Raw genomic sequence first — 57,671 nt, 5'->3', positions numbered from 1 at the left:
GAGTTTTTAGCTATTTGTGAATTAATAGGCGTTGGCTTGCTTAAGCCAAATGATTATTTGCAAAACTGCGATGAGAAATTCCGAATTCAAATTCTTGATTTGATTGAACAAAGAAAAGTAGCTAAACAAAACAAAGACTACGCAAAAGCTGATAATATAAGAGATGAATTAAATAAGCTTGGAGTTAGTATTCAAGATACTCCTAATGGCGTTGATTGGGAGATTTTATGAACCTTAAAGAGATAGAAAACCAAAACGTAGATCAATTAAAATTAGGCTATGTTTTAAAAAGATTTAAACACTATTTTAAAGATTATAAGCTAAGGTTTTTTCTAGCAATTATCGGTATGATTTTAGCTTCTGCTGGAACTGCTGGGAGTGCTAAAATAATTGAACCGATTTTAAATAAAATCTTTGTAGAAAAAGATGTAACCTTGCTTTATATCTTGCCTTTTGGTGTGTTTGCTTTATATTTTATAAAAAACCTTGGGCTTTATATGCAAACAATAAATATGGGTTTTATAGGTATAGAAATTACTAGAAGACTAAGGCAAAAAATCCTTAAAAAAATCATAGTAATGGATATGAAATTTTTTCAAAAACATTCAAGCGGAGAATTAATATCACGCTCATTAAATGATATAGGAAGCTTACAAAATGTCTTAACTAATTTCATCCCTGAAATGACAAGAGAAATTATTACAACAATTGGCTTACTTGCAGTAGTAATTACTCAAAGTCCAAAATTAGCCTTTTTTGCTTTCATAATTTTGCCTGCTGCAATGCTTCCTATTAGATATTTTATAAAAAAGCTAAAAAGCATAGGTGTAGCAACTCAACAAAATTACGCAAGTCTAACTTCAAGATTAAATGAGATTTTAGGCAATATTGAGCTAGTAAAATCATCAAATGCTGAAGAATTAGAATTAAACAAATATAAAAATTGCAATGATAATGTAGCTAAGCTAATTTATCGTGGAACTAAAATAAATGCCTTTACAAGCCCTATAATGGAAACTTTTGGGGCATTAGGTGTATCTGCAACCATAATAATAGGCGGAATGGAAGTAATCAATGGCTCTATGCAAATAGGAAATTTCTTCTCGTTTTTAACAGCTTTATTTTTAATCTATACACCAGTTAAAAGAATTACAAATTTATATGCAAGTCTTCAAACAAACTTAGCAGCAAGCACAAGGACATTTTATTTACTTGACCTTGAGCCTGAGATTAAGGGTGGCGAAAGGAATTTGAATTCGGAAATTAAAACACTAAGCCTAAATAATATAGGTTTAAAATACGATGAAAAAACAGCTTTAGATAATATTAATGTAGAGTTTAAAAAAGGAGAAATTACTGCAATTATAGGAAAAAGTGGCAGTGGTAAAAGCTCTTTAGTAAATACGATTTTAAGATTTTATGAATTAAGTGATGGAGCTATTAAAATCAATAATGAAGATTATAAAGAATATTCGCTTAATAGTCTTAGGGAAAAAATAGCAATCGTTACTCAAAATATATATTTATTTAGCGAAAGCATTGCAGAAAACATAGCTTATGCAAATGAATTTAATGAAGAACAAGTTATAAAAGCTTTAAAATTAGCTAATGCTTTAGATTTCGTAAATGCTTTACCTGATGGAATATATACTAAATTAAACGAAAAAGGTAGCAATTTTAGTGGCGGTCAAAGGCAACGCTTAGCACTTGCAAGGGCTTTTTATAAAAACCCTGAGATAATTATTTTTGATGAAGCAACAAGTGCCTTAGATAATGAAAGCCAAAACCTAATCTCAAAAAGCTTAGTAAATATTAAAAAAGATAAAATTATCATTCTAATAGCTCATAGACTAAACTCAATTGCAATTGCTGATAATATCTTGGTTTTAGATAATACTAAGCAAGTTGGCTATGGAAATGATGCTAGTTTAGAAAATAATCAATATTATAAAAATCTAAAAGCAAATTATGAAGAAAGTTAAAAATGAATATAGAAAATAAAGTTTTAGAAAATGGCTTAAAAATATATGCGATTAATTTAAACGATAATTCAAGCGTAGTTAGTGTTAATGTCTTTTACAAAGTTGGCTCAAGTTATGAAGAATTAGGAAGAAGTGGAATAGCTCATCTACTTGAACACCTATCGTTTAAAAGCACGAAGGATCATAAGGCTGGTGAGTTTGATGAGATTATTAAAAGTCTTGGCGGAGTAAATAACGCTTGCACTAGTTTTGATTACACTCAATATTATGTAAATATTTCTAAGACTCATATTAAAAAAGTCTTAAAGCTTTATTCAAGTATGATGAGCGATTTGTTATTTAATAAAGATGAGTTTTATAAAGAAAGAGATGTGGTATTAGAAGAAGAGCGTCTTAGGGTTGGAAATGATGCTTTTGGCTACTTATACAATGCTTTATATAATTATGCTTTTGTTAAATCAAGCTATCATTGGACGCCTATTGGATTTGCCGATGATATAGCAAATCTTACTCCTAAAATCGTAAAAGATTTTTATAATAAATTCTACGCACCAAATAATGCTTGCATTGTAATTAGTGGGGATTTAGAAGGTATTGATGTTTTTAGTGTTTGCGAAGAATTATTTAAAGATAAAAAGCCTAAAAAAATTAAAATTAATAAAGCAATAGAACCTGATAGAACGGGATTAAAAGAAATCAATTTGCAATTTCCTAATCTAAATTCCAATCTTTTTGCACTTGCTTATAAAATACCTGCATTTAACCATGAAGATTTTGAATATTTAAAGGCAATTTCTATATTTTTAAATCTTGATAAAAACTCAATTATTAAAAACAAAATGCTAAATGATTATAATCTTTGTGCTGATTTAGACTTTTACGCTCAAAGTTCAAGGGCTGAAAATTTATTTATAATCTTTGGAGTTTGTAATGAAAATATTAATCCTAAAACAGCCATTAAAAAATTAAAAGAATTAATTAATAAAACAAAATTTAGCAAATTAGACGCAAGAACTATTTATAATCAATTAGAATTAAGTATAAATCAAGTAAAATCAAACGCAAGCGCCTTAGCTAATGGCATAGGGAAATTTGAATGTTTTGGTGATGCTAATGTCTTTTTAAATTCGCTTAAAATACAAGAATTAGATTATAAAAAACTAAATCTTGTATTTAAACATTACCTAAAAGATGATAATTTAACGCAATTAATTTTAAAGGAGAAAGTATGAAAAAAGAAATTATAGGTGCTATGACAGCTCTTATTACGCCACTTAAAAATGATAAAATTGATGAGGTAAGCTACGAAAAACTTATAAAAAGACAAATAGCAAATGGCATTGATGCTGTTGTTCCTGTTGGCACTACTGGAGAAAGCCCAACATTAACTCACGAAGAGCATAGAAGATGTATTGAAATAGCGGTTGAAGTTTGCAAAGGAACAAATGTAAAAGTTCTAGCAGGTGCAGGCTCAAACGCAACTCACGAAGCAATTTCTTTAGCAAAATTCGCTCAAGATTGTGGAGCTCATGGGATTTTAAGCATAACACCATATTATAATAAGCCTATGCAAAGTGGTTTATATAAGCATTATGAAGCGATTGCTAATTCAATAGATATTCCTATCATGCTTTATAATGTTCCAGGAAGAACTGGTTGTGAGATTGCAAGTTCAACAATAATTGAGCTTTTTAGAAATTGCCCTAATATTTACGGAGTAAAAGAAGCTAGTGGAAGTATTGATAAATGCGTTGATTTATTAGCAAATGAGCCTAGATTAAGGCTAGTAAGTGGAGAAGATAGTATAAACTATCCTATTTTAAGCAATGGTGGAAGTGGCGTAATCAGCGTTACATCAAACCTTTTACCAAACGAAATAGCTAATTTAACTCACGAAGCACTAAAAGAAAATTATAAAGAAGCAAAATCTATTAACGATAAACTTTATAATATAAACAAGATTTTATTTTGCGAAAGCAACCCAATTCCAATAAAAGCAGCAATGTTTATAGCAGGACTTATCCCAAGCCTTGAATATCGCTTGCCGCTTAGTGCTCCAAGCAAAGAAAATCTTAAAAAAATTGAAGAAGTTATGAAAAATTACGATATAAAAGGATTTTAATGCAAGAAATTAATTTTAAAGATAGAGTATTAGTAATAAGCGGTGGAACTCGTGGTATAGGTAAGGCAATTGTATATGAATTCGCAAAAGCAGGCTGTAATGTTGCATTTACTTATAATTCAAACGAGCAAATCGCACAAGAAATCGTAGCTGATTTAGAAAAAAACTATAATGTAAAGGCTAAATGCTATCCATTTAATATACTTGAGCCAGAAACTTATAAAGAATTATTTGAAGAAATTGATAAAGATTTTGATAGAGTTGACTTTTTTATATCAAACGCAATTATCACAGGTCGTGCAGTTGTAGGTGGATATACTAAGTTTATGAAGTTAAAACCTAGAGGAATTAACAATATTTTCACAGCTACTGTTAATGCTTTCGTATGTGGAGCGCAAGAAGCAGCTAAGAGAATGGAAAAAGTTGGTGGCGGAAGCATAATCTCAATTTCAAGCACAGGAAATCTAGTTCATATAGAAAATTATGCAGGTCATGGGACTGCAAAAGCAGCTGTTGAAGCTATGGCAAGATATGCAGCAACTGAACTAGGCGATAAAAATATTCGTGTAAATGTTGTAAGTGGTGGCCCAATTGATACTGATGCTCTAAAAGCATTTACAAACTACGAAGAAGTAAAACAAGCTACAATGAATCTAAGCCCATTAAATCGTATGGGACAACCTGAAGATCTAGCTGGTGCTTGCCTATTCTTATGCACAGATAAAGCTAGTTGGGTTACAGGTCATACATTTATTGTAGATGGTGGAACTACATTTAAGTGATGAATTTACCAAATATTTTAGCAAGTGCTAGGATTATCCTAGCACCGATTTTATTTATATTGCTTACACATTCAAATGCTTTAATGCAGGAATTTAATATCCATATTACTTGGATAAATTACCTTGCGGCTTTAATTTTTACAATCGCCTCTATTACTGATTTTTTTGATGGGTATATTGCAAGGTCTTGGAATCAAAAGACAATCTTAGGCGAAATCCTAGACCCACTAGCTGATAAAATGCTAACTCTTGCAGCATTTTTAGGACTTATGATGATGGGAAGAGTAAATGAAATATTAGTTTATTTTATCCTTGTAAGAGAGTTTTTTATAACAGGACTAAGGGTGATGATAGTTGCTGATGGGCTTAAAATTGCTGCAAATATGAGTGGCAAAATAAAGACTACTTTTCAAATGCTTGCAATTGGATTTTTATTAATGGATTGGTGGGGAAAGGATATTTTATTTTATTTATGCTTTTTCTTTACTATTTATTCGGGTGCAATTTATGTAATAGAATACGCTAAGGTTAAAAAATGAAAAACTTATTTTTAACCTTGCTTGTTTTAGTTTTTTGTTTTTGGCATTATGGGGCTAGTTTTTTAGCTACTATTTTGATACTTTCGTTTTTGATATTTTTTCATGAATTAGGGCATTTTTTGGCTGCAAAGTTTTTTAAGGTTAGGGTTTTATGCTTTAGCATAGGATTTGGCAAGCCGATATTCATTAGACACTACAAAGGCACTGATTATCAAATATCAAGCATTTTTTTAGGTGGCTATGTAAAGATGAAAGGTCAAGATGATAGCGACCCAAGTCATAAAAGTTATGATAAAGATAGTTACACAGTATTACACCCTTTCAAAAAGATTTTAATACTTTTTGCTGGGCCATTTTTTAACCTACTTTTAGCATTTTTAATCTACATTTCTTTAGGTTTTATAGGTGTTGAAAAGCTTAGTCCAACTATCGGTGGGCTTAGCGAATATGCTGATAAAAAGCTTAAATTAAATGATAAAATCTTAGAAATTAATGGCAAAGCTGTGAATGATTTTTATGATATAAAGCCACTTGTAGATAGCAAAAATCTTGATATTAAGGTATTAAGAGATGGTGTGATTATTGATTTAAGCATTACTACCTATGAAGGCAAAACACAAAATATTTTCGGAGAAATTATCACAAAACCACTTTTAGGAATAACTCCTAAAAATGAGTTTTTTATAGAATATCATAGAGATTTTGGCGTTTTTAAATGGGCTTTAGATGAGAGTATAAAATCAGCATTTTTAATACTTGAAGGACTTAAAAAACTAATTTTAGCAGAAGTTAGCCCTAAAAACCTTGGCGGTATAATAAGTATCGCTGATACTACTACAATGGCTGCAAGCTTAGGAATATCTACATTATTACTAATAACTGCCCTACTTTCAATTAATTTAGGGGTTTTAAACCTACTGCCTATTCCTGTGCTTGATGGCGGACATATTGCGTTTAATCTATATGAATTAATCACAAAAAGAGAAGTAAATCAAAAGCTATTTTTAACACTTAGCTATGTTGGAATGGCATTATTGTTTTCATTAATGATATTTGCAACTTTTAACGATATTACAAGGATAATTGAAAAATAAGAATTTGAAATTCCTATTTCAAATTCTTAATTTTTTTTATGTTTTTATAACATATCAATACCAATTAGGTAATTGCTCTAAACTATCGCAATCTTGAAATATACCTTTCATTTTAACAAAATCTACAATATTAAAATCAAGTATTTGATTAAAATTATAACAACCGCTAAACATATATCTCATATCGGTTACTTTTGAAGTATCAAAACTTAAAGCTTGATTGAAACGTGAGCACCTAAAAAACATATAACTCATATCTGTTACTTTTGAAGTATCAAAACTTAAAGCTTGATTGAAATTCTTGCAAACAGCAAACATACTTCTCATATTAATTACACTTGAAGTATCAAAGTTTAAAGATTTATTAAAGTTAATACACACTTCAAACATATAGCTCATATTTATTACATTTGAAGTGTCAAAGTTTAATGGTTGGTTGAAGCTACTACAATTACTAAACATATAGCTCATATTAGTTACTTTTGAAGTATTAAAGTTTAATGGTTGGTTGAAGCTACTACAATTACTAAACATATAACTCATATTAGTTACTTTTGAAGTATCAAAATTCAAAGTTTGATTGAAATAGACGCAAAGATTAAACATATAACTCATATTAGTTACTTTTGAAGTATCAAAGTTTAATGGTTGATTGAAACTATGACAATCACTAAACATATAACTCATATTAGTTACTTTTGAAGTATTAAAATTTAAATCTTTATTAAAATAATAACATCTAAAAAACATACCACTCATATTTGTAACTTTTGAAGTATCAAAGTTTAATGGTTGATTGAAATCCAAGCAACCATTGAACATATAACTCATAGTTTCAACTTTGGAAGTATCAAAATTCAAAGCTTGATTAAATCTGAAACAATAATTAAACATATCACTCATGTTGGTTACATTTGAAGTATCAAAGTTTAATGGTTGATTAAAGACAAAACAATTTTCAAACATATGACTCATATCGGTTACATTAGAAGTATTTAAAATTAAAGCTTGGTTAAATTGCTTACAATCAAAAAACATATAGCTCATATCTTTAACTTTTGAAGTATCAAAGCTCAAAGCTTCATTAAAATACTCACAATTACTAAACATAGCACTCATATTAGTTACATTACTTGTATCCCATTCGTTTATACCGTTAAAATCTTTTCTCGTGCTGTCTTCAAATAATTCACTCATATCAGTGATTAAACTTGTATCAATATCACCTAGATAAATAGTCTTATTTTTTACTAACTTTTTTAATTTTTCTTTTGTGGTAGGCTTATATTTTTTCATAAAATCTCCTTTAATTTTGCTAAAGCTATATCAAGTGTGTTAGCTCTTTTTCTTTCATAACAAACACTATTTTTACATTTAGGGCATTTAGTTGGCGGTAAATCATTTGCGCTTAGGCAATCGCTTTTATGAATTATCACCACTGAATACCCACAATCTTTACAAATAAACTTGCTTGGCTTCGGTGCTATTGGCATTTATACTCCTTTAAAGAATTTGAAATTCCTATTTCAAATTCTTTTTATTTTTTATTTTTTCTTAGAGCTAGCAAAGAAACTTAAAACTTCTTTACCTACGGCTAAAACGGTAGTAATACCAGCCATAATCTTTTCTTTGTTTTCAACAACAAAATCAAATGCTTTTTCAACATTATCACAAATAGTATCAAACCAGCTTTTTTCTATCTTTTCATCAGCTAAAGCTTTGTAATCTTTTGTGGTGTTATCTGTTTGATTATAAGTCTGATTATTTGTTTGATTTCTTGATGAATTAAAATTATTTGTATTAGGCTTTACTTTTTCGTTGCTTTTCCAGTTGTTTTTATTTTCGTTTATCTTACCTTTAAATACTGCTCTTTTTTTGCTGGGAGTATAATCAACGATGAAGTTAAGTAATTTTCCTAAATTATATGGGTTTTCTTGAATGCCATTTCTGCTCTTGCCTGATGAATAATATATAGGCTCAATCCTTACGCTAGTTGTCTCATATATCCTATCACTAATTATTTTTACACTTTCATCAAGATATTTTATAAGCTCTTCTTCTGGATAAGGACTATCACCCTTCACCCAAAAATCTCCTTCTAAAGCTTGATCACACTTATTAAGTGCTATTAATATTCTATCTTTTGCGTTTTCTCCTAAGGCAGGGATTATTACATTAGTAATTAGATGATAAGTAGTGCCTAAATCACGAGTTTTTGCATCTACAATAACTAAAACTAAATCTATTAAAGCATTTCCTTTACTATCTTTTTCGTGAAGCTTTTTATTGATTTTTGCAATATGCTCACTATCTTTTATCCCATCTCCTAAGCCTGGACTATCCCATAAAACAAGGTTTCTTCCTATTTCGTATTTTTTAATCTCCATTGTTTGTGGTTTGCTAGTAGTGCCGATTTCGCTAAATTCTTGTTTGTATTCATCACCCATATTAAAAAGCGAATTAATAGTAGAGCTTTTGCCAACTCCTGTTCCGCCTGTAATTAATATATTTAGCTTTGTGTTTGCTAGTTTTTTGATATTTAGCTTTAGCTTATTTTTATCTTCTTCATCTAAATCTGATTTGTTTAACAACTCATCTAATTCTGCATACTCTTCTTTAGATTCTTCTTGTTCTTTATAGTATTTCATAACTTCTGTTATATTAGACATATCAGGTATTAATGCTGTTGAAGTTGGTTTTTGATAGTTTAAAATATCTTTTGATTTAAAGCTGATATGATATATTTCTTCAATTAAAGCAGCTAATTTCATTCTGTTTTCTAAATCAAAATCTAAATCTTTTAATAAAATGTCTAAATATCTTTTTTCAACGCATTTTGTTTCATCTTTTACAAATGAAAAAGTAGAATAATGCATACCAAGACATTTATTTTTTTCTTTAACAAAATTTAAAATATTTTCTTTTAATATTTCTTTTTTACTATCTTCTAGTTCTGTGAATTCTTTTAGTATTCTTTTGATTTCCATTTTTTATCCTTTTTATTTTTTTATTTTTAATTTTTAAATATTTATGATTAGATAAAAAATGTTTTCTAAGTTCCTTTAAAAATAGATGAAGGTTTTTGAGTATATTCTAAAGAGTTATACCCCCCCCCATAAGAGAAATATAGCTTTCATTTATTCTCCTTTCTTGATTTTTCTTGATTATAACACATTGAATGTCAAAATTCTGTCCATATAAAAGTTTTTAAAAAGATTTTTTAAATTCCTATTTCAAATTCTTTAATAATTTAAGTAAAAACTATTGATAATCATTATATGCTCGGAATAAACCACTCCAACCACTCCAACCACTCCAACCACTCCAACCACTCCAACCACTCCAACCACTCCAACCACTCCAACCACTCCAACCACTCCAACCACTCCAACCACTCCAACCACTCCAACCACTCCAACCACTCCAACCACTCCAACCACTCCAACCACTCCAACCACTCCAACCACTCCAACCACTCCAAACACCCCAAACACCCCAAACACACCGAACTAAATCCAACCTAGCTAAGTAATAAGTACTGGAATTAAAAGAAGAAATATAAAAGTAGTTAAAGCTTATATTTAAGTATTTAAAAATAAAAGAATTTAAATTAGGAATTAAAAAACAATATTTAGACTTTATAAAGTTAAAAAGCTAATTCCTATTTCGTAATTCTTTTTTCAATTTAATAAAAACATTAAAGAATTAGGAATAGGAATTTAAATTAAGAATTACGAACTAAGAATTAAGATTAAGAATTTGCTTTGATAGTTTAAAAAGTAATTATGATTAAATCTAAGTAGTTTATATAGTAAAAGAAACTTCACTTAAGAAGTTTCTTTTAGCTTTTTAATGTAGTGTGTTTATTAAAACTTATTCTTCATTACAGATTCAACTGCACTGCTTGCCATAGAATCTACTTCATCTGATATCTTATTAGTATTATCAGCTACAACAACATTAGCACGTGTTAATTCATCTATACTGCTTATTGCTTCATTTATTTGAGTAATAGCTTGAGTTTGTTCTTTAATGCTTTCGCTCATATCATTTATTCCTTGAGTTAATACATTAACACTAGCTTCTATTTCTGTTAAAGATTTTTGAGTACTTTCAGCTAGTTTTCTTACTTCATCAGCAACTACTGCAAAGCCACGTCCGTGCTCTCCTGCTCTTGCAGCTTCTATTGCAGCATTTAGTGCAAGTAGATTAATTTGCTCAGCAATGTCTCTAATCATAGTGATTACATTTTTAATATCTTCTCCATTCTTAATCACTTCGTTTGATTTTTGATTTACTGCATGCATAGATGCACTCATTTCTTCTACTGCTGCTGCACTTTCTTGTAAGCTTGCTGCTTGCTTTCTTGCACCTTCGTTTATATCAATAACACTTGTTTTTAGTATTTTTGATTTTTCTTGTAGGTTTCTTGCAGTTTCTAGGTTTGTTTTTAACATATCTCTTATTTGCTTACCTAGCATATTAGTAGCAAGTTCAACCTTACCTCTAGCATTCTTTATTTCGTTTCTAAAGTCGTTCTGGCTATATTCATCAAAGATTTTTTCAATTGAGTTTGTATTAGCTCCTACTTTATCTTCTAAAGTATCAAGCATTTTATTTAATACATTCTTTAGTTCAATTAATTGTGGGTTTGCAGGATTTAGAGTAATTCTTGCTTTTAAATCACCGCTTTCAATTGCAGCTGCTGTTTGAACGCTTTGTTCTACTGCTTGGGTGTCTTTATCTAAAGAAGAGATTGTTCTTTCTATATTATCATTAATAGCTCTTGCCATTGCTCCGAATTCGTCTTTAGAGTTTAGGTTTATTTTACTTGCGTGTTTGGTTTCGTGATTTACTAAACTAAATACTTCTTTAAGACCTTGTTGGATTATGTCTAGTGGGCGTAGAGAGTGTTTGATTAGGAAATATAGTAATGCTAATATGATTATTAGTGAGATTGTAAAGATTGTTAGGTTTTGTTTAATTAAACTTCCTAAGCTCTCATCAAATTCCCTAGCTTCACTTGTAGCACAAATAGTCCAGTTTAAATCATTATGATAAGCACAAACTGCTACTTGATCAATATTATTAAGATTATATTCAATAGGAGTTATTCCACTTGACTTGTTTTTAGAAGTGCTTATTTTTTGTAATTTTCTAGTAACTTCATCTGCTATTGTTGCAGGTTTTAATTCTTGTTTGCTATCTGCATAAATTGTAAATATTTTTCTACTATCAAAAGCAAAGGTTGAACTTGTTCTTGATGGCTTAAGAGATAAGATATTTTCTCTCATTTCTTCTAATAAAACATCTCCTGCTATAACACCTACAATCTTGCCATTTTCAAACACAGGTGCTGCTATTGTTGCTGCATTTTTGCCTAATGCGTCATTATAAAAAACTTCATTTCCTATAATAACTCTACCTTCACTTACAGCTTCTTTATACCAGCTATCGTTTCTGTATTCTGTATTTTCTAAAACATTAGCTTTTTCTTCTTTATTTACTTTTTGAAAAATTTTGCCATCGCTAGCTCTTACATAAAAAATACCAGCCTTAAAGCCTGAAACATCATAGTATAAATCTAAAACATTTAATATGCCTTTGTCATTTTTACTATCAACTTCATCAAATTTTTCTACAAGTTCTGCTATAAAAGTCTTTTTTCCTGCAAAATAAGCATTTATATACATCATAGTAGAATCTAATGTGTTTTTCTTGCTTTGATTTAAAGCACTATAAGAATCGTTTTTAGAGCTTTCATAATTTACAACGCCTAAAACGATAAAACATAAAATCAGTGGAATCCCCACTAATAATGGAACTTTATTTGTAAGTTTCATTTATAACCTTTCTAAATAAGTGTAATTTGTTTAAAAAGGCGTAATTGTATCATTAAAAACTAATTTATAACTTATATAAAATAAAAAAATTAATTAATAAGAATTTAAAATCTAATTTTAAGGTTTAATTCCTATTTCAAATTCTTTTTGAAATTTGAAATAGGATTTTAAAGAAAACTTAATTCTTATTTGTAGCTAATTTGCGTCTTAAGTAAGCGATTTTTGTTTGCAATGGTAATTGTTTTGGACAATTATCTTCACAAGCAAGTAAGCTCATACAAGCAAAAATACCATCATCATCACCAATTAACTCATAAAAATCATCTAAAGTTCTATTATCATGTGGGTCTTGCTCGTATCTTGCAGCTCTCATAAGTCCAGCTGCTCCAATGAAGTTTGGTCTCATTACTTTAGTTGCACATGAAGCTATACAAATACCACATTCAATACATCTATCAAGCTCAAATGTTTCTTCAGCAATAGCAGGCTCAACCTTTTCTTCAATCTTAGAAATATCAGTAACTTTATCAGTATGTATCCAGCTTTCAACTCTTTTACACATACCTTCCATCCATTCACCTGTATTAACGCTTAAATCCTTAATATGCTTAAATGCAGGTAATGGCATAAGCTCAATTACTCCATCAGGATAATCTCTAGTTAAAGTTCTACAAGCTAATTTTGGCTTACCATTGATCATCATCGCACACGAACCACAAATTCCAGCACGACAAACAAAGTCAAAGCTTAAACTCGCATCAAATCTTTCTCTAATCATATTTAAAACTATAAAAATAGTCATACCATCAGTTTCTTCTAGCTCATAAGTAGCAAAATGCGGTTTGCTTATTTTGCTATATGGATTATATTTAAATGCTTTTATCGTTAATTTTCTACTCATAATCAACCCCTATTCTTTGGTTTGGTGCTTTAAATTTAGCTTGTAATTCATAAGGCATTAACGCATCTTGAATTTCATATCTGTTTTTGCCTTCTGCTTGCATTTTTTCTGTTATTTCATCTACTTGTTTTTGACGAACTTCACTTAATGGGTTTTCTATGATATTACCTTTTGCACCATATCCACGGAATGCTGGTGGCATTTCCATTTTCATGATATCTAAGTCTTCATATTCAACTCTAGGTAAAGTAGAACCTTCATCCCAATAAGTCATAGTTCTTTTCATCCAGTTTAAGTCATCTCTTTTTGGATAATCTTCTCTATAATGTGCTCCACGGCTTTCTGTTCTAAGTAATGCACCACGAGCTACGCAAAGTGCAACTTTTAGCATTCTAGGAACTCTATAAGCTTCTTCAAGCTCTGGATTTGAACTATTTAATTCTTTATCTTTAATAGCTACTTTTGAGCTTTCTACTAATAATTCTTCAAGGCGTTTTACTGCATATTCTAAGCCTTCGCCTGTTCTAAATATAGCAACATGCTCCCACATAATATCTTTCATTTCATTTTTGATTTCAAAAATATTATATTTACCTTCACGATTTGCTATTTCTTTTAAATAATTTGCTTCTTTATTTAAAAATTCTTGAACCACATTCATATCAGCTACAATTGCATTGTTTTTGCAATACTCAGCAAAATAATCTCCTACAATCATACCCGCTACAACGGTTTCAGCACAGCTATTTCCACCAAGTCTATTAAATCCATGCATATCCCAGCAAGCTGCTTCACCAGCTGCAAAAAGTCCTTTCATACGAGGAGTTTCTCCGTTTGGCTTAGTTCTAATTCCACCCATTGAATAATGTTGCATAGGAAGAACTGGCGCCCAACCTTTTGGACCTTCATCAGCAGGATCAATTCCGTTAAATGTCTTACAAATATCTTGAACATCTCTTAAGTTTTTTTCTACATGAGCACGACCTAAAATTGAAATATCAAGCCATAAATGCTCCCCATAAGGACTCTTTACGCCTTTTCCTTTTCTAATATGCTCCATCATACGACGACTTACAACGTCACGGCTAGCAAGTTCTTTTTTCTCTGGTTCATAATCAGGCATAAAGCGATATCCATCAACATCTCTTAAAACCCCACCATCACCACGGCAACCTTCGGTTAAAAGTATTCCACTTGGAACAATCGGTGTTGGGTGGAATTGAACTGCTTCCATATTTGATAAAGAGCAAATTCCAGTCTCAAGTGCCATAGCTGCACCTGTTCCTTCACAAATAACTGCGTTTGTGGTTTGCTTATAAACTCTACCATAACCACCTGTTGCAATCATTGTGCCTTTTGAAACAAAAGCTGTTAGGCTTCCATCAATCAAACTTCTTGCAACTACTCCTAAACAAACGCCATCTTTATGAATAATTCTTAAAGCTTCCATTCTATCTATGATTTTTACATTATGCTTTATAGCTTCATTTGCAACACCAAAAATCATACAATGCCCAGTAGCATCAGCTATATAACAGGTTCTCCATTTTTTAGTTCCACCAAAATCTCTTGCGTTTATTAGTCCGTGCGCTTCTGCTTTTTCTTCTATTGTTACTTTTTGAGCGTTGATCACAACACTTCTAGGACCTTTAGTAATTCTAGTCCAAGGCACACCCCAACTAGCTAATTCACGAACAGCTTTAGGTGCTGTTTGAGCAAACATACGAGCTACTTCTTGATCGCAACCCCAGTCGCTTCCTTTTACAGTATCAGCGAAGTGTAAGTCCTCATTATCGCCTTCACCTTTATTTCCATTAGCAAGGCTTGCTTGCATACCACCTTGAACTGCTGCTGAGTGAGAACGCTTAACAGGACAAATACTTAAAAGCGTAACCGATTGACCACTCTTAGCAACTTCAACCGCAGACCTAAGACCTGCAAGTCCTCCACCAACTATCAATGCATCACTAAATTCTACTTTCATTCTAAGCCTTTCTATTTGTTATAAGCTCATTCCAGCTTTTATGAATACTGCTAAATTAGCAAGTCCTAAAACTATAAAGAAAATACTAATAATCCATTTTAATTTTTTAAGAGTTTTTCTTCTAGCTCTTGCAGTTTTTACATCTTCACCATCAAACCAACCCCATTTAACGCAAAGTCTATAAAGACCTATTCCGCCATGAAGTTCAACAGCAAATAATAAAATCAAATAAAACGCCCACATATTGTGATTTACAATTCTTTCAACAGCACCTAAGAATCTAATTGTCTCAGGATTAAAAAACATCATAGCAAGGTGCATTGATGCAAAGAAGAACATTAAAAATCCGGTACAGGCTTGAATAACCCATAAAGTTGTATCTTCATGCTTGATTAGTTTTGAATGCTCTCTTGTGATTTGCCATTGACGATAAGTAATAGGTAGTTTTCTCATTCCAAGCGCAGCATGAACGAAGAAAATAACAAAAATTACAAACACCATGCAAGATACTATGGCAGGTTTTGGGGTATCAAAAATAGCTGAACCTTCAAAAAACTTAGCCGTAGCATTAAAAAAATCAGGACTAATTAAAACGGTAGAAACAAATATCATATGTCCCCACATAAAAAGCCCTAGAATTAAACCAGTAGCACTTTGATAAAAGTCAAGCTTAGCAGGTAAGCGTGATTTTGTGCCATCAACTCTTTTGCCTAAAAAATTCTCAATTTTACTAGACACTTTTACTCCTTTTCTTAATTTTTTTTCATTCTACTAATGATTTATAAACGACTTACGAAAAAATATGTGGAATAATAAATTTAAACCACGGATAAGCAATAAGTGTGTAAATTAGTAAATAAATCGCTCCAAAAATAGCACCTAATTTCCAAAACTCACTACCTTTTATATATCCACTTGCAAACCAAATCGGACTATGTCCTGTTCCATAAGGGGTTAATACGCTAATCATACCCATAGGAGCTAGTAAAAACATCATTATAAATGACGCATCAAAGCCTTCAATTTTGCCTGCAATAATCGCAAATACTCCAACAACTGCGGTAACATAAGCAGTGCCTGAAGCGAAAAAATATCTTAATAAACAAAATACTAATAATAAAACAAATACAGCAGTAGTAGGTGAAAATCCACTTAATAAGCTATCTGTATATTTTGATAAAAAGTCTAAGAAGCCAACATTTTTTAAACCCCCTGCCATAGTTACTAAAGTTGCAAACCAAGTAAGAACATTCCAAGCTGGTTTATTAGCTAAAAAATCATTCCATGTAATAATATTTGTAACTATCATTAAAACAATTACAATTAAGGCTGTTGTTGTAGCGCTCACGCCGAATTTTTTTGAGCCTATCCATAAAATTAGAGCAAGAACTGAAATGCTTAACATTAATAATTCTTTTGGTTTAATTGAGCCAAGTTTAGTTAATTCTTCTTTAGCCCACGCACTAATTTTACTTGAGCCTTTTACTTCAGGTGGATAAATATAATATGTTAATAATGGTGTGATTAAGAATAAAATTATTCCAACAGGTAAAAAGCATAAAAACCAGCCCATCCAATCAACTACCGCAATTCCTGATTTTGATAAAATTTCTAAAGCAAGTGGGTTTGGCGCTTGACCTGTTAGAAAAATTGAGCTTGAAATACAAGTAGTAGCAAGGCTTACCCACGCAATATAAGCACCTACTTTTCTAGGTTCTTTTTCTGGTGAGCTATCATACATAGTAGGAATACTCATAGCAATTGGATAGATTGTCCCTCCACTTCTTGCTGCATTGCTTGGAATAAATGGAGCTAAAATTAAATCAGCAATAGCAATTGCATAGCCTAAACCTAAAGTAGATTTGCCTAATTTATTAACCAAAATTAAGGCAATTCTTTTTCCAAGACCACTATTTTGATAGCCTATTCCTATCATAAATGAAGCAAATATAAGCCATACAACCGAATTTGAAAATCCTGTTAAGCCCCAGTTAATCGCAGCTTCTGCACTAATCTTTGCACTTACTTCGCCTGATTTTACTGGTCCAACCTTAAATAATACAGCTAAAGCAATAGCGATAATTCCTAAAAACGCAGGTGGCATAGGCTCTAAAATAAGCCCAACTACTAAAGCAGCAAAAATGCTAACAAAAATCCAAGCATTCATACTAAGCACCGAATAATCGGCGAAAATGTATGAACAAGCATAAACAAACAACCCAGTAAATATAGGGGCTATAAGTTTTGCTAAAGAAACTTTGCCTTTCATACTAACTCCTAAAATTAAGTTTAAATTAATATATTACAAAAATCTAAAGATTTTCTTAAATTTTGTAATATTTTTGTAACTTTATTTAATTAATATTTTTTCTTTATATTTAATTAAGAATTAGTTTATTGCATTAAATGTAAGCTTTTGATTTATTAGCTTTTGTTTAAAGAATTTGAATTAGGAATTTGCTTTTATTGTTTTTGTAAGGTTTAAATATTGTTTTAAAATTCCTAATTCAAATTCTTTAAAAGTTTAAGCAAAAGCTATTAATAATCATTATATACTCGAAACACAATCCAACTCAAACAACCAAGCAAGAGTTAAAAAAAGAAGAAATACAAAAGTATTTAAAGCTTAAAATAAAAGAATTATGAAATTAGAATTTGATTTTTAATTTATATAAGGTCTAAATATTGTTTTAAATTCCAAATTCAAATTCTTTTATTTTTAAACATTAAATTCTTCTTCGGAGTGTTTGGGGTGTTTGGAAGGTTAAGTTCTGAGCGTATAATGATTATCAATAGTTTATGCTTAAACTTTCAAAGAATTTGAATTAGGAATTAAGCTTTGTTTTTTTAATACCTTGCAAGGTTATTATTAGACTAAAGCAAGAATAAGCTTTGTGATTTTTATAAGATTTAAATTCCTATTTCAAATTCTTTGCTTTTAGTGTATGCAAATTTTAAAAATATTGATTTAAAGAAAAAGATTTTTAATTATTTAATATTTAGGCTTTTCTTATTTAAAATCTTTTCAATTTTCTTTTGTTGTTTTGCTATGTATTTTTCGCCTAGTGGTTGTGCTTCTTCTTCTCTAAATTCCATTTCAAATCCACCTTTGCTAATTGCAGAATACTTTTGTCTAAACTCTGTGTATAAAAAATAAACTGATAAATCATCAACAAAAGGCAATGAAACTAGCTTGGTTTTAGTTTGATATATTGTGTAAGTTTTTAAGCTTTTACCATTTAGTAAAAATAATATTAAATAGCTTGATAAAATATCCAATATTACAAAAAACATAATTATAGGAAAGAAAATTATTCTAGCTATAGGGTAGTCTAATCTATAATTTAAACTTTGATTTTCTGTTTCTTTAGTGTTATAAGCGTCTTTATTGAATATATATGAATAAGCTAAAGCAGGTCGCTTAGATTGCAATCTAAAAACTATATCGCTTTTATTTATTGTTGCGGTTACTTTTTTGTAACTTTTTGCTATATTAAAAAATAATGTTGTTTCATCTACTGCATATGTTTCAAAATATATCTTTTCTTTATCTACACTAATATAAAAATCATTATTTTTAACAAATCTAAATCTTTTTATTTGTCTAAGTTTTAAAAAGAATACAATAAAAAAAATACCATCAATAATGCCACTCCAACCTTTTTGAATTCTTCGTATGTCAGTCATTGTTTTTTCGGGTTTACTATTTAATTCATTGATAATATCTATTACAAAATAACATGAAATAAGTGTAAGAAAAATTGAAAAAATCTCATTAAACAATCTAATAAGCTCTAAGTTATATAAATAATCGTTTTTTATTTTATAATCTTTTAAATTATCTATATTCAAATTGTTCCTTTAGTTTAAATAAATATTAATATAGCAAATAAACAATAAAAATAATGAAATTCAAATTATTTTCAAATTCCTATTTCAAATTCTGTGGTTTTATTGTTTATAATTAAATTATTTTGAAGAATAAAGTATAAACTTGCTAAGTTTCCTTAGCAAGTTATTTAAGATTTAAATTCGCCTAGTTTTTTGTCTAAGTCTTCGCTAATATTAGTTAAAGTTGCTGCAGCTTTTGCAATCTCTTCAACACTTCTTGCGTTTTCATTAGTGATTTTTGCAATTTGTGAAACTTCGTTTAATATTTCTTCAATCTGCTTGCTTGCACCTATATAATTATCCACTGTCTTATCACTACTAACAATAGCTTCGCCTAAGCTTGATTGCATTACTTTAATTTGCTCTTCACTGCTATTTGCAACATTTGTTAAATTGCTAATTTGCTTAGAATTATCGCTCATTTGCTCGCTTGCATCTTTAATGCCTTGAACTATAACGCTAATTGTTGCATTAATTTCACTAAGGCTCTTTTGAGTTCTTTCTGCTAGACTTCTTACTTCATCAGCAACTACTGCAAAGCCCCTACCATGCTCTCCTGCACGAGCTGCTTCAATAGCAGCATTTAATGCTAATAAGTTTGTTTGATCAGCTACATCGTTAATTATTTCTAAAATAGATTTAACATTATCAGCATCACGGCTTAATTGCTCCATTTTAGATGATAATGCACTCTCAACACTAGCACTCTTATCAATTTCATTTGTTAATGCGCTAATAGATGAAATTACTCCATTAATACTATTTGTGCTATCTCTTAACTCATCTTTACTTGCGTTAGCACTTGCTATACCTTCATTTAAGCTATCTTTTGTAGCATTTCCTTCTTCAACAACATTATTTACAATACCAAAGCTTTCTTCACTTCTTTTGCCTGTTTGCATACTAACGCTACTTAACTCTGCTGCTATTGTTTTATTTTCATAAGAGATTTGCTTAACTTCATTTATTAGATTTCTAATCTTATTGATAAAATCATTAATTGCTTTGCTAGCTTGCGCTATTTCATCATTACCTTTTACTTCTAAAAGTTTTGTTAAATCGCCCTCACCTTTGCTTAAATCAATAGCTTTATTTGTTAATTCACCTAATGGCCTACTAACCCAAGTTCTAATGAAAAATAACCATAAAAGAAGCATAACCACACATAAAACTACTGAAAATATAGCGTAAGATAAAATTACATCATCTTTTTTCTCTAATACTTTCTTACTAACTTCAGCCATTTCTTGCTTTGCTTCTATTAGATAAATTACGCTTATATAAACATAATCATTAAATTTATCTTTTTCTACATAATAAACAACATCTCTTTCAGGTCTAGTCTTATCAGCCTTCATGTGAGTTGTTACAAAACCACCACCATTTGTTGCTGTTTGGATTATTTCTTGAATATAAAGCTTACCATTTGAATCTTTTTTATTATAAGCATTCTCACCTATTCTACTTTTTAAGTAGTGCATTACATAATCACCCTTAGAGTTAATTACAAATAAATTAACTGAGCGATTTTTTAAATCTAGTTCGCTTAAAAATTCAAGCATATTTTTATCATAATCTTTTGCATTATTTTCATGAATTTTCTTTGACATTGAAGTTATTAGGCTTGTAACACTTACGGCTGTCTTTTTTGCATCATCTGTACTCATTTTATCAAGAGTTTCTTGAGCTATGTCATCTAACTCATTCATACCATTATTTGCAACAAAAATAGCACTTAAACTAATTATTAATAATGAAATAAAAGCAAAAAGTGTGATTTTGTAAGATAGTTTCATAAATCTCCTTTAAATTTAAAATAATCGTTGATTTTATTAATATTGCGTTAAATTAATGTTAAAGACTATAATTTAAAAACTAGAATTTGAAATAGGAATTTAAAAAGGTTTAGTATTAAAATACTTAATACTTTAATACTAATTTTTATTTATTATATCTTTAATAATCTTTTCTAACTCGTCTTTTTTAAGTTGGGTTTTAAAATTAATCTTAAGCCCTTTAAAAAGACTTTCAGCATGATTTATTTTTTCTTGTTCTTCTTCTCTTAGGCTTAATTTACTATCAACACCCTTGCTCTCAAGTACAAAATAATGCACTTTATCATTATCATCTTTTATCACATAAGCAAAATCAGGAGAGTAACTAAAGCCCCCTGCTACTGGAATTTTAAGAGAGTTTTTTGGTATTTTCATATAAACACAAACTTCTTTTAAATTTGCTTTTATATTGCTCTTTTCAATCTCGCTATCATAAAAGACTTGCTCATATAAAAACTCATCATTTGATAGCTCATCTTCACCAAAAACACCTATATCGCTAGCATTTATTTCATCTAATACTTCGCCACTTATATTTGTAATTTTTGTTGGATGGATAATGCTTAAAAACTCTTCGTAAGATACTTGAAAAATTTTATTAGATTTATTTAAAAGATATAAATTAAAATCCTTGCAAATTGTATTTAGACTAATTTCATTTAAATATTCATTCACATTAAAAGCACCATCTTTTAAAAGCTCATAAAATGCTTTATGTAAAGTATTTGCATTTAATCCAAGTCTAGTGCTAAGGCTTAGTAAAAACTCTCCATAATTTAGAGTTTTTATAGCTATTCCATCTTTTAGGCTTGTTTTAGCTATCACTTTTTCATTTTTTACATTTATGCTTGTTGTTTTTATATAGCTTTTGTTATCCTTTAAATTCTCTTGAAAACTTTTTAAAAACTCTTTAAAATTAGCCAAAAATACATCTTCATGAGCATCGTATTTTAAAAATACCTTTTTGTTTATTTCTTCCCATAAAAGCTTGATATTTTTATATAAATCTTTTCTAATTTTTACTTTTTTCTCTTTTTCTTCTTTGTTTTTAACCTTGCCTTTTTTTAGACTTACTTTACTAAAGGCTTTTGGATATTTTGCTTTTATTATGTTTGTATCTAAAATTACGCTTCTTTTATTTATCGCTCCACATTCTAAAAGCTCATCATAAATTAAATCTTCATTTAAATCATACTCTTCTAAAATAATCTCATATATTTTCTCATCTAAAATATCACCTTCTTTTATATTAGTACTTTCTTCACTTTGCTCAATCTCGTTTATAAGCCTTGCTACAAAATCGCTCTCACTAGCATCTACAAAATAATTTAAATAAAACTCACTACCATCTATCCTATCGCCATACTCATCAACAGGAAGCCTTAACCCACGACCAACTTCTTGAAGCTTACTTATCTCACTTCCACTACTTCTTAGCTTACAAATATTAAAGACATTTGGATTATCCCAACCTTCTTTAAGCGTCCATTTTGAAAATATAAATCTTCTAGTATTGCTAAGGCTAAGTAGGCTCATTTTATCGTGTAAAATTTCGTTTATTTCCTGCTCTATTTTTTCATCTTTATCGCTATTATCTTTAGAAAAATACCCGCCATGAGTAAGACTAATATCATCTAAAGATTTTTGCAAATACTCTTTATAAAAACTTTCACTAGTTTTTAACTCGTCTTCTATTTTGCTTTTTAGTGCCTTTTCAAAATACTCTTTAAGCCTTGCATTCTCTCCACGATAAGAGTTTATATCATCTATGAAAAACAAGCTTAAAGGTTTTATTTTTATCTTTTTACCTAAAAACTCTCGCTCCAATTTAAAATGCTCATCTAAACAAGAATTTATCATTTGTTTAGCCAAATCATCATTAAAGCTAAAAGGATTAAACTTATCATTTTTAAAAAGCTCAACCCCGTTTGATAAAAGCACTTTTGATTTGTTAAAATCTTGCACGAAAATATCCAAAAAATCATAAAAACAAACGAAATTTTGCCCTTTACTAAGGCTAAATTCACGCTTTTTATCATCTACAAAAACCACGCTTTTATCTTCAATGTTTTTAAGTTTTACATAAGCTTTATTTCCTATTTCAAATTCTTGCACGAAAGCTTTTACACCTTTAACTAAATTATCATTAAAGGCTTTAAGTGGACTTAGATTATAAAGTAGGTTTGAGTTTTCTTTAAAAGTAGCACCATATCTTAGAATAAACTTTGGCTCTAGCTTTAAAGCATTTATCCAAGTTTTATTTGCTTTATCAAATTTATGTGGCTCATCGACAATTAAAATACTTTTTGTGTGAGCTAGTGCGGGAAATACGCTAAAAAATCTATCAAAAAGATTGCTCTCAAATTCTTTTTTAAAAGTATCTGAATTAAGCATTCCAGCATTAATAAGTAGCACTCTTATTGAGTTTTTATCATCATGCTTACAAAAGTCTTTTATACTTTGTGGCATTTGCTCTTTTTTGCCTGATTTTTCGCTCTTTACTTCATAAAAGCTAAGGCTTTTTTTAAACTCATCTATAAAATGCTGACGTGAAAGCTCAAAAAAACTTTTAGTCCCTGATTTGATAGCCAAAGTTGGCACAAGGACAATAAAACTATCATATCCATAAGCCTCATTTAGCATAAACATTGTTTTTGTATATGTATAAGTTTTACCTGTGCCTGTTTGCATACAAATATCATAAACATTATCATTTATAAAGCTTTTGTTTTTTATATTGTTTAGCTCTTGCACTCTTTTAACATTTGCTCTTAAATTATCATCTTTAAAAACTTCTAAAACACTTTCAATCGCTATATTTTGATGCTCTAAATCATTAGTAAAATTAAAACCACCCATCTTAAAATCTCACTTGTAATTTAACGCCTATTTGATTTAAGGCATCTTTTAAGGTCTTGTGTTCGCTACTTTTAAAACTTGCATTATATAAAATCACTCGCTCACATATTAAGTCTTTGTTTTGTAGTTTTTGCATTAAAGCTTTTGTGTTTTCGCTAGTAAAGTATGGGTAAACCAAATAAAGCAATTTATTAGAATAATACGCTTTATATTCATTTAAAAATACGGTTTTAAATTCCACATCTAAAGCTATGCCATCAGCTAGTTTATAGCTGGTTAAAATTTCGTTTGTTTTACTATCATCAAAATTAATAAACAAATCATCGCTTAAGCTTAAATCTAGCTTTTCTAGTTTTTCTAACTCTAGCTCATCCTTTGGCACTATACTAAACTCACTAAATTCTAAATTAGTAGCATTAGCATAATCATGACTAATTTTCTTTCCTGCTCTTAGTAGTCTTTCTCTTGTGATTTCATAGATTGTAGGCTCTCGCTTAAGCTCATCTTTTACAAAATCATAAGCGATTTTATTTTTTTTCTCATCTATTTTTTCATCAAGTTGAACCAAAATATATTTTCTATTTCCACCATCTTCAGCATTTAATTGCATTACCGCATGCCCCGTAGTCCCACTTCCTGCAAAAAAGTCTAAAACAATGTCATCCTTATCAGTAGAAATTTGCATAAAATCTTTTATCAAATCAACTGATTTTGTATAGTTAAAAATGACTTTATTATCAAACAATTCTTTCATTGTATTTGCACTTGCTGAAGTAGAGTATGATGGCTTATAGCAAGTAGTTTTTATTTTTCTAGTTGGTAAATCACTTAGGCTTGGGCGTTGTTTTTTGTAAAAATTATAACCATTCTTGCTTTTTTCAACAATTAATTCATCTTTATTTATCTCTACTGTATCCTTGCTCCAGTTCCAACACATCTCTTGTCCGTTTGTTATAGGTAAAACTTCAATATTGTAATAATTGCTTTTTACGGTAGAAATTTCTAAACTATTGCTTAAATAAATAGGATAAAACATTGTAGGTCGCTTTTCTCTAGGTGCATTTTCTCCGGTTCCTTTAATATTGCGTCCTTTTTTCCAATAACCTTTTTCATCTTTTTGCCATTCACTAAAATCATCATCTGTTTTATCAACATAAAGGTCATAAAATTTGGCAAACTGATAATTTTTTGTATATACCAAACAATACTCGTTGGTTGAAACAATACCATCAGTATTGTTGTTGCCTTTTAAATTATCAACAACTGATAGCTGAGCTACAAAATTCTCTTCTCCAAAAATCTCATCACAAAGTAGCTTGAGTTGTGCCGTTTCGTTATCATCAATTGAGATAAATATCACCCCATCATCTTTTAAAAGCTTTCTAGCTAGAAATAGTCTTGGATACATAAAAGTAAGCCAGGCTGAGTGTGAGCTTGATTTTTTAGTGCTAAATTCTAGCACTCTTTTAGCCTCATCTTCGCTCATTCCAGCATTTATTAAATCATCTAGTTTGTAAGTTCTAGTATCGTTATAAACAAAATCACCATTAGCGGTATTGTAAGGTGGGTCTATATAAATCATTTTGATTTTTTTATAATAGCTGTTTTGTAGGTGTTTTAAGACTTCTAAATTATCGCCTTTTATGAGTAGGTTTTGTTTTAAATCTTCATTAAAAGTGCCGTTTTGTTTAAGATAGCTTGAGATTTTTAGATTTGCTAAATATTTTGCGTGTTTTTTGCCAAGAAAGTTTAAACTATAACTTTCATTAGTAAAATCCCCCCCTGTTCGCCATTATTTCATCTTTTAATCTTTCTAAATCAAATCTTCCATCTTTATCAAAACAAGAGCTAAAATGCTCCTTTAAAATATCTAATTTACTTTTAAAATCTTTATGTAAAAACTCCATTCTATCTCCTTATTTTTTATTATATTTATAATAAGCAGCGCAAGCACCTTCGCTACTTACCATACAGCTACCGATTGGATTATTTGGAGTGCATAAATTACCAAAAACCTTACAATCAGTTGGCTTTGCAAGACCTTTTAAAATCTTAGGGCATAAACAGGCTTTATTTTCAGGCTTAGTATTAGTACAAATTTCAAATACTTTTTTTGCATTTAAAAAATCATATTCGCTTTTTAATTCTAATCCACCATTTTTTATCACATCTAAGCCACGAAATTCAAAATCAGCCTTGCAAAAATATTTATCTATAAGTGCCTTAGCCTTAAGATTTCCTTCATTAGTTACTAATCTTGAATATTCGTTATATACTTCATAGCTTTTGTTTTTAAACTGCAAGCTTAGATTTAATAATGAGTGCATTAAATCAACAGGCTCAAAACCGCTTATAGCAAAAGGTTTTTTGTATGTTTTTGCCATATCTAAATAAGCATTTTTGCCTATTATAACGCTTACATGAGATGGTGCTAAAAAGCCATCAATATTACAATCTTTATCTTGTAATAATGCTTCAATTGGCTCAGGAACTCTTACATGATTTATATGAAAAAATACATTCTTTAGCCCCATTTCAAGCACTTTTTCAATCAAAACAGCACTCATAGGAGTTGTAGTTTCAAATCCTATTGCAAAAAATATAATCTTTTTATCTTTATTTTCACTTGCAATTTTTAGCACTTCTAGTGGGCTATAAAGAGCTCTTATATCTGCTCCATTTGCTCTTAATTTTTCAAGGCTTGTATTACTTGCAGGAACTTTTATCATATCAGCAAGCGTGCAAAATATAACTCCATCTAAACTAGCTAAAAATACGGCTTCATCAAGCCTACTTTTTGGCATTACACATACAGGACAGCCAGGTCCATGAATAAAGTTAATATTAGGCACTAAAGAAGGCAAGGCATATTTAATAAGCGAATGAGTATGCCCACCGCAAATCTCCATTACATTATAAACTCTATCAAGTTTTACATTATCAATTAGTTTTTTTAAAGCTTTTATAGTGTTTATGTCTTTATATTCTTTTATGTAATTCATAAAAACCTGCTTTCAATCTCTTCGCTACCTATCTCATCAGCGATTTGCTTATATAGCTCTAAGCTTTCTTTAGCAGCAGCTTCATCTATTTTTTGCATAGCAAATCCAACATGAATTAATACAAAATCACCTACCTTTACTTCTTCAGGAATTAAATCAAGACTAACCCCACGCTTAATACCTAAAGTATCAACCTGTGCGAAATTATTTTCATCTATACTAATTACTTTTGATGGAATTGATAAACACATATTAAGCCCTTTGATTTTTAAAGTATTCACAAAGCTCAGCAACACCTTCGCCTGTTGCTGCACTTACACAAAATATTTTTACATTTGGATTTAGCTTTTTTGCTTCTTCACTAATTTCTTCTAAATTAAAATTAAAATGTTTTGCTATATCCATTTTGGTTAGCACGATTACATCGGCTCTTTTAAACATTACAGGATATTTTGCAACCTTATCGCTTCCTTCAGGAGATGATAATAATACTACATTTAAATGCTCTCCTAATTTGTATGAAGCTGGGCATACAAGATTGCCTATATTTTCTATCACGCAAAACTCACTTTCGCTAATATCAAGATTTTTAAGAGCATTATCAATCATTTTTGCATCCAAATGACAGCTTTGACCTGTGCTAATCTGATAAGCCTTTGCACCTGCATTTATAATTCTATCAGCGTCTTTGTTAGTTTCTAAATCGCCTTCTATAACGCATAGTTTTAATAAATTATTTTTAATGATATATTCAAGCAAAGTAGTCTTGCCACTTCCAGGTGAGCTCATAAAATTAATACAAAATAAATTGTTTTTATTAAAAAAATCTTGATTAATTTTTGCTTGATTTTCATTTTCTGCCATTATTTTTGCTTTTGCTTCAACGATTACTTTCATTTCTTCTCCTTTTTAGTAATTTCAAATTCCTATTTCAAATTCTTATTTAATTTTAACTCTTCCAAAGCGTTAAATTATCGCCTTTAAAACCTGTGCATTTATAAAGCTTAGTTGCTTCATCTTTTCCTTTTAGCTTTAATTCATCTACAAGCTCAAGCTCATAAATACTAGGGTCTTTTAGCGCTGCTAAAGTATTATGAGAAATTAAAATATTTGCTTTATAGTTTTTACATGAGCTCTCAACCCTACTTGCAGTATTTACGCCATCGCCAATACAAGTATAATCGCTTCTTGCAAGGCTACCCATTTCGCCTACAATGCACTCACCTGTATTTATTCCTATACCTATGTTTATATAAGGAAGATTTTGCTTTTGCCATTCTTCATTTAAACTCTTTAAAGCTTTTATTTGTTCAATCGCAGCTTGCAAGGCACAATCAGCGTGATTTTCTAAATCGTTTGGAGCGTTAAAATAAGCCATAACAGCATCTCCAATATACTTATCAACCGTTCCTTGATATTTAAATATAATATCGCTCATAGGAGTCATATAAGTATTTAAAAACTTAACTAAATCAGCTGCATCCATATTCTCACTAATGGTTGTAAAATCTCTAATATCGCTAAAAAATACCGAAATTTCTCTTTTGCTAGTGCTAAAAACATTGCTATCTGTATTAATTAACTGCTCTGCAACACTTTTTGAAACTTTTTTCTCAAGTTTTGCTTTAATAAATTCTTTTTGCCTACTTTCTAAGAAAAAGTTAATAAGAATTCCACAAAGTCCCATAATAGCCAACACCAAAATAAGCTCAAAAGTATTTAAAACATACTTTTCGCTAACCATAAAATAATAATGTCCTAAAATAATAACTGCTAATAAGATTAAGTGAAATAACACTTGCATTATTATGCTTTTAAAATACGAAAAACTTACACTTAATAAAATTATAATTATTAATGATGCAAACAATATTTCAGCCGAATAGCTAGGAGTTATTAAATACTCATCATTTAATAAATTATCAATAGCATTAGCATGTATTTCAACACCTGGCAAGTTTTCATCTAAAGAATTACTTCTAATATCATTAAGCCCAACAACGCTAGTTCCAATTAAGACAATCTTATCTTTAAAATATCTAGGATCAATCGTGCCATCAAGAACATCAATTGCACTAATATAATCATAATGCGGAGATTTTCCTTTAAAATAAAGCCCTAAAAGCGCATGTGGATTTACCAAAAATGTATCTTTTTCATCAAGAATTAATCTTATATTAAACCCATCTCCAACTGCTTTAATATCATCAACTCCTACATATTTAGCATACATTGCAAGACTAAGACTTGGTAAAAGCTGTTTAAATTCACCATCATCGTAATAAATCATCATAAAAGCACTACGAATTACATTATCTAAATGTGTATATGAATTAACAAAACCATTAGCATAAGAATTATCGCTTAATTCTTCTATACTTGCTGTAATGTTTTTACCATGTTCAAGCAATGAATAATCAATATTGTATTCTGCTATGCTTTGATTGCTTAATGGAGCTAATTTTTTACCTGTAATATGGTTTGTATAAATACTTCTATATACATTGCTTTCGTTTTTGTATGCACCTAAATTAATTGCATAAGCTAACACGCTATTAGAATTAGCTAAAGCAGTCGCAAAAGCTTTATCGGTATCTTGAGTTCTAGGACAAAAATCATATTTTGGAATATTTAAAGATGAAAAGCTCTCATCGCTCATTTTCTTAGTAATCTCACCACGCTTATCATATTCAGCGAAATAAATATCAAATCCAACAACGCTAGCTTCATTTAATTTATAAACTAAACAAGCTAATAAATCTCTATCCCAAGGCCACTGACCTAGTGCAGATAAACTTTTTTCATCAATATCAACTATTTTAACTCTATCATCGCCTTTTACGTTATTGTTTAAGTAGGCGTTAATTCTAAAAAACATATCATGAGTTAAATTATCAAGCCTTGTAATAATTGTAGATTCTTTAATGGTTATATAAAAAGAAAAAACAATCATTACAAGAGATAAAACCGCAAACGAATAAATCTTTTTAAACTTAGCTAGATGTTTTATCAATTTTTAGCCTTTAATTTGATATAAATTTGAAGAATATCAATAGCTGCTGGAGTAATTCCGCTAATTCTACTTGCATCAAATAAGTTTGCTGGCTTATTTTTTTCTAATTTCTCAACTACTTCATTGCTAAGTCCGCTAATTCCACGATAAACAAAATCACTTGGGATTTTTATTTTTAATAAATTTTCTTGATTTTGAATATTTTCATCTTGCAATCTTACATAATGATAATATTTAGAATCAAGTAAAATCTCATCTAAAACAAAATCATCTAAACGAGATAAGCTAGGAGCTAAAACTAGCATTTTTTCTTTTGTAATTGTACTACGAGCTATGATTTTTTGAAGAGTTGTAGGCTGAGAAATCGGCTCTTCATCAATACTTGCTAATAATTCATTAAATACATTTGAAGGCACAACCTTGCTATCACATAAAAATTCTAAGCCTTTTTTCATATCATTTATTTTACTTTCATAGTATTTAAAGCTTTCTTCATCTCTTAAACCACACTCATAAGCATATTTATTAAGTCTTGTAATCGCATTACTTTCACGAAGTAATAATCTAAACTCAGCCCTACTTGTAAACATTCTATAAGGCTCTTTAGTTCCTTTAGTAACTAAATCATCAATTAAAACTCCGATATAGCCTTCATCTCTTCTTAATACAAAACCATCTTTTTTATCAATCGCTAAACTTGCATTTATTGCAGCCATAAGACCTTGTGCTGCTGCTTCTTCATAACCTGTTGTTCCATTTACCTGACCTGCTAGATAGAAGTTTTTAATAATCTTACTTTCTAATGTATGAAATAAATCAAGTGGGTCAAAATAATCATACTCAATCGCATAGCCATGTCTTGTGATTTTTGCATTCTCAAAGCCTTTAACTGAGCGAATCATTAGATGTTGCACTTCAAAAGGAAGCGAAGTTGAAAAGCCGTTTATATAGTATTCTGTGGCTTCTTTTGTTTGCGGCTCGATGAATAAATGATGGCTTTCTTTATCCGCAAAACGATTGATTTTATCCTCAATACTAGGGCAATATCTAGGGCCTATTCCTTTAATCTGACCTGTAAACATAGGAGCTTTGTCAAAATTTGAGCGAATAATATCATGAGTAGTTGTATTTGTATGAGCTATATAGCAAGGTAGTTGTGGCAATGTATGAGTCTTGTAATCTAGGCTAAAACCTTTAGTATTTAAATCACTTTCTTGAATTTCTAAAACACTAAAATCAATACTACTTGCTAAAATCCTTGGACATGTTCCGGTTTTTAGCCTTCCACGATTAAGCCCTAAAGCAGCTAGATTATCTCCTAAATGAGTTGAACTTAGCTCTCCTACACGACCACTTTTTATTTTGCTTAAACCAACATGAATTAAACCATTTAAGAATGTTCCTGAGCAAAGAATGATTTTTTTTGCTTTATATTCTTTATCTAATTCTGTTTTTACTCCATAAGCTTCGTTATTTTCTACTAATAATTCCGTAACCATTTCTTGAGAAATATCTAAATTAGGCATATTAAGTAATATATTTTTAGCATTTTTATTGTATTCATCCATATCAATCTGAGCTCTAGTTCCACGAACTGCTGCACCTTTACTCTCATTTAAAGTTTTATAATTAATCGCACTTAAATCTGTGATTTTTGGCATAATTCCGCCAAGTGCAGCTATTTCTTTTACTAAATGCCCTTTTGCAAGTCCGCCTATTGCAGGGTTACACGAAGTTGCTCCGATCCTATCGTTTAAAATTGTAAGAAGTAAGGTTTTTTTACCCATTTTTGCACTAGCATGTGCAGCTTCGACACCTGCATGACCAGCACCGATAATTATAATATCATACATCATTAATCCTTTTTTTTATAATACACTAAGCTTATTGTAAAGGATAAAAATGTTTAATGGTTTAATAAGAGAATTAGCAGTTGTAAAAAAATATTCAAATAATGAATTAAGAATAGTTTCAAAATTAAAACCAAATATAGGAGATAGCGTTGCAACTAATGGAGCATGCCTTAGTGTGATTAAAATCCACGATGATGGTTTTAGTCTAAACTTAAGCAGTGAAACCCAAAGCGTAATTAAGCCATTTGTAGTTGGCTCTAAAGTTCATACCGAATTAGCTATGCAACTTGGAGATAGAATTGATGGGCATTTATTAACAGGACATATTGATACTCTTGGAAAAATTATAAAGATTAATAAGCTAAATAGCGGAGTTGATTTTTATATAAGTATTGATAAAAAATTTATGCCTTTAGTTTGCAATAAAGGCAGCATTGCAATAGATGGAGTAAGCCTTACAATTAATGAAGTTTTAGATGATTCAATAAGACTTACAATTATTGATATAACTTTAAAAGATACTTTATTTTCTAGCTATAAAGTAGGAGATTTAGTAAATGTAGAAACCGATATTTTGGCAAGATATGTAAATAGAATGCTAACCTATAAAGATAAAAGCCTTAGCTGGGATGAAATTGATAGAATTAGTGCGATTTATTAGGATTTTAAATGAATAAAGAAATATTAATCAATGCTTTAATTCAAAAAGCCGATGAAATGAACGATGATTATTTAAAAAACGAAAGCCTAACAAGAATGCTTGTTGATAAAGAAAGTAAGTTTGAAAATTACGAAGAAATAAAAGACTTTTTAGAGTTTTTAAAACAAGCTAAACACAACGCTCAAAAGAGCAAATAATAATTACGAATTAGCTTTTATAAATTTTGCAAATTTAAAAAGCTAATTCCTATTTCAAATTCTTTAAAATTTTAAACAAAAACTATTGATAATTATTATAAATTCGAAACTCAACCAAACTCAACCAAACTCAAAAAACTAGTCTAAGCAATAAGATATTAGGTTAGAAAGTTAATAAAATACAAAAATATTTGAAGCTTATATTAAAGTATTTAAAAATAAGAGAATTTGAATTAGAAATTTAAAAACAATATTTAGACTTTATAAAGTTAAAAAGCTAATTCCTATTTCGTAATTCTTAAGATTTTAATACTTGAAAACTAAAGGAATTTGAAATAGGAAATTAAATATTTGCTAAGCAAAAGCTTAGCAAATATTAACTTAGAGCGTTTAGCTCGTTGTTTATTGCTTCAAGTTCTTTACTTGCACTCTCAAGCGCTGCTTTATTCTGTTCTACAACTTCTTTTGGAGCGTTTGCTACAAACTTTTCATTGCTTAGCATTTTATTTAGCTTTTCATACTCTGCTAGAACTTTTTTGCGTTTGTTTTCTAGCTTTGCTTTCATCTCGCTAAGTGCTGAGCTATCTACAAAAATAGCGGTTTTTAGGTTTGTGCTAACATTTACACTAAAGCTTTCTTTTACATTTTCGCTTTGCTCTAATTCCCCAACTTTTGCTAATTTTGCTATAAGTTTTAGATAATACTCATCAAATTTATGCTCACTAATAATTTGCGCTGGAGCGTTTTTATCTGTGATATTTGCTGTCTTTTTGATACTTCTTAGGCTGTTAATCGCTTCTTTGCAAAGCTCGTAGTTTTTGATAATTTGCTCTTCGTTAGATGAAATTTCGCTAACTTTAGGGTATTTTTCAACCATAATTGAGCCATTTTCAAAAATACTTGTCCCGCTTAATTTATGATATAAATACTCACTAATAAACGGCATAAATGGACTAAGTAATTTCATAGCATTTAAAAACACGCTTGCAAGCTCGTTTATACTTGTTTCATCAGCCTTGCTAAACTCTATACCATAATCGCAAAACTCATCCCATAAAAACTTATAAATATTCATAGCAGCATCGTTAAATCTATACTCATCAAGATTTTTTCTAGTTTCATTTACACACTTTTGAAACTCTGCGTTTATATAAATACCTAGCGTTGTTTTATAGCTATCAAGTATTTTGTAATCTTTACCTTTAAGTAGTAAGAAATTTACCGCATTATAAAGCTTGTTTGTGAAGTTACGAACTAAAATCATTCTATCTTCACTCATTCTTATATCTCTTCCTTGAACGGCAAGTAATGCTAAAGTAAAGCGTAAAATGTCAGCACTATATTTATCAATGCTATCAAGTGGGTCAATTACATTGCCTTTACTTTTACTCATTTTTTGCCCGTTTTCATCTTTTACAAGTGCGTGAAGATAAATGTCTTTAAATGGGATTTCGCCTAATTCATTTTCACTTTGAAATAGCATTCTACATACCCAAAAAAACAGTATATCAAAGCCTGTAATTAAAAGTGAGTTTGGATAAAAGTCTTTTATATCGCTTTCATTCCATAAAGTGTTTTTACCAAAATCGCCGTTGTTATAACCTAGAGTTGAAAACGCCCAAAGACCTGAGCTAAACCAAGTATCAAGAACATCTTTATCTTGAGTAATGCTCTTGCACCCACATTTTTCGCATTTTTCTACCTTGCTCTCGTCTACATGAATATGCTCGCACTCATCACAATAATAAACAGGAATTTGATGTCCCCACCAAAGTTGCCTTGAGATACACCAAGGGCGAAGCTCACGCATCCACGCATTAAAGCTATTTATCCAATGAGCTGGATAAAACTTAGCATCACCATTATTTACTTTTTCTATAACTTTTGTTGCGATATCAGTTTTTACAAACCATTGTTTAGAAATGTATGGTTCAACGATATTTTTACAGCGATAACAATGCCCAACTTGATTTACATAATCTTCTATTTTTTCAATAAAATCTAATTCGTTTAATTTATCAACTACTATTTTTCTAGCATCAAGTCTTTCAAGTCCAGCAAACTCAGCACAATGTTCGTTTAAAATCCCGTTTTCATCAAAAATAGTTAAAAACTCCAAATTATGTCTAAGTCCTACTTCATAGTCGTTATTATCATGAGCTGGAGTTACCTTTACAATTCCTGTTCCAAATTCCATATCAACATGACTATCAGCTATGATTTTAATTTTGCGATTTATGATAGGTAATGTAACTTCCTTACCAACTAAATGCTTATACCTTTCATCATCTGGATTTACCATTACAGCAGTATCTCCAAAATATGTCTCAGGTCTAGTAGTTGCAACTACTAAATAATCCTTATCATTTAAAAAATACCTTATATGATAAAGCTTGCCTTTGTTTTCTTCATATTCAACTTCAATATCGCTTAATGCCCCATCTTTGGTGCACCAGTTTATCATTCTGTTATTTTGCTCAATTAAGCCTTTATTATAAAGGTCCACAAAAGCTTTTTTAACAGCGTTTTGAAGTCCTTCATCCATAGTAAAACGAAGTCTTGAAAATGCAGGGGTAATTCCAAGTGCTTGCATTTGCTTAACTATCGCTCCACCGCTTTGCTCTTTCCACTCCCAAACTTTTTCTATAAACTTTTCACGTCCTAGCTCTTCTTTTTTAATGCCTTTTGCTAAAAGTTGCTTTTCAACTACATTTTGAGTAGCAATTCCAGCGTGATCTAAGCCTGGTTGATAAAGCACCTTATAGCCATCCATTCTTTTATATCTTGTCATAATATCTTGAAGAGTAAAAGTAAGTGCGTGTCCGATATGTAAAACGCCTGTAACATTTGGTGGTGGCATCATAATGGCAAAATTTTTACCTTTTTCTTGGATATTTTTATTTCCATCTATTTCAAAATAGCCTTTTTGCTTACAAAATTCATAATAATCTTTTTCAATTTCTTTTGGATTGTAAAAATCGCTCATAAATAATCCTTAAAATGTATATTTTCGCCCATTTTATTAATTTTTGCTTATTTTTAGGTTATTTTGCTAGACTTTTTGGCTTTATTTTTGATTAATGGAGATGTTTTGAACAAATTAAATGAAGAACAATTTGCTGCTGTTAATGCAAAATTAGGCAGTAATTTAATAATAGCAAGTGCAGGAACAGGTAAAACAAGCACCATTGTTGCAAGGATTGAAAAGTTATTAAACGATGGAGCTAAGCCTAATACCATTATGCTCCTTACTTTTACAAATAAAGCTGCAAAAGAAATGATGGCAAGACTTGAAAAAAAGCTCGGCTCAAGCAAGATAAAAGGCATAATAAGTGGGACTTTTCATGCAATTAGCTTAGAGTATTTAAAAAAACATAAAGAAATTAATCTTAAAAAAAACTCTGAACTTAGAGCCTTGCTTAAAAGTATTTATGAAAAATACAATCCTAATCGTGATGATTTATTTGATTATTCATACTTAGCTGATATTTATTCAAGATTTAATAATACTAATTTGGTTGATGACTTTCGTGGATATTTAAAACAAAATTATGAAGAGCAAAGCGATAATATTAATTTTTATTGCAAGGTTTTAGATGAGTTTAACGAGCAAAAAAAAGCTCATAATTATTATGATTTTGATGATTTATTGCTAAATTCTAAAGATTTTTTTAAAAATGATTATAAAGATGAACCTTTTTATGAAGTTTTAGTAGATGAATATCAAGATACTAATAATCTTCAAAGCGCTATTTTAGATGCAATTCCTAAAAAATCTTTATTTTGCGTGGGTGATTATGATCAAAGTATTTATGCTTTTAATGGTGCAAATATTGAAATAATAGGTAGTTTTAAAGATAGATATAAAAACGCTAATATTTATTCACTTAATAAAAATTATAGAAGTCTTAGCAATATTTTAGAGTTTGCAAATAGAGTTATTACAAAAAATGAAAGGCTTTATCCAAAAGAACTAATAGTTACAAGAGATGATGCGATAAAGCCTATAAAATTACATAGTTTTAATTTAGCTAACGAACAATATGAATTTATTGCTAACGATATTTTAGCCAAGCTTCAAATGAAGCCAAAGAGCGATATAGCAGTGATTTATCGCAATAATTCAAGCGGGGATTTAATAGAACGCTCATTAAAATTAAAAGGTATTAAAGTAGCTAGAAAAGGCGGAACGAGTTTTTATGAACTAAAAGAAATAAATACCTTAATAAACTTAGCAAATCTAACTAATAAAAATAGCGATATATTAAGCTTTTTAGGGATTTTACTAGAGAGCAAAGGCGTTGGAAATGCTAAAGTAAATATTATTTATAAGGCTTTTTTAGAGCTTGGAAATGGCTCTTTGCTAGAAGGGATTTTAAGACCTATTAAAAAAGATAGATATGATTTTTTAGCTAAAAGCGATGAAGCTTTTGGACTTTTTGCAAGCACACAAAATGAAGCAAAACAGAATGAATTTAGCTTTTTAGCAAGTGATTTTAAGCATAATCCTGTTTTGTTATTAAAAGAACTAAAGTTTGATAATGTAACCTTTTTAGAAGAATTATATAAGTTTTTAAAAGAAAATGAAAATATTGATAATCCTAGTATTTTGCTAAAAAACGCATATTCATCTAAAATTTTTAGTCTAATTATAAATAATATTGCAGCAAAGCGTTCATTTAAAGGTGCAAAAATCGTAAATGAGATAAAAGAACAAAAGCTAGAAAATATCAAAAATAATTGTAAATATATTTTAGAAGATGCGAAAAATTACAATACTTTTAAAGATTTTTATGAAAAAACGATTTTAAATATTGATTATGAAAGCACAAAAGGAGTGCAACTTCTAACCGTTCATGCGAGTAAGGGCTTAGAATTTGAAATCGTATATTTAATAGATTTAGCACAAGGAAGATTTCCAAATCTAAAGCTTAGCAAAAGCGCTGGTGGAATTGATGAAGAAAGAAGATTGTTTTATGTAGCACTTACAAGAGCAAAAGATGAGCTTATTATGAGTTGGGCAAAAAGACAAAGTGAAGACGATAAAAATGATGCTATTCGTTCTATTTTTATAGATGAAGGTAAAAAGCCTGAAAATATTTAAGAATTTAAAATAGGAATTAAAAGCAAATTCCTAATTCAAATTCCAATCTTAAAAAGGCATTAAGCCTTTTAAGATTAATCCCAGCACTCAGCGTTTTTAATTCCTAATTTTTTCGCACTAAATGTTGGATCTAGTCCTTTTTTCTTTTGCTCATCATAATCTTTTAAGCATTTAATTAAAACAGGGCTTAATAATAAAATCGCAATTATATTAATTGAAGCCATTGCAGCCATTGTAATATCAGCTAAATCCCATGCAACAGCTAAATCAAGCTGAGAACCTATAAATACCATAGCAACTGCACTGATTTTAAACACTAATTCATTGAAATTATTTTTTGTAAGGTTTTTTACGTTTGCATCAGCATAATAAAAGTTACCAATTAATGAAGTAACTGCAAATAAAATAACAGCAAAAGTAATAAAATGAAGCCCCCAAGTGCCATAATACTCAATCATAGATTGTTGAACCATAGGCAAGGCATTTAGAGTTTTTTCACCTTTGCTTAATTGCTCCATATAGCTAGTAGAAAATAATACTAAAAAGCCAGAGCAAGAGCATATAATTAAGTCAATAAATACTGAAAAGCTTTGAATAATCCCTTGCTTTACAGGGTGACTTGTATTTGCTGCTGCTGCTGCGTTTGGAGCTGAACCCATACCTGCTTCGTTTGAAAATAAACCACGCTTAATTCCAATAACTACAACGCTACCCGCAAAACCACCAAAAATAGCTTTAAAATCAAAAGCATTTTCAAATATTAATGAAAAAACAGCTGGTATTTCAGAATAATTCATAATCATAGCAATTAAACTAAGTAAAATATAAACAAAAGCCATAATAGGAACTATGATTGAGCTTACTTTTCCTAGTGATTTTGAATTAGAGAAAAATAAAGCAAAAGCAACTACGCTTAAAATAATACCTATAACAACGCTTGCTGAACTAAAATTATCAGGAAAATATATTGCAAAAGCTGAAGTCATAGTATGGCTTTGAAGTCCATTGAATCCATACGCATAAGTTATTATTAAAATAACAGAAAATAATTTACCAAAAAATCTACTTCCTAAACCTTTTTCAATAAAATATGCAGGACCTCCACGAAATCCGTTTTCATCACGGCTTTTATAAACTTGTGCTAATGTGCTTTCAGCAAAAGCGCTTGCACCTCCAATAAATGCCATTACCCACATCCAAAATAAAGCTCCTGCACCACCAACAACAACAGCCGTGCTAATTCCTGCGATATTTCCTATACCAACTCTTGAAGCTGTTGAAATCATTAAAGCTTCAAAGCTACTAACATCACTTTTATTATCTTGTTTTTCTTTTAAAAGTGAAATTACATTACCCATTAATCTAAATTGAGCAAAACGAGTGATTATGCTATAAACTACGCCAACGATAATTAAAGCAAACACTAAAAAATAAGTATATAAATAACCATTTATAGTGTCTAAAAATAAATGAATTTCATTTAACAAACTTTGCAAACGCTCTCCTTAATAAAAAATTCAAAAAATCATTATATATAAATTCGAGCGTTTTTGGTAACAATGCTTATTTTTTATCAGCCTTATCTTCACAAGCTATTATTAATCTCTCAAAGGGATTTTTAGATAATTTATCTTTTTTGATTATTTCTTTAATGCTTTTTGGATGAACTAAATTCATAAAATCTCCTTTAAAATTAGTAATATTTTTAAATTATATATTAAAAAAGAAAATAAAAATCATAATCAAAACATATTTTTTAAAACAACGAAGTGATTGTAACCATGAGTAACATTTTTTATAAAATTTCTTGAAAATTTATAAAAATTATATTTTTATAACTAAAATAACGGCTTTAATTTATTTTAAGGAGTAATGATGAAAAAATGGAGCGAGTTTGACAATCGTTGGATGTTTTCATTATTTGGCACTGCAGTAGGTGCTGGGATATTATTCTTACCTATTCGTGCAGGAACGGGTGGCTTTTGGCCTATTGTTTTAATGTGTGTTTTAATTTTTCCGATGACTTATTTATCACATTTATTTCTATCATATTTCGTAGGTTCTACTAAAGGTGGAGATATTACTGATGCTGTGAATAAATACTTTGGTAAAGAAGTTGGAATTGTGATTACATTTTTATACTTTTTTGCAATTTATCCTATTTGTCTTGCTTATGGGGTTGGTATTACAAACACAATAAGCTCATTTATGGTAAATCAATTAGGCTTAGCTGAGCCAAATCGCTTAATCTTAGCTATTATTTTAATTACTATTATGATGGCTGTAATGTTTACTAATGAAAATTTAGTAACTAAAGTATGTGAGTGGCTTGTTTATCCATTATGCTTAATATTATTTTTATTCTCACTTTATTTAATACCACACTGGAAATTAGGAGTTTTAGGTGAAGTTCCAAGTATTAAAGAATTTATTACTACAATATGGCTTACTTTACCTGTGCTTGTATTTAGTTTCAATCACTCTCCTGCAATTTCAACTTTTAGCTTAAATACTTATAATGAGTATAAAGAAAACTCAGACGCAAAAAGAAAGCAAATATTATTTAATAACGCTACACTTTTATTAGTATTTGTTATGTTTTTTGTATTTTCTTGTATTTTATGCCTTGATAAAAGTGAGTTTGCTATTGCAAGAGATGCAAATATTCCAATTCTTAGCTATTTTGCTAATAAATTTGAAGGAAATATTATAAGCTATGGTGCTCCTGCTGTTGCGTTTTTGGCGATTTTAACTAGCTTTTTTGGACACTATTTTGGTGCTAGAGAAGGCTTAAACGGACTTATTAAAAAAGTAAGCGGAAAAGAAGTTAGTAAAAACAATGCCTTTACAACTATATTTATGTATGTAACTATGATAATAGTTGCATTTTACAATCCTAGTATTTTAGGATTTATAGAAGATTTGGGCGGTCCTATTATTGCTGTTATATTATTTTTAATGCCTGTATATGCGATATACAAAATTCCTGAGCTTAGAACTTACAAAAATGGTGCGGCTTGTTATTTCGTAGCTATTATGGGAATTATCACAATTACTAGCGTAGTTTATAAGATGATATCATGAGTAATTTAAGTATTTTTAAAATCGGCATAGGACCATCAAGCTCGCACACGGTTGGACCTTTTGTAGCAGGAAATGAGTTTTTAAAAGATTTAAATTTAGATGAAATTACAAGAATTAAAGTTACTTTATTTGGCTCTTTATCACTTACTGGTAAAGGGCATTTAAGCGATATTGCTGTGGTTTTAGGTCTAAGTGGCTTAAACGTAAAGACAATTAGCGCAAAGCAAAAGCAAGAAGTTTTATTAAGATTAAATGAGCGAAAGCTTTTATTAGGCGGAGTAAAAGAGATTGATTTTAATGAAAATAGCGATATTGTATTTTCTAATGAGTTTAAACAATATCACGAAAACGCCCTAACAATAGAAGCATTTGCTAATAATACTTGCATTAAGGCTAAGACTTATTATTCAGTTGGCGGTGGATTTATTAAAAATGAAGATGAAATCAAATGCCAAAGCAATAGCTCAGATGAAAAAAATTATGATTATTCTTTTGATAGTGCTACAGAACTTTTGTGGCTATGTAATAAATATAATAAAAATATAGCCGAAATTGCAATGCTTTATGAACTTAACTTTAATAGCGAAGAATATATAAATAATTATTGCAAAGAGATTTACGAAGCTATGCATGATAGCTTTATAGCAGGTGCTAATTCAAATGAATTAATTTTACCTGGACCAATCAAGCTTAAAAGAAGAGCTCCTGCACTTGCAAAAAAACTTGCATTATTAGGAGATAAACACTTAAATCGTAAAGGTGATTTAGATTTTATTGATTATTTTAGCCTTTATGCTATGAGTGTTTCAGAAGAAAATGCAGCAGGTAATCGTGTAGTAACTGCTCCAACAAATGGAGCTTGTGCTGTTGTTCCTGCTGTGCTTTTATACTTAAAAGAACATGTAAAAAGTATGAGTGAAAAGGACATTAGAGACTTTTTATTAGTATCGATGGCAATAGGTTCATTATTTAAGAAAAACGCAAGTATTAGTGGAGCTGAAGCTGGTTGTCAAGCAGAAATTGGCTCAGCATCTTCAATGGCGGCAGCTTCGTTTGCATTTAGCATGGGTGCAAGTCCGATTGATTGTTGCTCTGCAGCTGAGATTGCAATGGAGCATCATTTAGGGCTTACTTGCGATCCTGTTGCAGGACTTGTGCAAATACCTTGCATTGAGCGTAATGTATTCGGAGCTATAAAAGCTGTAAGCGCAGCAAAAATGGCTATGGATAGAGAGAGTGCTCCTAGCGTTGGGCTTGATGAAGTAATTAAAACTATGTATGAAACAGGCAAGGATATGGATACAAGATACAAAGAAACAAGCCTTGCAGGATTAGCTACAAATTATAAGAAATTTTGCTAATTTTTATTTAGAATTTGAATTAGGATTTTTAATTTCCTAATTCAAATTCCCTTGATTTTTAAGTATTAAAATCTAAAGAATTACGAAATAGGAATTAAGACCTATTCACTGCATTCATCTAGCAAATATGCAATGTGTTGCCATGAAATGTTAGTGGCATCACTAAGCCCTACTTCGCAAGTGCTTGAGCTTGAAAACCCTCTTTTAATATTTGTATTTGCATAAAATTTCTTAAAATTATTTGTCGCACTTATATTTAATTTTGGAGTTAAAAAGCCTTTATATCCTGCAAAGCCACAGCAATATGTATCATTATCAAGAACTACATTTTTAGCACACATTTTTGCAAGTTCTATTAAGCTATTTTCAATATGCATTTTTCTAGCAGCACACATTATATAAAGCCCTATTACCTCATCAATTTGTTTAATCTTAAGCCTTGGAGCAATAACCTTATATAAATAATCAGCCAAATCATAAACTTTATGATTTTTAAGCATTTTTGCTGAACATGCACTATGATCAATTACGATATCAGCATTTGCATTTGCTATAAATTCGCTAAGTTTTGCTTCATTTTTACTTTGAATATCTGCATAATTTTCATAAGCTTTACCACAGCATAAGTCGTTTGGAGCATAGATTATTCCAATTCCAGCTTTTTTGCATAAGCTTTCAAATACTTCTTGTAAGGCTCTTTTATCACTCATCTTAGCATTTGGCTTAAAGGCTTTATTTAAGCAACTTGTAAAATAAATAACATTTTCTTTTTGCGTATTGCTTTTATAATTATAATCATTTGCAAGTGGCAAATAATTTCTACTTTGTGGCATAGAAAATGTCGCTAATACATTGTTTAGTTTAAAATTATCAAATTTATTTGCTATTTTTAGTGATGATTTTGCAAGTTTTAAAGTTCTTTGATGATTGTTATAAGCTAAATTACCAATGATTTTTGAAATAGCACCTTGACTAGCTTTTCTATAATTTAAGCTAAAATCAGCAAAATTTATCCCTAAAGGACAAACCATAGAGCAAACCCCACAGGCTGCACAGCTAGTATCTACATAAAAATTATAAAGCTTTTTCATCTCTTTTAATTTTTGTCTGCTATCGGTATCGTTTAAACTTTCTAAGCTTTTCATTTCTTTAAGCACTGCAATTCTTTGTCTTGGGCTTAAAGTAAATTCATTTGAAGGACAAAATCTTTCGCAAAATCCGCATTCCATACATAAATTTAGAGCTTCATCAACTAAGCTTGGATTTTTTATATTCTTTTTATAAATATCTTTATCTTTTGTAATGATTACATCAGGATTAAAGATATTATCTTTATCAAAAATCTCTTTTATTTTGCAATTAATCTCATAAGCTTTTTTGCCCCACTCAACTTCTACAAACGGAGCAACCATTCTTCCTGTTCCATGCTCTGCTTTAATACTTCCACCATAGCTTGCTACTACGATTGACATCTTTTCAACTAATTTTGCAAAATTATCAAATTCAGTTTTATCATTTAAATTAGGCGTAATAATAAAGTGAATATTTCCAGCTAGCGCATGACCGAATATTATTCCATCAAAGCCAAATTCTAAAAATAAATTCTGAATTTCTTTAATACCCTTTGCTAAATCTTTTACTTCAAAGCAAACATCTTCAGTAATTACCGTTGCATTTGGCTCTCTTTTACTTGCTGCAATAGGTAAAAGTGCTTTTCTAATCTTCCACCATAAATCATATTCATTTTTATCTTTAGAAAAATAAGATTTATAAGTCTTGTTTGAAAGCTCTTTAATCTTTTTTATATTTTCATCTAAGATATTTTCTTTATCACTTTCAGTTTGAATTAAAACACAGGTATAACCTTGCTTAATATCACTTAAAAGCTCTTTTAATTCATCATAGCTACTTGCTGCATTTAAACTTGCATAATCCATAATCTCAGCCGAGTTTATAAAATCGCATTTTGCAAATTCACTAATAGTATTTGCTGCATCTTCTATATTTAGGAAAAATAATAAAGCACAGGCTTTGTAAGGTAAATCATCAATAGTTCTTAACCTTGCTTTGCTGACAAAACCTAAAGTCCCTTCACTTCCTATAAATAAATGAGCTAAAATATCTATTTCATCATCATAATCAACAAAGGCATTTAATGAATATCCTGTGGTATTTTTTATCTTAAACTTACGCTTTATAAGATTATTTAATTCAGCATCATTTCTAATTTGATTTTTAAGCTCTTTTAATTCATTTAATAATTTTGCATGAGATTTTTTAAAATCACTCACACTTTTAGCATCGGCTGTATCTAAAATAGTGCCATCATTTAAAATCACTCTAATACTATTTAAAGTCTTATAAGAATTATCCTTTGTACCACAGCACATACCACTTGAGTTGTTATTGATTATTCCGCCTATTAAAGCTGAATTAATTGTAGCTGGATCAGGTCCGATTTTTTTAAAAAGTTTGCTTAAAGCCGTATTTGCATGAACGCCGACAACCCCACAGCCAAGTGTGATTTCATCTGCATTTTTGCTTACATTTATTTCTTTAAAAGCATATTTAATAACAACCAAAACACTATCAGTAGAACTTTGACCGCTAAGACTTGTGCCAGCTGCACGAAAATTTAGCGGAGTTTTATATAGATTTGCTAAGCGAATGATTTCTTTAATCTCTGCTTCACTCTTAGCAATTACTACGATTTTTGGAACATATTTATAACAAGACGCATCAACCCCATAAGCAAAACATCTAAGATAATCATTAAAAATCCTATCTTTAAAAATATACTTTGCTTCATTAAAAAACATTTCATAATTATTCACAACTTCCTCCTAAATAAAGTTAGTGTTATAATAAAATAATTTATTTAAAAGAAAGGAAAAATTATGCTTACATCTTTTATTATTTTAGCAATAATTTTATCTATTGCTATTGGTTATATAACAAAGCTAAATATAGGTATATTTGCAATGATTTTTGCATATATCATAGGTGCATTTTTTATGGATTTAAAACCTAAAGAAATCATTGCATTTTGGCCTATTTCTATATTTTTTGTTATATTTGCAGTTTCGCTGTTTTATAACTTCGCAAGTGTAAATGGAACACTAGAAAAACTAGCAGCATTTCTAATCAAAAAATTTGAAAATTATCCTTATTTTTTACCTTATGCTATATTTTTAGTATCTGCATTAATTGCTGCTATGGGTGCTGGATTTTACAGCGTGCTAGCGTTTATGGCTCCTATTACATTTTTACTATGTGAAAAAACAGGGCTTGATAGAGTTGGCGGGGCAATGGCGATTAACTATGGAGCTTTAGGCGGAGCAAATTTTCCAACTTCACAAAGCGGAATAATATTTCGTGGTTTGATGCAAAATGCTGGGATTAGTCAAGAAGTAGCGTTTAATGATGCGTTTGTGATATTTTTATTTACATTTATTTTGCCTATTTTTGTGATTACATTTTTTGTTTTAAAAGCTAAGAAAAACAATGTAAAAATAAACCTTTTAGATGAAGTAATAACCTTTGATAAAAAACAAAAAACAACACTTATTTTAATGGTTTTAATGATGTGTTTGGTGCTTGTTTTTCCACTACTTCACATAGCTTTTCCAAATGCTAAAACAATAAGTTTTATAAACTCAAAAATAGATATAGGACTAATTGCAATCATTTTTGTAGCTATATCTTTGCTTTTAAAATTAGGTGATGAAAAAAAGGTGGTAGCTCTCATTCCTTGGGGAACTTTGATTATGATTTGCGGAGTTGGGATATTAGTAAGTATTGCTACAAAAGCTGGAGTTATAAATCAATTATCAGGCTTTGTAGAAACTAATGTGCCTAAAATTATTATTCCTATAATGATGATGATAATAGCTACTATTATGTCGCTATTTTCTAGCACATTAGGTGTGGTTACTCCTGCACTTTTCCCACTTGTGCCTACTTTAAGTCTTGCTAGTGGATTTAGTGAAGTTGTGCTTTTTACTTGTATAGTAATTGGAGCTCAAGCAAGTGCAATTTCTCCATTTAGCTCTGGCGGCTCACTTGTGCTTGGTGCTATTTCAAACGAGCATAAAGATAGCTTGTTTAAAGGCTTGATTGTTAAGGCTATACCTATTGGTTTTGTTGCAGCGATTATTGCTGGAATTGTTGTTATGAATATTTTTTAAGGAGGAATTATGTATATAGATACTCATGCTCATATTTTTAGAGCGAACGAAAGTGCTGCTAAAGTAGTTAGATATGTGCCAAATTATGACGCAAGTGCTAAAGAATACTTAGCTAATTTAAAGGCTTTTAATTTTTCTTATGGGGTTTTAATCCAGCCTAGTTTTTTAGGTGTTGATAATTCTTATTTATTAAATGCACTTGAAAATGATAACCTAAGAGGTGTTGTGGTGATAAACCCAAACAATATGAATGATTTAATGCATGAAAAAGTTTGCGGACTAAGGCTTAATCTAATAGGAAAAGATAAGCCTGATTTTAATGATTATAAAGATGTTTTAGCGTATTTAAAAGAAAGCAAAAAACATATAGAATTACATAAAGAGCTAGATAAATTACTCTTAGTTATTGAAGATTTAGCTAAATATGATGTAAAAATTATGATAGACCATCTTGCAAGACCTAGCAAAGATACATTTAAATTATTAGATGAGTTTAGCAACTTCAAAGATTTAGATATTTATTTTAAGGTAAGTGGTTTTTATAGATTAGATGATGATTTGGCGTTTAGCAAAGATGTTTTTGATAAATTAAAAGATATATTTAGTATAAAACGCTTTGTTTATGGAAGCGATTGGCCACATACAAACTATGAAAACTTAATAAACTACGAAAAAGCTTTTAATGATTTTTGTTTTGTTGCAGGCGAACATAAAGACATTATCTTAAAAGATAACGCTAAAGAACTCTTTTTTATTTAAACAAGCTTAGGAATTTCGTTTTGAAATTCCTATTTCAAATTCTTTAAAAAATTATTTAAATTAAGCACAAAATACTTTTATAATTTAAGTTAAAGTTAAGAATGGGGGGGGGTATAATGCTTTTTTTAATTTTTTAAAAGGAGTTCTTATGTCTTATGTAGAACAGGTTTTAGGCGCAGATGAGAGCGTTGTTATGAAGGCAAAGGTTAGTATTTTTGCTTTTTTAGGTGATTTTTTTGCTATTTTAGTTTTAGCGATTTTAAGTGTTAGTATTCATCCTTTTATTGCTATATTTATCATCTTTCTTTTACTTCGTATGTTTGTAATTATTACAACAACAGAACTTGCTTTAACAAATAAAAAAGTTATAGCAAAATTTGGCTTTATTAGAAGAGATACAATAGAACTAAGATTAGAAAAAATAGAAAGCATTAGAGTTGGTCAAGGAATTCTTGGTAGGATTTTTAATTACGGCACAATATTTATAAATGGTGCTGGTTCATCTGCTCCAATTCCATTTATCGGAGCACCGATTAATTTTAAAAGAAGTGTAGATGAATACATAGAAAATAAATTATCAAAATAAGCCCTATTTCTAGGGCTATTTTTTAAAACGAATATCTTAAAGTTCCGTTTATATTGTAGTTTGTATTATACTTACCACTAAATGTTTTTTCAGCATCTAAGCTAAACTTAGTATTATTTCCTAAGTTAAAATTAGCTCCTACACTAGCAAATCCACGACTATCTTTAAAGCCTTTTTCAACTCTTTTTGTTACGCCATCACTTAGTGTTATAGTAGGAGTTTTGTTTAAATCAAATGCCCCACCAACGCTAGCTCTTAAACCAAAGCTATCATTAATATTTGCACCAGCACTTAAAGCAACTTTAGCTGCACTCATAAACTTACCTTCGCTTTTTAAAGTAACTTTATCATTACCTTTTAGATTAGCCATAGGAATATAGCCAACGATTAGCTCAGCACTAGGCTCAAGATAAAAATCACTTCCCATTCTATATCCAGCTTCAATACTTCCTAAGAAACCACTTCCGCTGTCTTTTAAATCGCCTAACCATACATTATCTTTAAATGTAGATTTATGATGAGTATATTTTGCAGTTGCATCAATATATAAGCCATCATTTCCAACTAAACTAACATAAGCACCAAAGCCGTGATTTTTAACCTTTGAATCACTTGAATTGCTTGTATTTTGACCTATATTTGCCATTACACCTGTATAAAGTTCGCCGTAATTTGTGCTAGTTTGTTTATCTGCACCAAATTGCACTTCATAATACTTAATCTTAGCATTATCAATCTTGCCAACTCCACCGAAATTCCTAATCCAAATTCCAGCGTTTTTGCCATTATTATTTCTTAGTTCTCCCATTCTTTTGTTTAGATTATTCCATTCGCTAACATAAGAATAATAAGTTTGATTTAGCATATTTTTTGCATCTTTTAATGCCTTTGTATTAGCACCCTTTAAAGTAAGCTCAATTTCATTGCCATTTGTTGAAGCGTTTTCTACTTTTACAGCTTCTTCAATTGCTGCGTTTTTAATGTCTGTTTGTGCTTCTTCAATTGCTTTATCAAGGCTTGCTTCATTTGCTACAATCTTGCTTGTATCATTTGCAGTATTGTTTGCCTTTGCCATTACCTCATCACTTGCAGTTCCTTTTGCAACATCACTTGCATTTTGAGCAATTGCTCCTACGCTTGAACTTGCATTATCTAAGATACTCTTATCAGCACCACTTTTGCTATCAGCACTAAAATTATCACTTGTCTTACTAGCATCAGCCCTGCTTGCAACTGCATTAACAGGATTTGCTACTACTGAATAATAAATATAATCGCCATCAGTTTGCTTTAATGTCCCGCTTAAGATATTTTTCTTATCTAGTGAATATACACTTAGCCCATCATAAACACCGATTTTTGTTACGAAATTTTCAGCGTTTGCTGTGCCAGCTCCAACCTTTAATAAAGCTAATGGTAGGTTTGCTAGATTAGTTGCATCGGCTTTGCCATTATTTACACTTAAACCAAGCAATCCTATTTCGTTATTTGCTCCACTTGTGCTATTTCTTGCAATCATTGTGCCAAGGAATGTATTATTTGTGCCACCCATAATAAATGTATTATTGCTTGCATTTAAATCATTTGCTAAGATTCTACCTGTAATCTTAGAGCCGTTTGCATTTAGCTTATCTGCTTTTATATCGCCAAATACAATAGCGTTATTTAGATTAATGCTTGAACCTTTTGAGATAGGGTCTTTATAAAAATTAGCAGCACTTACACCGCTTGCCATTACACCAGTAGTTAAATCATCGCTAATATTAGCATTACCTATAACTTGACCTTTAATAGCTGAACTAGTAATGTTTATATTTTTTGCTTGTAAAAGTGTAGTATTAGCACTCTTATCTAATTTATAAGCACTCTCAATTCCTATTAAGCTTAGATTATTTGAAGCTGCGATATTAGCGTTATAGCTAATCTCTCCGTGATACTCTCCTGCTTCTTTATCTAGCCTTTCTACATCTTCAACAATTCCGCTTAAGCTTAGGTTTTTGGTTTTAACATCTTTATCAAACACTGAGCTAACAGCATTTATTGAGCCATAGTTTATAACGCTTTCACCAAATAATGCTTTATTTGCATTTACATTAAACTCTGCGTCTTTTTTATTTGTTCCGTGTGTAAGATTATCAATAACTGCATTTTTAAGAGTAATTGTTTTAGAGCTTGTAGCTTTATCGTTTACTATGATTCCTTCTGCATAAGTATTTGTTAGGCTTATATTTCCATCATTTACATTGATATTTTTAAATCTTGACATTGTATTAATTGCATCATCATCTTCAATATAATTAAATGCAGGATTTAAACCACTTTTATCAGCTTTATCGGTCAATAAATTTCCTAAAGCATTTAAATCACCCTTAGCAATATTTACATCACTTGCAAATTCTGTGTTATTAGCATTTAAATTACCTTCTGTAATATAAACACCACCTGTATTTTCAAAACTACTAACAATAGTATTTATATCGCCTTTAGCAACCCTAACAACCCCAGTTCCTTTCATTTCAAAACCAGTTGTATCAATACCGCCATTAGCTATCAAATCTCCTGATATTAAGTCTTCACTATCTACATATTTTAAAGCGTCTTTATAAAATGTTGTGCTATCTATTTCTGTATGATTGTTTGAAGTCGCTGCTTTAATAAGTGGTAAGAAATTTTCTTCATTTCCCATTATCTCATCAAGTTTCTTCATATCTTCAGCACTTGCTATTTTTTCACTATTTAAAAGACTTGCGAAATGCTTATTCGCTAATTCTTTTTGATGAGCTCCACTTATGAATTTTCCTTCTGTTTCTACATTACCATTTATTTTTGTTCCATAAATTTCTATATCGCCTTTACTCTTAACTCCGTTTTGAATGTCCGAAAGAATAAATCTAGCTTTGCCGTTTTGATTATCAATAGCACCTTGAAAAGTCGTGTTAAAGCCATAGAATGAATTATTTGCACTTGCTTTAGTATTTGCTGTAACTTTACCGCCGATTACAGCTGTTTCAAATTTAGCTAAATTAAAGCTTGTTATATCTCCACCATATAAATCACTTGTTTGTTTTCCATGTGGAATACTAGGCTCTCTTGCTATAAGTGGCTTATCATTTCCAACTGGTGTTCCCATTACATATAAATCTTTAGCACTTACGCTACCATTTACATCAGCATCAAGTAAAATCACATCTCCATTTCCACTAATAGCTACACCACTACTACTTTCAATAGCACCTTCATCTAAAACAAATAAATCATTATTCTCAATTGTAGTTCCTAAAGATTTAATCTCTATATTTGATACATGCAAACCACTATTGTTTGTAATTTTTTTACCTTCTGCAAGATCTACTTGAATTCCATCAATCAAACCATTGATTTTGTAGTTTTTATTTAAACTTAAAAGTTTTTTAAAAAAACCTACTTTTTCTTCTGTAAATTGTGGGTCAATTAAGGCTTGATTAAAATCAACTAAGCTTTTATTATTTGTAAAACCACCTGTTAAAACATGTTCTTTATGAACGCCACCACCTTCATGGTCTAATAAAAACGCTCCATTATTTACAATATCACCTGTAATTTTTTTAAGACCCATGTCTTCTTGAAAAGTTGCTTTTCCGTAGTTTTTAATAGTAATATTTTCAGTAATATCACTTGTAATTTTGTAGTAGTCTTTCTCAGCTTCTGCGTGAGTAGCTTTGTTTAACTCTAAAGCGTTTAAGCTAGTGCTTAAGATTAATGCACTTGCAACTAATGAGAGCTTAAATACCCCCCCCGTTTTGTGTCTTACCATGACATCTCCTTAAAATAAATTTTTGCTTAAAGCAAGGCTTAATCTTAGTAAATAGTTTTTTAAAATTTGCTTAAAATTTATCGCAAATATTTAATTCAATTTCTATTTTTTTTTTTTTTTTTTTTTGATAAAGTTTATTGATTTTCAAAGAATTTGAAATAGGAATTTAAAATGAATTATGATTAAATCTAATATTTTATTTTTTAAATGAATTGCTATGATTTGCTATGCTAACGCAAGTTAAAATTAATATGTTTTTATCTTTCTTATAAACTAATACCAAATCGCTTTTTATATGACAATCTCTAAAACCTTTAAGGCTTCCTTGTAATGCATGGTCTTTATATTTTTCTTCTAAAACCTCATCATTTGCTAATCTTAAAATAATTTTATTAGTCAATTCTTTATCTATTTTGTTTAGTTTTTTAAAAGCTGTTTTATATGCTTTTGTTTCTTTTACAAGATATTTTACCATTTCATACTTTCTTCAATAAATTTTTCAGCTTCTAAATATTCAACTTCGCCACGCAAATAAGCTTGTTCTAATTCATTAGCCTCTTTTAGAGCTTCTAAAAACTCATCACTTTTATAAAATTCAGCTAAATTACTTTTTTGTTTTTGTATTTTAATAGGCTCATTAAAAGCTTTTGCTAATTGTTTTACAGCTTTTAAAAAATGTGGGTTATCGTTTATTTTAATTGTTACTTCCATGTAATCTCCTTTGTAAAACATTATAAATAAACCAACTTAACGTAACTTTTAAATTAAAAGAATTTAAAATAGGAATTTGGTTTAAATTCCTAATTCAAATTCCACAAATTTTAAGCTCTTATGTGTCCGTCGCCTATGATTTTGTATTTTGTAGTAGTTAGTTCTTTAAGTCCCATTGGACCTCTTGCATGAAGCTTTTGTGTGCTAATACCAATTTCTGCTGCATAGCCAAACTCCGCACCATCGCTAAATCTAGTGCTTGCATTTACATAAATACAAGCTGAGTCTAACTCATCTAAAAACTTATTAATATTAGTAAAATCTTCTGAAATGATTGCTTCTGAATGATTTGTGCTGTATTTTTGAATGTGAGATATAGCTTCATCTACATTGCTTACTATTTTTATCGCTAGGATTAAATCCTCAAATTCATCTTCGTAATCTTCTTTGCTTGCTTTAACAAATCTAGTTAAATATTTGCAAGATTTTTCGCAAGCTCTTAGCTCAACATCACTTAAACGCTCTTGCACTAAAGGTAGCAAAATTTTTGCAATATCTTCGTGAATTAATAAAGTTTCTACGCTATTGCATACCCCTGGTCTTTGTCTTTTTGCATTATCAATGATTTTTAAAGCATTTTCTAATTTTGCATTATAATCAACATAAATATGACAATTTCCAACTCCTGTTTGAATACAAGCAATGGTGCTATTATTCTTAACTTCATTAATTAAACTAGCACTTCCTCTAGGAATTACTACATCTATGTAATTATTCATTTTTAATAGACTTTTTACTAATTCTTTGTTTGTATCGCTTATGATTTGAACAAAATTTTCATCTAAATTAAAGCGTTTTAATACTTTTTTAAAAATTGAAACTAAAAATAAATTAGTGTTAAGTGCTTCTTTTCCACCCCTTAAAATAACTACATTAGAACTTTTAAAACATAAAGCAAAAGCATCTACACAAACATTAGGGCGAGATTCAAAAATAATTGCAACAACCCCTAAAGGCACTCTAACTTGCTCTAATTTAAGATTATTTTCTAAAGTTTTACCAAATACTACTTGATTAATCACATCATCTAATAATGCAACATTTCTTAAAGTATTTGCCATATTTTCTATTCTGCTTTCATTTAATCTAAGCCTATCAACGAAAGCGCTTTTTAGATTAATATTTTCGTTTATATCTTTTAAATTAGCTTTTAAAAGCTCATCTTTATTTGCTAAAAGCTCATTCGCACATTCGTTTAATACTTCGTTTTTAAGCTTTGTGCTAAGTTTTATAATCTTTGTTTTAGCAAGTTTTGCATTATTTCCTAAAATTTCTAGCATTTTTCTTCCTTATCCAAAAATCGTTCCTATATCAGCTCCTGCTAAAACTTCTGTTATATTCATAGGATTATCTCCGTTTAATATAGCCATTTTAATACCAGCTTTAGCACAAACTAAACCAGCTTGAAGTTTAGTCTTCATTCCGCCTACACTAAACTCACTGCCTTTATCTTCTCCCATATTCATGATTTTATCTGTTATTTTTTCTACATAAGCAATTCTTTTTGCGTTAGGATTGTTTTTAGGGTTTGCTGTATAAAAAGCATCAATATCGCTTAAAATCATAAGCAAATCAGCACCACTAAGCACTGCAACACTAGCTGATAAACTATCATTATCGCTAAATTCAATCTCATAAGTTGAAATAGTATCGTTTGCATTAATTATGGGGATAATTTCATATTTTAATAAAGTATTTAAAGTATTTTGGGTATTTATCTTTCTTTGTTCTATTTCAAAATCATCTTTTGTTAATAAAATTTGAGCAACAAAACAACCAAAAGTTGAAAATGCGTTTTGATAAATATGCATAAGTTCAGCTTGTCCTATTGCTGCTGCTGCTTGTTTTTCTTTCGTTTCTTTAGGTCTTTGTTTAAAGCCTAATTTCTTTGAACCTACTCCGATTGCTCCTGAAGTAACCAAAATCACATCTTTGCCTTGATTTTTCAAATCAGTTAAAACCCATGCTAATTTGCTAATTAAACCAAGGTTTAGATTACCGTTTTCGTAAGTTAGAGTTGATGTGCCTACTTTAATTACGATTCTTTTGCTATTTTTTAAATTGTTTTTCATAATAATCCCCTTATTTTTTAGGAATATTAAAGATTTACAATTAACACTCGTAAAAGAATTTAGATTAGGAATTACTTTCCTAATCTAAATGATAAACTTCTTTCATATTTAGCCATTTTTGACCTGCATAGCCAAGTGATATTTGGCATGGATCAGTGCAAGCCCACCACTTACGAGTGTTCTCATCTGCTGCCATTTTTGCCATATCAGCATCAAAATCAGTTCCTACATACTCAAAATATGCGAATAAATACTCGCCAAAATTATAAATTGAATAATTACGAATATTGCAAGCTTTTATCATCTCATTTACGCCTGGCATAGGGTTTGCGTGAAGTCTTTCGTATTCAGCTAATTTTTCTGGAATAACTTTGATAATTTGTCCAAATCTTTGCATTAAATCTCCTTTGTTTTATAAATTTCTTTTGCATTTAAATAAAAAATCTTTTCTTTTAAATCATCGCTTTTAAAATGACTATCAATTATTCTAATCCACTCATTTGGTTTTAGCTCACTTACAGGATAATTTGAGCCAAAGCAAATTCTATCTTCGCCAAAAATATTAAAAGCCATATCAAGTAATTTTGAATAATCTTTACCTAAAACAAAATCATCTTGGCATGATAATTTCATATAAGCATTTTCTTTTTTAGCAATTTGTTTTAAGGTATCTTTGCCACTAAAATCCTTAATATTTGCAAAATGATTAAAGATAATTCCTGTTTTAAATTCCTTAATAATTTTATTAAAATTACTTAGTTCGTTTTCGTTTATGCAAACTTCAAATAATAAATCATTTGCATTTACTAAATTAATCGTCTTTTTAAACTCACTACCTAAACAATATCCGCTTTGCTTTGTATGTAAAACTTCTCTAAAGCTATTTGCTCCTATTGTAGCAAGACATAAAGCAAGTAATTTTTGATGTTTAAAGCTAAGCATTTTATCACTTTCTGCTTTTGGCTCATCTGCGTTTATTTCCACATAAACACCGCCTAAAAAATCACATTCACTAAATTCAGTTAAGTATTCAAGAAAAGTAAAATCACGCCTTAGTCTAGCTGGGGCATTTTGCACCCAACTAGCGTCATTTTGTTGCCATATATGAAAGTGTGTATCAATTACTTTCATGATTTTTTAGTCCATAAAAAGCTATATAATGCTACATATAAAAAGCAAGGAGCTAAAGCTAAAAATCCTGCACCTGTGCCATAACTATCATTTATAGCTCCCATAATTGTAGGCATTATTGCACCACCACAAATACTCATTACTAAAATTGAGCCACCAAGTTTTACTTGATTTAGTGGTAAATCTTTTGTAGCAACTGCAAAAATAGTAGGAAAGCTAATACTCATAAAGAAAAACACTAAAATTAAAGCATAAACACTAATCATTCCATCAGCTACATATAAATAAAAGCATAATGCAACATTTATAAGCGAATAAATACCTAAAATGCTCTCGCCTTTCATTACTTTCATAAGTGGAGTTGTAACAATTCTTCCTATCATAAATGCTACAAGTGCAGCTGAGAAGAAATACGCAGATTTTTCATCACTTAAAGCAGCATCGCCAAGGTTTGCTGTATGCTCTACTGCATAGTTTATAAAGAATGCTCCTGCTCCAACTTGAGCTGCAACATATAAAAATTGAGCTAATACTCCTAAATTAAAATGCTTATGTTTAAATACATCACTTGCTTTTGAATTGTCTTTAACACGAGCTTCGCCACTTACTTCGCTACCTTCTGGAATTTTATTAAATACGAATGCAAGTAAGATTAAAAATACTATTAAAGCAATTCCTACATAAACCATTTGAACGTTAAACATATTTTCAAGTAATGCTTGTTCTTTTTCAGCTGCTGTTGCGTTTTCTCCACTATGTGTGATTGATAAGAATAAGCTACCACCAATAATAGGTCCAACAAATTGTCCAAAACCATTAAAGCTTTGAGCTGCATTAATTCTAAATGAAGCGTTTTTCTCATCGCCTAACTTTGTCATATAAGGGTTTGCGTTAGTCTCAAGCGCACCAAGTCCGCAAGCAAGAACAAAGAATGCAAATAAGAACATATTAAAACTAGCCATATTTGTAGCTGGAATTATCAGTAAGCAACCAATTGCATAAAGTGCAAGTCCTGTAATAATTCCTATCTTATAAGAAAATCTTGAAGCAATCCAGCCAGCTGGAAGTGCCATCACAAAATACGCTCCAAAATAAGCCATTTGTAAAAGACCACTATTTTGTTGAGTAATTCCTAAATGGTTTTGAAAGTTTTTATTCATAACATCTACAAGTCCATAACTTACACCCCATAAGAAAAACAAAGATGTTACTAATCCTATTGCAATTTTTACATTTTTATTCATTTTTTCTCCTTTAGTTTTCCCAATTTAATGCACGATCAAGATGCATATAACCACCATCTGGCGTTAAGATTTGTCCTGTTGTATGAGATGCCCTTGGGCTTATTGTAAATACAGCAGTATCAGCGATTTCTTCGCAAGTTGTGAAACGATGTCCTAGTGGAATGAATTTTGCAATTTCTTGATATTGCTTTTCAGGGTCGGGGAAGTTTTTAATCCATTTTTCATAAAGTGGAGTCCAAACTTCAGCAGGGCAAATGCAATTTACACGAACATTATCAGGAGCAAAAGCGCAAGCCCACTCTCTTGTCATTGCTATTTGAGCGCCTTTTGCACTTGCGTATGCTGTGGTTCTTCCTTGTCCTGTGATACCTGTTTTACTTGAAATATTTAAGATACTTCCTTGCTCTTTTTTAATATAAGGAAGGCAGCATTTTGTCATTTCGTAATAATGAAATAAATTACTCTCATAACTTTTAATAAGATCCTCTGTTGTAGCACTTTCAATATGAAGATTATCATTCATACCTGCATTATTAACAAGTGCATAAATTGAGCCGTATTTAGCTACAATTTGCTCTACAACTGCACTAATTTCTTGCCATTTTGATAAATCTAATTGATAAAAGCCATAATTTGGGCAAAGTGCTTTAATCTCTGCTTCAAAATCACTATCAAGCTTAGAGCGAGATACAATAACAGGAATTGCACCTTCAGCTGCAAGGCATTTGCTAATGCCACCACCAATTCCTTTTCCGCCACCTGTAACAATTACAACTTTTCCTTTTAATCCTAAATCCATAATTTCTCCTTATTTAATATTTTTGTAAGATTTTTTTAAATGAATTAACATAAGCACACCTAAGAATGCAACCAAGCATAAAGCAATTAAACCTGCATAAGAATTATTAAATTGATTTTCTGCTAAGGTTTTTAAATTAGGTGCAACAAAGCCACCAAGATTTCCTAAAGCTCCAATTAAAGCAATTCCAGCAGCTGCACCAGTTCCTTTTAAAACTTGTGT

47 protein-coding genes (2 of these 47 only partly in view) are annotated in these 57,671 nt (G+C 30.0%); 15 read left to right on the top strand and 32 right to left on the bottom strand.

Features of this window, described 5'->3' with window-relative positions:
- The 7 genes in view from cysS to AVANS_RS04305 are tightly spaced (at most 2 nt apart) and all read left to right on the top strand, a layout consistent with a single transcriptional unit that may run on beyond the window.
- Window positions 1–231, top strand: the final stretch of a protein-coding gene (gene cysS / locus AVANS_RS04335) for a cysteine--tRNA ligase (RefSeq protein WP_239818434.1). 1,116 nt of this gene lie to the left of the window's left edge; only the last 231 of its 1,347 coding nucleotides appear in the window; the start codon falls outside the window, past its left edge; it ends in the stop codon at window positions 229–231.
- A complete protein-coding gene (locus AVANS_RS04330) occupies window positions 228–1,982 on the top strand; it encodes an ABC transporter ATP-binding protein (RefSeq protein ID WP_239818433.1) in 1,755 nt (584 codons plus the stop codon). Before cysS ends, AVANS_RS04330 begins: the two co-directional genes overlap by 4 nt.
- Window positions 1,983–1,984: 2 nt before the next feature.
- Window positions 1,985–3,214 carry a pitrilysin family protein gene (locus AVANS_RS04325; protein WP_239818432.1) on the top strand — a complete coding sequence of 410 codons (1,230 nt, stop codon included), beginning with the start codon at window positions 1,985–1,987 and terminating at the stop codon, window positions 3,212–3,214.
- Complete coding sequence (gene dapA, locus AVANS_RS04320; RefSeq protein ID WP_239818431.1) at window positions 3,211–4,104, top strand: 4-hydroxy-tetrahydrodipicolinate synthase; 894 nt, start codon at window positions 3,211–3,213, stop codon at window positions 4,102–4,104. Before AVANS_RS04325 ends, dapA begins: the two co-directional genes overlap by 4 nt.
- Entirely contained in the window at window positions 4,104–4,886 is a 783-nt protein-coding gene (locus AVANS_RS04315; protein ID WP_239818430.1) for an enoyl-ACP reductase, read from the top strand. Before dapA ends, AVANS_RS04315 begins: the two co-directional genes overlap by 1 nt.
- Window positions 4,886–5,425 (top strand): CDP-diacylglycerol--glycerol-3-phosphate 3-phosphatidyltransferase, encoded by a 540-nt coding sequence (gene pgsA / locus AVANS_RS04310; RefSeq protein WP_239818533.1) that lies wholly within the window; start codon window positions 4,886–4,888, stop codon window positions 5,423–5,425. Before AVANS_RS04315 ends, pgsA begins: the two co-directional genes overlap by 1 nt.
- Window positions 5,422–6,519, top strand: coding sequence for a site-2 protease family protein (locus AVANS_RS04305; protein ID WP_239818429.1), 1,098 nt, complete (start codon window positions 5,422–5,424; stop codon window positions 6,517–6,519). Before pgsA ends, AVANS_RS04305 begins: the two co-directional genes overlap by 4 nt.
- Window positions 6,520–6,573: 54 nt before the next feature.
- Here the strand turns inward: AVANS_RS04305 and AVANS_RS04300 are convergent, their stop codons facing one another.
- The 19 genes from AVANS_RS04300 to mnmG form a co-directional block, all read right to left on the bottom strand.
- Entirely contained in the window at window positions 6,574–7,815 is a 1,242-nt protein-coding gene (locus AVANS_RS04300) for a BspA family leucine-rich repeat surface protein (protein ID WP_239818428.1), read from the bottom strand.
- On the bottom strand, window positions 7,812–8,012 hold the full coding sequence (locus AVANS_RS04295) for a hypothetical protein (RefSeq protein ID WP_239818427.1): 201 nt from the start codon (window positions 8,010–8,012) through the stop codon (window positions 7,812–7,814). The genes AVANS_RS04300 and AVANS_RS04295 overlap by 4 nt, the downstream gene beginning before the upstream one ends.
- 51 nt (window positions 8,013–8,063) lie before the next feature.
- Window positions 8,064–9,506 (bottom strand): GTPase, encoded by a 1,443-nt coding sequence (locus AVANS_RS04290; RefSeq protein WP_239818426.1) that lies wholly within the window; start codon window positions 9,504–9,506, stop codon window positions 8,064–8,066.
- Window positions 9,507–9,761: 255 nt separating this feature from the next.
- On the bottom strand, window positions 9,762–10,022 hold the full coding sequence (locus AVANS_RS04285; RefSeq protein WP_239818425.1) for a hypothetical protein: 261 nt from the start codon (window positions 10,020–10,022) through the stop codon (window positions 9,762–9,764).
- Between the two features lie 363 nt (window positions 10,023–10,385).
- Window positions 10,386–12,362 (bottom strand): methyl-accepting chemotaxis protein, encoded by a 1,977-nt coding sequence (locus tag AVANS_RS04280; protein WP_239818424.1) that lies wholly within the window; start codon window positions 12,360–12,362, stop codon window positions 10,386–10,388.
- Between the two features lie 178 nt (window positions 12,363–12,540).
- Window positions 12,541–13,263, bottom strand: a complete 723-nt coding sequence (locus AVANS_RS04275; RefSeq protein ID WP_239818423.1) for a fumarate reductase iron-sulfur subunit — start codon at window positions 13,261–13,263, stop codon at window positions 12,541–12,543.
- Entirely contained in the window at window positions 13,256–15,247 is a 1,992-nt protein-coding gene (locus tag AVANS_RS04270) for a fumarate reductase flavoprotein subunit (RefSeq protein WP_239818422.1), read from the bottom strand. Before AVANS_RS04270 ends, AVANS_RS04275 begins: the two co-directional genes overlap by 8 nt.
- A gap of 18 nt (window positions 15,248–15,265) precedes the next feature.
- The gene (locus AVANS_RS04265) at window positions 15,266–15,985 is read right to left on the bottom strand and encodes a fumarate reductase cytochrome b subunit (RefSeq protein WP_239818421.1); all 720 of its coding nucleotides are present in this window, start codon (window positions 15,983–15,985) and stop codon (window positions 15,266–15,268) included.
- Window positions 15,986–16,037: 52 nt separating this feature from the next.
- Complete coding sequence (locus AVANS_RS04260) at window positions 16,038–17,516, bottom strand: DASS family sodium-coupled anion symporter (RefSeq protein ID WP_239818420.1); 1,479 nt, start codon at window positions 17,514–17,516, stop codon at window positions 16,038–16,040.
- A gap of 719 nt (window positions 17,517–18,235) precedes the next feature.
- Complete coding sequence (locus tag AVANS_RS04255) at window positions 18,236–19,099, bottom strand: hypothetical protein (protein WP_239818419.1); 864 nt, start codon at window positions 19,097–19,099, stop codon at window positions 18,236–18,238.
- Between the two features lie 167 nt (window positions 19,100–19,266).
- A complete protein-coding gene (locus AVANS_RS04250; protein ID WP_239818418.1) occupies window positions 19,267–20,934 on the bottom strand; it encodes a methyl-accepting chemotaxis protein in 1,668 nt (555 codons plus the stop codon).
- A gap of 138 nt (window positions 20,935–21,072) precedes the next feature.
- The gene (locus AVANS_RS04245) at window positions 21,073–23,832 is read right to left on the bottom strand and encodes a type III restriction-modification system endonuclease (protein ID WP_239818417.1); all 2,760 of its coding nucleotides are present in this window, start codon (window positions 23,830–23,832) and stop codon (window positions 21,073–21,075) included.
- Window position 23,833: 1 nt separating this feature from the next.
- A complete protein-coding gene (locus AVANS_RS04240; protein ID WP_239818416.1) occupies window positions 23,834–25,414 on the bottom strand; it encodes a site-specific DNA-methyltransferase in 1,581 nt (526 codons plus the stop codon).
- Between the two features lie 184 nt (window positions 25,415–25,598).
- Window positions 25,599–25,739 (bottom strand): hypothetical protein, encoded by a 141-nt coding sequence (locus AVANS_RS04235; protein ID WP_239818415.1) that lies wholly within the window; start codon window positions 25,737–25,739, stop codon window positions 25,599–25,601.
- A gap of 9 nt (window positions 25,740–25,748) precedes the next feature.
- A complete protein-coding gene (gene hypD, locus AVANS_RS04230) occupies window positions 25,749–26,834 on the bottom strand; it encodes a hydrogenase formation protein HypD (protein WP_239818414.1) in 1,086 nt (361 codons plus the stop codon).
- Window positions 26,831–27,085: a HypC/HybG/HupF family hydrogenase formation chaperone gene (locus tag AVANS_RS04225; protein ID WP_239818413.1), complete on the bottom strand. Its 255-nt coding sequence runs from the start codon at window positions 27,083–27,085 to the stop codon at window positions 26,831–26,833. The genes hypD and AVANS_RS04225 overlap by 4 nt, the downstream gene beginning before the upstream one ends.
- A 1-nt stretch (window position 27,086) precedes the next feature.
- Window positions 27,087–27,731, bottom strand: a complete 645-nt coding sequence (gene hypB, locus AVANS_RS04220) for a hydrogenase nickel incorporation protein HypB (RefSeq protein WP_239818412.1) — start codon at window positions 27,729–27,731, stop codon at window positions 27,087–27,089.
- 52 nt (window positions 27,732–27,783) lie between these two features.
- Window positions 27,784–29,847, bottom strand: a complete 2,064-nt coding sequence (locus AVANS_RS04215) for an adenylate/guanylate cyclase domain-containing protein (RefSeq protein ID WP_239818411.1) — start codon at window positions 29,845–29,847, stop codon at window positions 27,784–27,786.
- A complete protein-coding gene (gene mnmG, locus AVANS_RS04210; RefSeq protein ID WP_239818410.1) occupies window positions 29,844–31,700 on the bottom strand; it encodes a tRNA uridine-5-carboxymethylaminomethyl(34) synthesis enzyme MnmG in 1,857 nt (618 codons plus the stop codon). Before mnmG ends, AVANS_RS04215 begins: the two co-directional genes overlap by 4 nt.
- A gap of 49 nt (window positions 31,701–31,749) precedes the next feature.
- On the opposite strand from mnmG, the gene AVANS_RS04205 reads away from it, so the two are divergent.
- A complete protein-coding gene (locus tag AVANS_RS04205) occupies window positions 31,750–32,361 on the top strand; it encodes a riboflavin synthase (RefSeq protein WP_239818409.1) in 612 nt (203 codons plus the stop codon).
- An 8-nt stretch (window positions 32,362–32,369) separates the two neighbouring features.
- The gene (locus tag AVANS_RS04200) at window positions 32,370–32,558 is read left to right on the top strand and encodes a hypothetical protein (RefSeq protein ID WP_239818408.1); all 189 of its coding nucleotides are present in this window, start codon (window positions 32,370–32,372) and stop codon (window positions 32,556–32,558) included.
- Between the two features lie 376 nt (window positions 32,559–32,934).
- On the opposite strand, the gene AVANS_RS04195 is transcribed toward AVANS_RS04200, so the two are convergent.
- The gene (locus AVANS_RS04195; RefSeq protein ID WP_239818407.1) at window positions 32,935–35,544 is read right to left on the bottom strand and encodes a valine--tRNA ligase; all 2,610 of its coding nucleotides are present in this window, start codon (window positions 35,542–35,544) and stop codon (window positions 32,935–32,937) included.
- Between the two features lie 105 nt (window positions 35,545–35,649).
- Between AVANS_RS04195 and AVANS_RS04190 the strand changes: the two genes are divergently transcribed.
- On the top strand, window positions 35,650–37,662 hold the full coding sequence (locus AVANS_RS04190; protein ID WP_239818406.1) for an ATP-dependent helicase: 2,013 nt from the start codon (window positions 35,650–35,652) through the stop codon (window positions 37,660–37,662).
- Window positions 37,663–37,736: 74 nt separating this feature from the next.
- Here the strand turns inward: AVANS_RS04190 and AVANS_RS04185 are convergent, their stop codons facing one another.
- The gene (locus tag AVANS_RS04185; RefSeq protein ID WP_239818532.1) at window positions 37,737–39,149 is read right to left on the bottom strand and encodes an alanine/glycine:cation symporter family protein; all 1,413 of its coding nucleotides are present in this window, start codon (window positions 39,147–39,149) and stop codon (window positions 37,737–37,739) included.
- A gap of 388 nt (window positions 39,150–39,537) precedes the next feature.
- Between AVANS_RS04185 and AVANS_RS04180 the strand changes: the two genes are divergently transcribed.
- Both AVANS_RS04180 and AVANS_RS04175 read left to right on the top strand, forming a co-directional pair.
- Window positions 39,538–40,746, top strand: coding sequence for an aromatic amino acid transport family protein (locus AVANS_RS04180; RefSeq protein WP_239818405.1), 1,209 nt, complete (start codon window positions 39,538–39,540; stop codon window positions 40,744–40,746).
- A complete protein-coding gene (locus AVANS_RS04175) occupies window positions 40,743–42,107 on the top strand; it encodes an L-serine ammonia-lyase (protein WP_239818404.1) in 1,365 nt (454 codons plus the stop codon). The genes AVANS_RS04180 and AVANS_RS04175 overlap by 4 nt, the downstream gene beginning before the upstream one ends.
- A 101-nt stretch (window positions 42,108–42,208) precedes the next feature.
- Here AVANS_RS04175 and AVANS_RS04170 read toward each other — a convergent pair whose 3' ends face one another.
- Window positions 42,209–44,941: an FAD-binding and (Fe-S)-binding domain-containing protein gene (locus AVANS_RS04170; RefSeq protein WP_239818403.1), complete on the bottom strand. Its 2,733-nt coding sequence runs from the start codon at window positions 44,939–44,941 to the stop codon at window positions 42,209–42,211.
- A 63-nt stretch (window positions 44,942–45,004) separates the two neighbouring features.
- Between AVANS_RS04170 and AVANS_RS04165 the strand changes: the two genes are divergently transcribed.
- The 3 genes from AVANS_RS04165 to AVANS_RS04155 all read left to right on the top strand — a co-directional run bounded on the left by AVANS_RS04165 (window position 45,005) and on the right by AVANS_RS04155 (window position 47,639).
- Window positions 45,005–46,294 (top strand): SLC13 family permease, encoded by a 1,290-nt coding sequence (locus AVANS_RS04165; RefSeq protein WP_239818402.1) that lies wholly within the window; start codon window positions 45,005–45,007, stop codon window positions 46,292–46,294.
- A 9-nt stretch (window positions 46,295–46,303) separates the two neighbouring features.
- On the top strand, window positions 46,304–47,053 hold the full coding sequence (locus AVANS_RS04160) for an amidohydrolase family protein (RefSeq protein WP_239818401.1): 750 nt from the start codon (window positions 46,304–46,306) through the stop codon (window positions 47,051–47,053).
- A gap of 148 nt (window positions 47,054–47,201) precedes the next feature.
- Complete coding sequence (locus AVANS_RS04155; protein WP_239818400.1) at window positions 47,202–47,639, top strand: PH domain-containing protein; 438 nt, start codon at window positions 47,202–47,204, stop codon at window positions 47,637–47,639.
- A 22-nt stretch (window positions 47,640–47,661) separates the two neighbouring features.
- On the opposite strand, the gene AVANS_RS04150 is transcribed toward AVANS_RS04155, so the two are convergent.
- The 10 genes from AVANS_RS04150 to AVANS_RS04105 all read right to left on the bottom strand — a co-directional run.
- Entirely contained in the window at window positions 47,662–51,432 is a 3,771-nt protein-coding gene (locus tag AVANS_RS04150) for an autotransporter outer membrane beta-barrel domain-containing protein (protein ID WP_239818399.1), read from the bottom strand.
- 196 nt (window positions 51,433–51,628) lie between these two features.
- Window positions 51,629–51,907: a type II toxin-antitoxin system YafQ family toxin gene (locus AVANS_RS04145; protein ID WP_239818398.1), complete on the bottom strand. Its 279-nt coding sequence runs from the start codon at window positions 51,905–51,907 to the stop codon at window positions 51,629–51,631.
- Entirely contained in the window at window positions 51,901–52,143 is a 243-nt protein-coding gene (locus tag AVANS_RS04140) for a hypothetical protein (RefSeq protein WP_239818397.1), read from the bottom strand. Before AVANS_RS04140 ends, AVANS_RS04145 begins: the two co-directional genes overlap by 7 nt.
- Before the next feature lie 110 nt (window positions 52,144–52,253).
- Window positions 52,254–53,483 (bottom strand): glutamate-5-semialdehyde dehydrogenase, encoded by a 1,230-nt coding sequence (locus AVANS_RS04135; RefSeq protein ID WP_239818396.1) that lies wholly within the window; start codon window positions 53,481–53,483, stop codon window positions 52,254–52,256.
- Between the two features lie 9 nt (window positions 53,484–53,492).
- Window positions 53,493–54,275: a glutamate 5-kinase gene (gene proB, locus AVANS_RS04130; protein WP_239818395.1), complete on the bottom strand. Its 783-nt coding sequence runs from the start codon at window positions 54,273–54,275 to the stop codon at window positions 53,493–53,495.
- A 79-nt stretch (window positions 54,276–54,354) separates the two neighbouring features.
- The gene (locus tag AVANS_RS04125) at window positions 54,355–54,672 is read right to left on the bottom strand and encodes an L-rhamnose mutarotase (RefSeq protein WP_239818394.1); all 318 of its coding nucleotides are present in this window, start codon (window positions 54,670–54,672) and stop codon (window positions 54,355–54,357) included.
- Window positions 54,672–55,406 carry an amidohydrolase family protein gene (locus AVANS_RS04120; protein WP_239818393.1) on the bottom strand — a complete coding sequence of 245 codons (735 nt, stop codon included), beginning with the start codon at window positions 55,404–55,406 and terminating at the stop codon, window positions 54,672–54,674. The genes AVANS_RS04125 and AVANS_RS04120 overlap by 1 nt, the downstream gene beginning before the upstream one ends.
- On the bottom strand, window positions 55,403–56,650 hold the full coding sequence (fucP, locus tag AVANS_RS04115; protein WP_239818392.1) for an L-fucose:H+ symporter permease: 1,248 nt from the start codon (window positions 56,648–56,650) through the stop codon (window positions 55,403–55,405). Before fucP ends, AVANS_RS04120 begins: the two co-directional genes overlap by 4 nt.
- Before the next feature lie 10 nt (window positions 56,651–56,660).
- On the bottom strand, window positions 56,661–57,449 hold the full coding sequence (locus AVANS_RS04110) for an SDR family oxidoreductase (protein ID WP_239818391.1): 789 nt from the start codon (window positions 57,447–57,449) through the stop codon (window positions 56,661–56,663).
- Window positions 57,450–57,458: 9 nt separating this feature from the next.
- Window positions 57,459–57,671, bottom strand: the final stretch of a protein-coding gene (locus tag AVANS_RS04105; RefSeq protein WP_239818390.1) for an MFS transporter. 1,047 nt of this gene lie beyond the right edge of the window; only the last 213 of its 1,260 coding nucleotides appear in the window; its start codon lies off the right edge, out of view; the stop codon is at window positions 57,459–57,461.

The sequence above is a fragment of the Campylobacter sp. RM5004 genome, from assembly GCF_022369455.1.
In the GTDB taxonomy this organism is placed as follows: Bacteria; Campylobacterota; Campylobacteria; order Campylobacterales; family Campylobacteraceae; genus Campylobacter_E.
The sequence above is the reverse complement of the archived record's forward strand: the minus strand, read 5'-3'. Positions and strand labels throughout refer to the sequence as shown.

Bases quoted from the DNA above. Each gene is read 5' to 3' on its own strand.
- AVANS_RS04330 (WP_239818433.1), top strand. From the start codon at position 228: ATGAACCTTAAAGAGATAGAAAACCAAAACGTAGATCAATTAAAATTA.
- AVANS_RS04325 (WP_239818432.1), top strand. From the start codon at position 1,985: ATGAATATAGAAAATAAAGTTTTAGAAAATGGCTTAAAAATATATGCG.
- dapA (WP_239818431.1), top strand. From the start codon at position 3,211: ATGAAAAAAGAAATTATAGGTGCTATGACAGCTCTTATTACGCCACTT.
- AVANS_RS04315 (WP_239818430.1), top strand. From the start codon at position 4,104: ATGCAAGAAATTAATTTTAAAGATAGAGTATTAGTAATAAGCGGTGGA.
- pgsA (WP_239818533.1), top strand. From the start codon at position 4,886: ATGAATTTACCAAATATTTTAGCAAGTGCTAGGATTATCCTAGCACCG.
- AVANS_RS04305 (WP_239818429.1), top strand. From the start codon at position 5,422: ATGAAAAACTTATTTTTAACCTTGCTTGTTTTAGTTTTTTGTTTTTGG.
- AVANS_RS04300 (WP_239818428.1), bottom strand. From the start codon at position 7,815: ATGAAAAAATATAAGCCTACCACAAAAGAAAAATTAAAAAAGTTAGTA.
- AVANS_RS04295 (WP_239818427.1), bottom strand. From the start codon at position 8,012: ATGCCAATAGCACCGAAGCCAAGCAAGTTTATTTGTAAAGATTGTGGG.
- AVANS_RS04290 (WP_239818426.1), bottom strand. From the start codon at position 9,506: ATGGAAATCAAAAGAATACTAAAAGAATTCACAGAACTAGAAGATAGT.
- AVANS_RS04280 (WP_239818424.1), bottom strand. From the start codon at position 12,362: ATGAAACTTACAAATAAAGTTCCATTATTAGTGGGGATTCCACTGATT.
- AVANS_RS04275 (WP_239818423.1), bottom strand. From the start codon at position 13,263: ATGAGTAGAAAATTAACGATAAAAGCATTTAAATATAATCCATATAGC.
- AVANS_RS04270 (WP_239818422.1), bottom strand. From the start codon at position 15,247: ATGAAAGTAGAATTTAGTGATGCATTGATAGTTGGTGGAGGACTTGCA.
- AVANS_RS04260 (WP_239818420.1), bottom strand. From the start codon at position 17,516: ATGAAAGGCAAAGTTTCTTTAGCAAAACTTATAGCCCCTATATTTACT.
- AVANS_RS04250 (WP_239818418.1), bottom strand. From the start codon at position 20,934: ATGAAACTATCTTACAAAATCACACTTTTTGCTTTTATTTCATTATTA.
- AVANS_RS04245 (WP_239818417.1), bottom strand. From the start codon at position 23,832: ATGGGTGGTTTTAATTTTACTAATGATTTAGAGCATCAAAATATAGCG.
- AVANS_RS04240 (WP_239818416.1), bottom strand. From the start codon at position 25,414: ATGATTTATATAGACCCACCTTACAATACCGCTAATGGTGATTTTGTT.
- AVANS_RS04235 (WP_239818415.1), bottom strand. From the start codon at position 25,739: ATGGAGTTTTTACATAAAGATTTTAAAAGTAAATTAGATATTTTAAAG.
- hypD (WP_239818414.1), bottom strand. From the start codon at position 26,834: ATGAATTACATAAAAGAATATAAAGACATAAACACTATAAAAGCTTTA.
- AVANS_RS04225 (WP_239818413.1), bottom strand. From the start codon at position 27,085: ATGTGTTTATCAATTCCATCAAAAGTAATTAGTATAGATGAAAATAAT.
- hypB (WP_239818412.1), bottom strand. From the start codon at position 27,731: ATGAAAGTAATCGTTGAAGCAAAAGCAAAAATAATGGCAGAAAATGAA.
- mnmG (WP_239818410.1), bottom strand. From the start codon at position 31,700: ATGTATGATATTATAATTATCGGTGCTGGTCATGCAGGTGTCGAAGCT.
- AVANS_RS04205 (WP_239818409.1), top strand. From the start codon at position 31,750: ATGTTTAATGGTTTAATAAGAGAATTAGCAGTTGTAAAAAAATATTCA.
- AVANS_RS04200 (WP_239818408.1), top strand. From the start codon at position 32,370: ATGAATAAAGAAATATTAATCAATGCTTTAATTCAAAAAGCCGATGAA.
- AVANS_RS04195 (WP_239818407.1), bottom strand. From the start codon at position 35,544: ATGAGCGATTTTTACAATCCAAAAGAAATTGAAAAAGATTATTATGAA.
- AVANS_RS04180 (WP_239818405.1), top strand. From the start codon at position 39,538: ATGAAAAAATGGAGCGAGTTTGACAATCGTTGGATGTTTTCATTATTT.
- AVANS_RS04175 (WP_239818404.1), top strand. From the start codon at position 40,743: ATGAGTAATTTAAGTATTTTTAAAATCGGCATAGGACCATCAAGCTCG.
- AVANS_RS04165 (WP_239818402.1), top strand. From the start codon at position 45,005: ATGCTTACATCTTTTATTATTTTAGCAATAATTTTATCTATTGCTATT.
- AVANS_RS04160 (WP_239818401.1), top strand. From the start codon at position 46,304: ATGTATATAGATACTCATGCTCATATTTTTAGAGCGAACGAAAGTGCT.
- AVANS_RS04155 (WP_239818400.1), top strand. From the start codon at position 47,202: ATGTCTTATGTAGAACAGGTTTTAGGCGCAGATGAGAGCGTTGTTATG.
- AVANS_RS04150 (WP_239818399.1), bottom strand. From the start codon at position 51,432: ATGGTAAGACACAAAACGGGGGGGGTATTTAAGCTCTCATTAGTTGCA.
- AVANS_RS04145 (WP_239818398.1), bottom strand. From the start codon at position 51,907: ATGGTAAAATATCTTGTAAAAGAAACAAAAGCATATAAAACAGCTTTT.
- AVANS_RS04140 (WP_239818397.1), bottom strand. From the start codon at position 52,143: ATGGAAGTAACAATTAAAATAAACGATAACCCACATTTTTTAAAAGCT.
- AVANS_RS04135 (WP_239818396.1), bottom strand. From the start codon at position 53,483: ATGCTAGAAATTTTAGGAAATAATGCAAAACTTGCTAAAACAAAGATT.
- proB (WP_239818395.1), bottom strand. From the start codon at position 54,275: ATGAAAAACAATTTAAAAAATAGCAAAAGAATCGTAATTAAAGTAGGC.
- AVANS_RS04125 (WP_239818394.1), bottom strand. From the start codon at position 54,672: ATGCAAAGATTTGGACAAATTATCAAAGTTATTCCAGAAAAATTAGCT.
- AVANS_RS04120 (WP_239818393.1), bottom strand. From the start codon at position 55,406: ATGAAAGTAATTGATACACACTTTCATATATGGCAACAAAATGACGCT.
- fucP (WP_239818392.1), bottom strand. From the start codon at position 56,650: ATGAATAAAAATGTAAAAATTGCAATAGGATTAGTAACATCTTTGTTT.
- AVANS_RS04110 (WP_239818391.1), bottom strand. From the start codon at position 57,449: ATGGATTTAGGATTAAAAGGAAAAGTTGTAATTGTTACAGGTGGCGGA.